Source organism: Streptomyces sp. NPDC058335, assembly GCF_042723915.1.
GTDB lineage: Bacteria > Actinomycetota > Actinomycetes > Streptomycetales > Streptomycetaceae > Streptomyces.
This window is the reverse complement of sequence record NZ_JBHXHX010000023.1, coordinates 46847-102826: the sequence shown is the minus strand read 5'-3', so window position 1 is coordinate 102826 and position 55980 is coordinate 46847. Positions and strand designations below refer to the sequence as shown.

General features: G+C 71.7%; 50 protein-coding genes, 7 tRNA genes and 1 pseudogene (1 of these 58 running past the window's edge). 38 read left to right on the top strand and 20 right to left on the bottom strand.

Annotated elements, in window-relative coordinates:
• The 5 genes from ACFWJX_RS34380 to ACFWJX_RS34360 all read right to left on the bottom strand — a co-directional run.
• Positions 1-855: the 5' portion of a ferric reductase-like transmembrane domain-containing protein gene (locus tag ACFWJX_RS34380; RefSeq protein ID WP_383250245.1), read on the bottom strand. Its footprint begins 528 nt before the window's first position; 855 of the gene's 1383 nt are visible here — the first part of the coding sequence; its start codon is at positions 853-855; its stop codon lies beyond the left edge, outside the window.
• Between the two features lie 84 nt (positions 856-939).
• On the bottom strand, positions 940-1656 hold the full coding sequence (locus tag ACFWJX_RS34375) for a L,D-transpeptidase (protein ID WP_383250244.1): 717 nt from the start codon (positions 1654-1656) through the stop codon (positions 940-942).
• Between the two features lie 81 nt (positions 1657-1737).
• Positions 1738-3438: a heme peroxidase family protein gene (locus ACFWJX_RS34370; RefSeq protein ID WP_383250243.1), complete on the bottom strand. Its 1701-nt coding sequence runs from the start codon at positions 3436-3438 to the stop codon at positions 1738-1740.
• Positions 3439-3580: 142 nt separating this feature from the next.
• Positions 3581-4171: a pyridoxamine 5'-phosphate oxidase family protein gene (locus tag ACFWJX_RS34365; protein WP_383250242.1), complete on the bottom strand. Its 591-nt coding sequence runs from the start codon at positions 4169-4171 to the stop codon at positions 3581-3583.
• Positions 4172-4283: 112 nt separating this feature from the next.
• On the bottom strand, positions 4284-5138 hold the full coding sequence (locus tag ACFWJX_RS34360) for a hypothetical protein (RefSeq protein ID WP_383250241.1): 855 nt from the start codon (positions 5136-5138) through the stop codon (positions 4284-4286).
• A 215-nt stretch (positions 5139-5353) separates the two neighbouring features.
• Between ACFWJX_RS34360 and argH the strand changes: the two genes are divergently transcribed.
• The 4 genes from argH (at position 5354) to ACFWJX_RS34340 (ending at position 10091) form a co-directional block, all read left to right on the top strand.
• Positions 5354-6787, top strand: a complete 1434-nt coding sequence (argH, locus tag ACFWJX_RS34355; protein WP_383250240.1) for an argininosuccinate lyase — start codon at positions 5354-5356, stop codon at positions 6785-6787.
• A 177-nt stretch (positions 6788-6964) separates the two neighbouring features.
• Positions 6965-7936: an aldo/keto reductase gene (locus ACFWJX_RS34350; RefSeq protein WP_383250239.1), complete on the top strand. Its 972-nt coding sequence runs from the start codon at positions 6965-6967 to the stop codon at positions 7934-7936.
• A gap of 83 nt (positions 7937-8019) precedes the next feature.
• Complete coding sequence (locus tag ACFWJX_RS34345) at positions 8020-8571, top strand: TetR/AcrR family transcriptional regulator (RefSeq protein ID WP_383250238.1); 552 nt, start codon at positions 8020-8022, stop codon at positions 8569-8571.
• On the top strand, positions 8568-10091 hold the full coding sequence (locus ACFWJX_RS34340; protein WP_383250237.1) for an MFS transporter: 1524 nt from the start codon (positions 8568-8570) through the stop codon (positions 10089-10091). The genes ACFWJX_RS34345 and ACFWJX_RS34340 overlap by 4 nt, the downstream gene beginning before the upstream one ends.
• 61 nt (positions 10092-10152) lie before the next feature.
• Here ACFWJX_RS34340 and ACFWJX_RS34335 read toward each other — a convergent pair whose 3' ends face one another.
• Positions 10153-10824 (bottom strand): lysophospholipid acyltransferase family protein, encoded by a 672-nt coding sequence (locus ACFWJX_RS34335; RefSeq protein WP_383250236.1) that lies wholly within the window; start codon positions 10822-10824, stop codon positions 10153-10155.
• Positions 10825-11221: 397 nt separating this feature from the next.
• Here ACFWJX_RS34335 and ACFWJX_RS34330 point away from each other — a divergent pair, with 397 nt between their 5' ends.
• The 3 genes from ACFWJX_RS34330 (at position 11222) to ACFWJX_RS34320 (ending at position 13517) form a co-directional block, all read left to right on the top strand.
• Positions 11222-12403 (top strand): glycerophosphodiester phosphodiesterase, encoded by a 1182-nt coding sequence (locus ACFWJX_RS34330; RefSeq protein ID WP_383250235.1) that lies wholly within the window; start codon positions 11222-11224, stop codon positions 12401-12403.
• A gap of 64 nt (positions 12404-12467) precedes the next feature.
• Positions 12468-12974 carry an RNA polymerase sigma factor gene (locus ACFWJX_RS34325; RefSeq protein ID WP_383250266.1) on the top strand — a complete coding sequence of 169 codons (507 nt, stop codon included), beginning with the start codon at positions 12468-12470 and terminating at the stop codon, positions 12972-12974.
• Between the two features lie 45 nt (positions 12975-13019).
• Positions 13020-13517, top strand: coding sequence for a GNAT family N-acetyltransferase (locus tag ACFWJX_RS34320; RefSeq protein WP_383250234.1), 498 nt, complete (start codon positions 13020-13022; stop codon positions 13515-13517).
• 12 nt (positions 13518-13529) lie between these two features.
• Here ACFWJX_RS34320 and ACFWJX_RS34315 read toward each other — a convergent pair whose 3' ends face one another.
• Entirely contained in the window at positions 13530-13970 is a 441-nt protein-coding gene (locus tag ACFWJX_RS34315) for a hypothetical protein (protein WP_383250233.1), read from the bottom strand.
• Positions 13951-14310 (bottom strand): hypothetical protein, encoded by a 360-nt coding sequence (locus ACFWJX_RS34310; protein WP_383250232.1) that lies wholly within the window; start codon positions 14308-14310, stop codon positions 13951-13953. The genes ACFWJX_RS34315 and ACFWJX_RS34310 overlap by 20 nt, the downstream gene beginning before the upstream one ends.
• A 560-nt stretch (positions 14311-14870) precedes the next feature.
• Here ACFWJX_RS34310 and ACFWJX_RS34305 point away from each other — a divergent pair.
• The 9 genes from ACFWJX_RS34305 (at position 14871) to ACFWJX_RS34265 (ending at position 27043) form a co-directional block, all read left to right on the top strand.
• Positions 14871-15914 (top strand): methionine ABC transporter ATP-binding protein, encoded by a 1044-nt coding sequence (locus ACFWJX_RS34305; protein WP_383250231.1) that lies wholly within the window; start codon positions 14871-14873, stop codon positions 15912-15914.
• Entirely contained in the window at positions 15911-16654 is a 744-nt protein-coding gene (locus tag ACFWJX_RS34300) for a methionine ABC transporter permease (RefSeq protein WP_383250230.1), read from the top strand. The genes ACFWJX_RS34305 and ACFWJX_RS34300 overlap by 4 nt, the downstream gene beginning before the upstream one ends.
• A gap of 79 nt (positions 16655-16733) precedes the next feature.
• Positions 16734-17567, top strand: a complete 834-nt coding sequence (locus ACFWJX_RS34295; protein ID WP_383250229.1) for a MetQ/NlpA family ABC transporter substrate-binding protein — start codon at positions 16734-16736, stop codon at positions 17565-17567.
• A gap of 27 nt (positions 17568-17594) precedes the next feature.
• Entirely contained in the window at positions 17595-18449 is an 855-nt protein-coding gene (locus ACFWJX_RS34290; RefSeq protein ID WP_383250228.1) for a MetQ/NlpA family ABC transporter substrate-binding protein, read from the top strand.
• A 148-nt stretch (positions 18450-18597) separates the two neighbouring features.
• Positions 18598-19236 carry a GNAT family N-acetyltransferase gene (locus ACFWJX_RS34285; RefSeq protein WP_383250227.1) on the top strand — a complete coding sequence of 213 codons (639 nt, stop codon included), beginning with the start codon at positions 18598-18600 and terminating at the stop codon, positions 19234-19236.
• 94 nt (positions 19237-19330) lie between these two features.
• Complete coding sequence (cbiE, locus tag ACFWJX_RS34280; protein WP_383250226.1) at positions 19331-20548, top strand: precorrin-6y C5,15-methyltransferase (decarboxylating) subunit CbiE; 1218 nt, start codon at positions 19331-19333, stop codon at positions 20546-20548.
• 367 nt (positions 20549-20915) lie between these two features.
• Positions 20916-24788 carry a nicotinate-nucleotide--dimethylbenzimidazole phosphoribosyltransferase gene (gene cobT, locus ACFWJX_RS34275; protein ID WP_383250225.1) on the top strand — a complete coding sequence of 1291 codons (3873 nt, stop codon included), beginning with the start codon at positions 20916-20918 and terminating at the stop codon, positions 24786-24788.
• 139 nt (positions 24789-24927) lie between these two features.
• The gene (gene cobA, locus ACFWJX_RS34270; protein ID WP_383250224.1) at positions 24928-26160 is read left to right on the top strand and encodes a uroporphyrinogen-III C-methyltransferase; all 1233 of its coding nucleotides are present in this window, start codon (positions 24928-24930) and stop codon (positions 26158-26160) included.
• A 64-nt stretch (positions 26161-26224) separates the two neighbouring features.
• Positions 26225-27043, top strand: a complete 819-nt coding sequence (locus tag ACFWJX_RS34265) for a TrmH family RNA methyltransferase (protein WP_383250223.1) — start codon at positions 26225-26227, stop codon at positions 27041-27043.
• A 13-nt stretch (positions 27044-27056) separates the two neighbouring features.
• On the opposite strand, the gene ACFWJX_RS34260 is transcribed toward ACFWJX_RS34265, so the two are convergent.
• The gene (locus tag ACFWJX_RS34260) at positions 27057-28430 is read right to left on the bottom strand and encodes a protein kinase (RefSeq protein ID WP_383250265.1); all 1374 of its coding nucleotides are present in this window, start codon (positions 28428-28430) and stop codon (positions 27057-27059) included.
• Between the two features lie 196 nt (positions 28431-28626).
• On the opposite strand from ACFWJX_RS34260, the pseudogene ACFWJX_RS34255 reads away from it, so the two are divergent.
• From ACFWJX_RS34255 to ACFWJX_RS34240, 4 genes and pseudogenes are all read left to right on the top strand, one after another.
• A pseudogene (locus ACFWJX_RS34255) lies at positions 28627-28864 on the top strand (hypothetical protein); the annotation flags it as partial.
• Between the two features lie 202 nt (positions 28865-29066).
• Complete coding sequence (locus tag ACFWJX_RS34250) at positions 29067-29237, top strand: hypothetical protein (protein ID WP_383250222.1); 171 nt, start codon at positions 29067-29069, stop codon at positions 29235-29237.
• Positions 29238-29591: 354 nt separating this feature from the next.
• Positions 29592-30527, top strand: a complete 936-nt coding sequence (locus ACFWJX_RS34245; protein ID WP_383250221.1) for a phosphotransferase family protein — start codon at positions 29592-29594, stop codon at positions 30525-30527.
• A gap of 81 nt (positions 30528-30608) precedes the next feature.
• Positions 30609-30911, top strand: a complete 303-nt coding sequence (locus ACFWJX_RS34240) for a zf-TFIIB domain-containing protein (RefSeq protein WP_383250220.1) — start codon at positions 30609-30611, stop codon at positions 30909-30911.
• A 54-nt stretch (positions 30912-30965) separates the two neighbouring features.
• On the opposite strand, the gene ACFWJX_RS34235 is transcribed toward ACFWJX_RS34240, so the two are convergent.
• From ACFWJX_RS34235 to ACFWJX_RS34215, 5 genes are all read right to left on the bottom strand, one after another.
• A tRNA-Val gene (locus ACFWJX_RS34235) sits at positions 30966-31037 on the bottom strand.
• 37 nt (positions 31038-31074) lie between these two features.
• Positions 31075-31146: transfer RNA gene (locus ACFWJX_RS34230), tRNA-Val, on the bottom strand.
• Positions 31147-31165: 19 nt separating this feature from the next.
• Positions 31166-31237, bottom strand: a tRNA-Val gene (locus tag ACFWJX_RS34225).
• A 1-nt stretch (position 31238) separates the two neighbouring features.
• Positions 31239-31312, bottom strand: a tRNA-Cys gene (locus tag ACFWJX_RS34220).
• 38 nt (positions 31313-31350) lie between these two features.
• Positions 31351-31423: transfer RNA gene (locus ACFWJX_RS34215), tRNA-Gly, on the bottom strand.
• Positions 31424-31600: 177 nt separating this feature from the next.
• Here ACFWJX_RS34215 and ACFWJX_RS34210 point away from each other — a divergent pair.
• The 3 genes from ACFWJX_RS34210 to ACFWJX_RS34200 all read left to right on the top strand — a co-directional run bounded on the left by ACFWJX_RS34210 (position 31601) and on the right by ACFWJX_RS34200 (position 34358).
• Positions 31601-32644, top strand: a complete 1044-nt coding sequence (locus ACFWJX_RS34210) for a chorismate-binding protein (protein ID WP_383250219.1) — start codon at positions 31601-31603, stop codon at positions 32642-32644.
• The gene (locus ACFWJX_RS34205; protein WP_383250218.1) at positions 32641-33462 is read left to right on the top strand and encodes an aminotransferase class IV; all 822 of its coding nucleotides are present in this window, start codon (positions 32641-32643) and stop codon (positions 33460-33462) included. The genes ACFWJX_RS34210 and ACFWJX_RS34205 overlap by 4 nt, the downstream gene beginning before the upstream one ends.
• A 77-nt stretch (positions 33463-33539) precedes the next feature.
• Positions 33540-34358, top strand: a complete 819-nt coding sequence (locus tag ACFWJX_RS34200; protein ID WP_383250217.1) for a GNAT family N-acetyltransferase — start codon at positions 33540-33542, stop codon at positions 34356-34358.
• Between the two features lie 6 nt (positions 34359-34364).
• Here the strand turns inward: ACFWJX_RS34200 and ACFWJX_RS34195 are convergent, their stop codons facing one another.
• Positions 34365-34907: a DsbA family protein gene (locus tag ACFWJX_RS34195; RefSeq protein WP_383250216.1), complete on the bottom strand. Its 543-nt coding sequence runs from the start codon at positions 34905-34907 to the stop codon at positions 34365-34367.
• Between the two features lie 223 nt (positions 34908-35130).
• Here ACFWJX_RS34195 and ACFWJX_RS34190 point away from each other — a divergent pair, with 223 nt between their 5' ends.
• Together ACFWJX_RS34190 and ACFWJX_RS34185 are read left to right on the top strand one after the other, a co-directional pair.
• Positions 35131-35577: a hypothetical protein gene (locus tag ACFWJX_RS34190; RefSeq protein WP_383250215.1), complete on the top strand. Its 447-nt coding sequence runs from the start codon at positions 35131-35133 to the stop codon at positions 35575-35577.
• 224 nt (positions 35578-35801) lie between these two features.
• Positions 35802-35954 carry a hypothetical protein gene (locus tag ACFWJX_RS34185; RefSeq protein WP_383250214.1) on the top strand — a complete coding sequence of 51 codons (153 nt, stop codon included), beginning with the start codon at positions 35802-35804 and terminating at the stop codon, positions 35952-35954.
• Between the two features lie 61 nt (positions 35955-36015).
• Here ACFWJX_RS34185 and ACFWJX_RS34180 read toward each other — a convergent pair whose 3' ends face one another.
• Entirely contained in the window at positions 36016-36576 is a 561-nt protein-coding gene (locus tag ACFWJX_RS34180) for a CGNR zinc finger domain-containing protein (protein ID WP_383250213.1), read from the bottom strand.
• Between the two features lie 276 nt (positions 36577-36852).
• Positions 36853-37266, bottom strand: coding sequence for an SsgA family sporulation/cell division regulator (locus tag ACFWJX_RS34175; protein WP_004002642.1), 414 nt, complete (start codon positions 37264-37266; stop codon positions 36853-36855).
• Positions 37267-37457: 191 nt separating this feature from the next.
• Between ACFWJX_RS34175 and ACFWJX_RS34170 the strand changes: the two genes are divergently transcribed.
• From ACFWJX_RS34170 to ACFWJX_RS34140, 7 genes are all read left to right on the top strand, one after another.
• Positions 37458-37916 (top strand): TIGR02611 family protein, encoded by a 459-nt coding sequence (locus ACFWJX_RS34170; RefSeq protein ID WP_383250212.1) that lies wholly within the window; start codon positions 37458-37460, stop codon positions 37914-37916.
• 76 nt (positions 37917-37992) lie between these two features.
• A tRNA-Val gene (locus ACFWJX_RS34165) sits at positions 37993-38064 on the top strand.
• A 1877-nt stretch (positions 38065-39941) separates the two neighbouring features.
• A complete protein-coding gene (locus ACFWJX_RS34160; RefSeq protein ID WP_383250211.1) occupies positions 39942-41231 on the top strand; it encodes an extracellular solute-binding protein in 1290 nt (429 codons plus the stop codon).
• 14 nt (positions 41232-41245) lie between these two features.
• Entirely contained in the window at positions 41246-42202 is a 957-nt protein-coding gene (locus ACFWJX_RS34155; RefSeq protein WP_383250210.1) for a carbohydrate ABC transporter permease, read from the top strand.
• Positions 42199-43074: a carbohydrate ABC transporter permease gene (locus ACFWJX_RS34150; RefSeq protein WP_383250209.1), complete on the top strand. Its 876-nt coding sequence runs from the start codon at positions 42199-42201 to the stop codon at positions 43072-43074. Before ACFWJX_RS34155 ends, ACFWJX_RS34150 begins: the two co-directional genes overlap by 4 nt.
• Positions 43075-43084: 10 nt before the next feature.
• Positions 43085-43684: a hypothetical protein gene (locus tag ACFWJX_RS34145; protein ID WP_383250208.1), complete on the top strand. Its 600-nt coding sequence runs from the start codon at positions 43085-43087 to the stop codon at positions 43682-43684.
• A 147-nt stretch (positions 43685-43831) separates the two neighbouring features.
• Entirely contained in the window at positions 43832-46570 is a 2739-nt protein-coding gene (locus ACFWJX_RS34140; RefSeq protein ID WP_383250207.1) for a Tat pathway signal sequence domain protein, read from the top strand.
• Positions 46571-46589: 19 nt separating this feature from the next.
• Here the strand turns inward: ACFWJX_RS34140 and ACFWJX_RS34135 are convergent, their stop codons facing one another.
• A complete protein-coding gene (locus ACFWJX_RS34135; protein ID WP_383250206.1) occupies positions 46590-48959 on the bottom strand; it encodes an SCO7613 C-terminal domain-containing membrane protein in 2370 nt (789 codons plus the stop codon).
• Positions 48960-49017: 58 nt separating this feature from the next.
• On the opposite strand from ACFWJX_RS34135, the gene ACFWJX_RS34130 reads away from it, so the two are divergent.
• Both ACFWJX_RS34130 and ACFWJX_RS34125 read left to right on the top strand, forming a co-directional pair.
• The gene (locus tag ACFWJX_RS34130; protein ID WP_383250205.1) at positions 49018-49464 is read left to right on the top strand and encodes an SRPBCC family protein; all 447 of its coding nucleotides are present in this window, start codon (positions 49018-49020) and stop codon (positions 49462-49464) included.
• A 39-nt stretch (positions 49465-49503) separates the two neighbouring features.
• Positions 49504-49575: transfer RNA gene (locus ACFWJX_RS34125), tRNA-Val, on the top strand.
• Positions 49576-49639: 64 nt separating this feature from the next.
• Here the strand turns inward: ACFWJX_RS34125 and ACFWJX_RS34120 are convergent.
• Positions 49640-50365: a 3'-5' exonuclease gene (locus tag ACFWJX_RS34120; protein ID WP_383250204.1), complete on the bottom strand. Its 726-nt coding sequence runs from the start codon at positions 50363-50365 to the stop codon at positions 49640-49642.
• A 193-nt stretch (positions 50366-50558) separates the two neighbouring features.
• On the opposite strand from ACFWJX_RS34120, the gene ACFWJX_RS34115 reads away from it, so the two are divergent.
• From ACFWJX_RS34115 to thrS, 3 genes are all read left to right on the top strand, one after another.
• Positions 50559-51125 carry a DUF4365 domain-containing protein gene (locus ACFWJX_RS34115; protein WP_073493649.1) on the top strand — a complete coding sequence of 189 codons (567 nt, stop codon included), beginning with the start codon at positions 50559-50561 and terminating at the stop codon, positions 51123-51125.
• On the top strand, positions 51122-52357 hold the full coding sequence (locus ACFWJX_RS34110; protein WP_383250203.1) for a hypothetical protein: 1236 nt from the start codon (positions 51122-51124) through the stop codon (positions 52355-52357). The genes ACFWJX_RS34115 and ACFWJX_RS34110 overlap by 4 nt, the downstream gene beginning before the upstream one ends.
• A gap of 91 nt (positions 52358-52448) precedes the next feature.
• On the top strand, positions 52449-54425 hold the full coding sequence (gene thrS / locus ACFWJX_RS34105; protein WP_383250202.1) for a threonine--tRNA ligase: 1977 nt from the start codon (positions 52449-52451) through the stop codon (positions 54423-54425).
• A gap of 34 nt (positions 54426-54459) precedes the next feature.
• On the opposite strand, the gene ACFWJX_RS34100 is transcribed toward thrS, so the two are convergent.
• Positions 54460-55152: a potassium channel family protein gene (locus ACFWJX_RS34100; RefSeq protein WP_383250201.1), complete on the bottom strand. Its 693-nt coding sequence runs from the start codon at positions 55150-55152 to the stop codon at positions 54460-54462.
• 67 nt (positions 55153-55219) lie between these two features.
• Here ACFWJX_RS34100 and ACFWJX_RS34095 point away from each other — a divergent pair, with 67 nt between their 5' ends.
• Complete coding sequence (locus tag ACFWJX_RS34095; protein ID WP_086769000.1) at positions 55220-55780, top strand: HIT domain-containing protein; 561 nt, start codon at positions 55220-55222, stop codon at positions 55778-55780.
• Positions 55781-55980: the final 200 nt, after the last annotated feature.

Here is a 55980-nt window from a genome sequence, read left to right as displayed (position 1 = left end):
GGAGCTGAACCGCATGCCCGGCGCCAGGAACCGCCACCGGAAGAACTGCCCGGCCTCCGCGCCGATCCGGTGCAGCCTGCGCCCGCCGATCAGCACCGACACGATGCCGGGCGTCTCCTCGATGACCGCTTCGACGTACATGCGGTGGCGCAGGTTCAGCCGGATCGGGGCGAGGATGCGGTACCACACGACCAGCGCGGTCACCGAGCCGTACAGCGCGTACCAGGCGGTCTTCGCGGCCGGCTCGACGGCGAAGTCGTTGCCGGTGGTGATCTGGTGCCAGAACGTCAGGAACACCGCGGCATACGTCAGCAGATGCACGTGGTACCAGGTGTCGTACGGCATCAGCCGGCGCACCGGGCCGATCGACGCCAGGCCGATGACCACCAGCAGGGCGGTGCCGATGGCGGCCTTGCCCATGTCGGGCAGTTGGTTCACGGAGTCGATGGTCTGCTGCACGATGTCGCCGAGCGACCTGCCGGCCTGGAGCGCGTATCCCCACATGATCAGGAACACGTGCGCGAAGGTGAGGCTGAGCGTGTAGCGGCCGGTCATCGCGTGCCAGCGGGCGACCCGGTCCGAGCCGACCCGGCGTTCCAGCGCGGGCACCCGGGCCATCTGGAGGACGACGAGCGCCATCAGGTATCCGGCGAGCAGGCCGGTGATCCGCCCGGCGTTGAGAATCTTGCCGCTGGTGTCCGAGATGGACGGGGTGTTGTTCCACCACAGCCACAGCACGCCCGCGGCGCCCGCCCAGACGGCGAGCAGCAGCGGGACGGCCGGGGAGCGGCGCGGGCGGATGCGGCGCATCGTCTGGCGGCGGGCGGCACGGCCGCCGGCGATCGTCGTGGTCACTGTTCCTCCGTGGGTACGGACCCTTGACCCACAGATACGGGCCGCAGTCGCCCGGTGTTCAGCGGCGCCCCGTCCGGTACGGGTTCAGTACCGGGTGACCGCCGTCCGCCCGCTGTCCGTCCCGATCGCCAGGTGGGGCCGGTGCGCCGGACGGGCCCAGGCGAGGACACGCCGCATCGCGCCGGCCGATACCGACACACAACCGGCCGTCGCCCCGCGCCCGTTGACGTGCAGGAAGATCCCCGCCCCGCGATCGCGCACCGGCTTGCGGTAGTTGAACCCGATCACCAGCGCGTGCGCGTACTGGGTCCGGTAGGTGATCAGGTGCTCGGACTCGGCGGCCCGGCAGTCGGCCGGCCGCGGCTCGGTCCACCGGTTGTAGGAGCGGGACGCGTTGTCCTGGCACCACCAGGAGTCCTCGCGCACGGGACGGTAGGCGTACGTCGTCCCGCGCGGCGGTGCCTGGACGCCGAACGCGAACGGGAGGTCGTACAGCCCGGTCGGTGTCGTGTTCGTGCCCTGCCGGCGTACGGCTCCTTCGACCAGCCCGTTCGCGCCGAACCGTGCCGGTGCGGAACCGGCCCGCACCCACCGGCCGTGCCGCAGGTCCCACCAGGTGAGCGTGCCGGCCGTGGCGCCGGTGTCCGGGGCCACGGCGGTGATCAGCTGGGTGCCGCCGCCCGTGTCCGCCATCCGCGCGGGCAGCGGCGGCGGTGGCGTCGGCCCGCCGGTGCCCGGAGCCGCCCCGAGCAGGAGCAGGGACGCACAGACGAGGGCGGTGGCGAGGGCACGAGGGCGCATGGTCAGACGCTAAGCGGCGGTGGCGGCACCGGCAGGCCGGGTGGGCCGACCGTGCGCGGCACCGCCGCCCTGATCCGCCGGTCAGGTCACCGGCCCCAGCGGGTTGAGCTGGTCCGCCCGGCCGTCGAAGGCGTACATCAGCAGGTCGGTCATCTCGAAGACGTCCTTGGCGTTGCGGTCCTCGACGGGGCTGAGGAAGGGCCGCCAGAAGGGGTCGCGGACGATGGAGTGCCGGCTGCCCTCGATGGCCCGGTGGAACACCTCGGCGACGATACGGCCGCCGACGCCGGTCAGCTTGCCGCCGCCCTTCACCTCGGCCTCGCGCAGGACGTAGAACCAGAGCGGGGCGTGCTCGGCTACCGTGTCCGCGAGGCCGGCGGAGAGCCGGGCACCGCCGCCCCGGACGAAGTCGGCCTTGGTGAGCGGCTCCACGTCGATCTTCCGGTCGTGGAAGTACGCGGCCATCTGCTGTCCCGTCGCGAGCCTCAGCATCGAGGCGCGGGTGAGGTTGCGGAAGGCGAGGTTCAGCTCGATCTCCGGCGGTGCGGGCTGCCCCCGTCCGCCGAAGGAGCCGAGCGGCAGGTTGGCGAGCGGGTTGACCAGCAGGGTGTCGATGCGCTTGGCGAGGTTGAACTGGCCTGCCGGAACCTGGAGTTCGGCTCGCTCCGGCACCGCCTCCTGGAAGGCGAACAGCCGTCGGAAGTCGGCGATCCAGTTGGTGGGCAGCCGCTCGAACTCGCCCGCCTCGGGGTCCGCCGGATCGGCGGGCGGCGGCGAGAGGATGCCGCTGGTGCCGCTGAACTGGAACAGCAGCTCCAGCGTGCCCTGGCCACGGTCGAAGATCCGGTTCCAGTTGTAGCGGCCGCGGACCATGCTGTGGCCCAGCCGGTAGGCGGCCACGGAGAACTCGATCGGCATGGTCGGCAGGTCGTGCTCACCCGCCGACGGCTCGACCACCCGGCGGCCGTTGCTGAAGACGTCTTCGACGACGTCGGGGTCGACGATCCTGCGCAGGAAGTCGTGGCGCAGCATCCACTGGTAGTGCTTGACGACCGTCTCGCGCGCCGACTCGAAGAGGACGGCGCTCGACACACCCTTGTCGACCAGGTCGGCCACCACACGGTTGTGGAAGCGGATGAACGCGGCATGGATCTGGGCGACGACCAGGTTCTCGTCGTTGCGCGGGTCCGGGATCAGCGGCCGGCGCCGCTCGGACCGCAGCGAGCCGGTGCCCACGCGGGGCAGGTCGAACCCGGCGAGGGGCCGGCCGACGATGGACGGGTCGTCCGGGACGCCCTGTGTCGTGCCCGACTTCAGCCGTAGGCCGTCGTCCTCGTAGAACCGGCGGTCGAAGCGGTGGTCGGGGCCGAGACCGTAGAGGGAGTCCAGGTCGAGGGCCGGGGAGCGGCCCTGGAGGAGCTGGCGGACGGTGATCTCGTCCTCCAGACGCACGGCGGTGGCGTCCAGGGTGAGGTCGTGGTCGACGAACTGGCCGAGATAGGTGAACCCGGCCGGGACCCCAGGCTGGTCGGGGTGGTCCCGGTCGGGGTCGGTCATCGCCCTGGCCAGCTCGGCGCGGGAGTTCCGGTCGAGCTGGTGGGCCGGCCGCGAGAGCGGGCCCAGCCGGGAGAACCGGAACTTGCGCAGCGCCGCCACGGTCGACGCGGCCTGCGGCTGTGCGGGTCCGCCGTCCTCCGACTCGCCGAGGATGCCCTCGCCGACGACGTAGAAGGAGGAGCGGACATGGCGTTTGCTCTGTGGTTCGCGTGCGGGTCGGAACATGTTTTCCCCCATGTGTCCACGAATGCGCGACAGCGCGCCCGTGCCGCCCCACGCTAGGCGAGTGGAAGCGCGGAAGGGAGAATTCCGTCAAATGCCCTAAGAAACACAACAGTTACCGGTCTCTACACATGACCCATGCGCGTCAAATCGGGCGCATGGGCAGAGGCAGAGGGAGTCCGGGCAGTCCGTCCATGCTCGTCGCGATGTGTTCCTTCTTCGCGAAGTACGCGCTGAGCGACTCGTCGTCCTCCCGCGCGAACCGCTTCGCGTGCAGATCGCGATCCTCGTCGTACGTCATGAAGGGCACCGCGTACCCGCAGGTGTCCCGGACGAGTTCGGCGTGCACGACGATGATCGCCCGCAGCCCGTGCGGGCTCGGGTCGATCTCGGGGAAGTGGGTGGTGAGGAGGTCCGTGAAGCGGGGGTCGTCGCGGAAGACGGGTTCGCCGCGGCCGTGCACCCGCACGATGTTGGGCGGTCCCTGGAACGCGCACCACATCAGGGTGATCCGGCCGTTCTCCCGCAGATGCGCGATCGTCTCGGCGTTGGAGCCGGCGAAGTCGAGGTAGGCCACGGTGTGTTCGTCGAGGACCGCGAACGAGCCCTTGAGTCCCTTGGGGGAGAGGTTCACCGTGCCGTCGCCGGACAGCGGCGCGGTCGCGGTGAAGAAGAGGGGCTGCTCCTCGATGAAGGTACGGAGTCTGCCGTCGATGCGCTCATAAGTCTTTCCCATGCCTAACGATTATCCGGGAAAGTCTTTCGAATGTCTAAGCGATTGCGTGATCCGGCGTCGCGGTGGCCGCCCCGGCCGACGTCCTTCGGGGCGGCCACCGCGACGTGTCACGTCACTTGTTGAGGGCGCAGGGTGCGAGGGCGTCGAGGCCTTGGGGCTTGGCGGCGGTGCGGCCGATGGCGGTCGCGATGCGGTTGACGGTCGCGACGCGCTTGTCCTTGAGGGGGCCCAGGATCGCGTTGTTGACGAAGTTGGGGCCGCCCTGGCCGACGGTGTCGACGAGGCGCTTGTTGGCTTCGGCGATCTGGGTGTTGAGCAGGGCGAGGTTGCGGTCCACCTCGGCCTTCGCCGTCGCGGGGATGGCGGGGAGCTGGGAGGCCACGTCCGGGCAGCTGATCGTGCCGGCGGCACCGGCGTTGCCCGCGTTTCCGCCGTTGCCCGCGTTTCCGTTGTTTCCGGCGTTCCCGGCCGGCTGGCTGGCCGCCGCACTCGGGGTCGCCGCGCCGCCGCCGTTGACGCCACCGCCGTTGAGGGCGCAGGGTGCGAGGGCGTCGAGGCCTTGGGGCTTGGCGGCGGTGCGGCCGATGGCGGTCGCGATGCGGTTGACGGTCGCGACGCGCTTGTCCTTGAGGGGGCCCAGGATCGCGTTGTTGACGAAGTTGGGGCCGCCCTGGCCGACGGTGTCGACGAGGCGCTTGTTGGCTTCGGCGATCTGGGTGTTGAGCAGGGCGAGGTTGCGGTCCACCTCGGCCTTCGCCGTCGCGGGGATGGCGGGGAGCTGGGGGGCCACGTCCGGGCAGCTGATCGTGCCGGGGGAGGCGAGCGTCTGGGCGTTCGTGCCGCTCTTCTTGGACGTCTCCCCGGCGAGGGCGGAGTTCACGACCACCGCGCCGGTCAGCGCCAGAGCGGCGGCGCCGCCGATGACCGCCACACGACGCTTGTTGTACTTCGGAAGGGCCCTGGACATGCGGATGCCTCACTTGGGTCAGGAGTGGGTTTACCAACGCGGCGCCAGCGTTCAGCGGTGAGTACGGGTAAGCGGTTGCCATTGTTCAAGGCATCTTCAAAACTCTTCGGAACTCGTCCGGTCCCGACTCTCCGGGCCACGTCGAATTGACGAATCATGCATAGCTCTGCATACTCATGCATAACGTTGAGGTGTAGCGGTGAGGAGCAACCCAAGTGAGCAGCAACAGCGGTGACGTACGGCTCTGGGGCGGCCGTTTCGCCGACGGTCCCGCCGAGGCCCTGGCGAAACTGTCCGCGTCCGTCCACTTCGACTGGCGGCTCGCGCCCTACGACATCGCCGGTTCGCGTGCCCACGCGCGCGTGCTGCACAAGGCGGGTCTGCTCACCGACGACGAACTGACGGGCATGCTCGGCGGCCTCGACCGGCTGGAGGCCGACGTGGCCTCGGGCGCCCTCGTCGGCACCATCGCCGACGAGGACATCCACACCGCCCTGGAGCGAGGGCTGCTGGAGCACCTCGGTCCCGACCTCGGCGGCAAGCTCCGCGCCGGCCGCTCCCGCAACGACCAGGTCGCCACCCTCTTCCGGATGTACCTGCGCGACCACGCCCGGATCATCGGCGCTCTGATCGCCGACCTCCAGGACGCCCTGATCGGGCTGGCGGAGGCCCACCCGGACGTGGCGATGCCCGGCCGCACCCACCTCCAGCACGCCCAGCCGATCCTGTTCGCCCACCACGTCCTCGCGCACGTACAGCCCCTGACCCGGGACGCGGAGCGGCTGCGCCAGTGGGACGAGCGCACGGCCGTCTCGCCGTACGGCTCGGGAGCCCTCGCTGGTTCCTCGCTCGGCCTGGACCCCGAGGCGGTCGCCGAGGACCTCGGCTTCGAGCGCGGCAGCGTCGGCAACTCCATCGACGGCACGGCCTCCCGTGACTTCGTCGCCGAGTTCGCCTTCATCACCGCGATGATCGGCGTGAACCTCTCCCGGATCGCCGAGGAGATCATCATCTGGAACACGAAGGAGTTCTCCTTCGTGACGCTGCACGACGCGTTCTCCACGGGCTCGTCGATCATGCCGCAGAAGAAGAACCCCGACATCGCGGAGCTGGCGCGCGGCAAGAGCGGCCGCCTGATCGGCAATCTGACCGGTCTCCTGGCCACCCTCAAGGCTCTGCCCCTCGCGTACAACCGCGACCTCCAGGAGGACAAGGAGCCGGTCTTCGACTCCTGCGACCAGCTGGAGGTCCTCCTCCCCGCCTTCACCGGCATGGTCGCGACCCTCACCGTCCACCGCGAGCGCATGGAGGAACTGGCCCCGGCCGGCTTCTCCCTCGCCACCGACGTCGCCGAGTGGCTGGTCAAGCAGGGGGTGCCGTTCCGGGTGGCGCACGAGGTCGCGGGCGAGTGCGTGAAGGCCGCCGAGGCCGAGGGCAAGGAGCTGGACGAGCTGACCGACGACCAGTTCGCGAAGATCTCCGCCCACCTCACCCCCGAGGTGCGCTCCGTCCTCAACGTCGCCGGCGCCCTCGCCTCCCGCGACGGCCGCGGCGGTACGGCGCCCAGCGCGGTCGCCGTCCAGCTCGCCGAGCTGAAGGCGGACGTGGCCGTCCAGCACCAGTGGGCGAACGCCAAGAAGAAGGGGTGAGGACAGCGCCCGTAAGGGGGGCGGGGCCGTATCGGCGTGCGGCTCCGCCGCGTGGGCGCGAGTGACCACCACGCGCCTTCACTCGCCGAAGCACCGCACGAACCTGCTCCGAGACGAAGGTCGTCGCGGGTTACGTTGGTCGGAAGCCGTACCCGAGCCGACCGAACGGAGCCCGCGATGCCCTTCGCGCGACTGGCCACCGCGACAACCCCCACCTGCCACCTCGGACTCGGTCTCGCAGCCGTCGGCCGCCCCGGTTACATCAACCTCGGCCGGGACCACGACCTGGGAGAGGACCGCAGCGTCGAGGCGCTGCGCGCCCGCACCCACGAACTCCTCGACGCCGCCTACGCGCAGGGCGTCCGCTACTTCGACGTGGCCCGTTCCTACGGCCGTTCCGAGGAGTTCCTCGCCGACTGGCTGGCGGCCCGTCCCGGCCTCGACGACATCGTCGTGGGCAGCAAGTGGGGCTACACCTACACCGCCGACTGGACGACCGACGCCGAGCGGCACGAGGTCAAGGACCACGGCGTCGGGACGTACGAGCGGCAGCGCGCCGAGACGGCGGCCCTGCTCGGCGACCGTCTCGACCTCTACCAGATCCACTCGGTGACCCCGGACAGCCCGGCCCTCACCGACAAGGAACTCCACGCGAAGCTGGCCGAGGCCGCGGCCGGGGGCCTCACCGTAGGCTTCTCCACCAGCGGTCCCGCCCAGGCCGACGCCATCCGCGCCGCCCTCGCCGTCGAGGTCGACGGCGCCCCCCTCTTCCGTACCGTCCAGTCGACGTACAACGCCCTGGAGACCTCGGCCGGGCCGGCCCTCGCCGAGGCCCACGACGCCGGACTCACGGTGATCGTCAAGGAGGGCATGGCCAACGGCCGCCTGGCGGAGCCTCACGCGCCGGACGCCCTCAGGGCGGTGGCCGAGGAGGCCGGGCTCGGCTGCGACGCGGTCGCCCTCGCGGTGATCCTGCGGCAGCCGTGGGCCGGGGTCGTCCTGTCCGGCGCCGCGACCGTCACCCAGCTGTCCTCCAATCTGCATGCCGCTGTCGTCGACCTCGACGAGGACCGGCTGACCCGGCTCGCGGCACTGACGGAGGAGCCGGGCGCGTACTGGGAACGGCGCGGCCGGCTGCCCTGGCACTGAGAGATCACCGCGGAGCGACCGACGTATGAGACGTGCACGCACTTGATGAGACGTTGATGTCTCACATGGGTTAGTGTTGTCTCATGGCTGTCGATCGTGACCACGTGCTGCGCAGTGCCGCGGCCCTGCTGACCCGGAGATCCACCGCGACGATGGACGAGGTCGCCAAGGCCGCCGGGATCAGCAGGGCCACCCTGCACCGGCAGTTCGCCGGACGCGACGCGCTCGTCCGGGCGCTGGAGGCGCTCGGCATCCAGGAGTGCGAGGCGGCCCTGGACCGGGCCCGCCCCGACGACGGCCCGGCGAGCGAGGCCGTCCGCCGCGTGGTCCGCGAGATCGAACCGGCGGCCGCACTGCTGGCCTTCCTGTACAGCGAGAACCAGCTGTTCGAGGGCGAGGAGCAGAACGAGGGCTGGGCCAGGATCGACGACCGCATCGCGGCCCTGTTCCGGCGCGGCCAGGCCGACGGCGAGTTCCGCATCGACCTGACCCCGGCCTGGCTCACCGAGGCGCTGTACGGCCTGCTGGCCTCCGGCGCCTGGGCGGTCACGGAGGGCCGCGTCGCCCGGAACGACTTCACGCACATGATCGTCGAGCTGCTGCTCGGCGGCGCCCTGAGGAGAGAGGAATCATGACCAGCACGTTGCAGCCGGTGGACCCCGACGAGGCGGTGAAGCGCCCCGGCCGCTGGCTCGCGCTGTCCGTCCTCGTGTTCGCCGTGCTGCTGGTGGCCGTCGACGCGACCGTCCTGGGCCTGGCGACCCCGTTCATCAGCGAGGACCTCAAGCCCTCCGGCACCCAGCTCCTGTGGATCGGCGACGTGTACTCCTTCGTCATCGCCGGTCTGCTGGTCTCGATGGGCAGCCTGGGCGACCGGATCGGTCGCAAGCGCATTCTGCTCATCGGCGCCACCGCCTTCGGCGCGATATCCGTGCTGAACGCCTACGCGACGACGCCGGAGATGATGATCGCCGCCCGCGCGCTCCTCGGCGTCGCCGGCGCCACCCTGATGCCCGCCACGCTGGCCCTCATCCGCCACCTCTTCCACGACCCGCGCGAGCGCAGCCTTGCCGTGGGCATCTGGGGCGCGACGGCCTCCGCCGGCACGGCGGTCGGCCCGATCGTCGGCGGACTCCTCCTCGAACACTTCTGGTGGGGCTCGGTCTTCCTCATCAACCTGCCGGTGATGGCGGTCCTCGTCGTCGTCGGCATCCGGACCCTGCCCGAGTCCCGCAACCCGAACCCCGGCCCCTGGGACCTGGCCAGCGTCCTGCTCTCCCTCGTCGGCATGATCGCCGTCGTCTACGCCGTCAAGGAGGCCGCCACCCACGGCCTCACCTGGGCCACGGCAGGCGCCGCCCTGCTGGGCGCGGCCGCGCTGTACGGCTTCGTCCGCCGCCAGTTGACCCTGCCGGTACCGCTGCTGGACATGCGCCTGTTCCGCAACCGCGGCTTCAGCGGCGCGGTCCTGGCCGACCTGCTGACCGTCCTCGGCCTGTCCGGCCTGGTCTTCTTCCTCTCGCAGTACCTGCAACTCGTGCAGGGCAGGCGCCCGTTCGAGGCGGGTCTGGCCGAACTGCCCGCCGCGGTCGGCGCGGTGGCGGCCGGTCTGATCGCCGGCCACGCGGCCCGCCGCTTCTCGGTCCGGGCGGTCGTGTCCGGCGGCCTCGCGGCGATCGGCCTGGCGCTGGCCGCCCTGACGGTGATCGACGAGAGCACCGGCTATCCGCTGCTGGGAGCGTCCCTGCTGGCCGTCGGCGTGGGCGCCGGTTTCTCGTTCACCGTGACGGCCGACGTGATCCTGTCCTCGGTCCCGAAGGAGGAGGCGGGCTCGGCGTCCGCGGTCTCGGAGACGGCGTACGAACTGGGCGCGGCCCTCGGCATCGCCGTACTGGGCTCGATCGTGACGGGTGTCTACCGCGGCTTCCCGTCCCCGCCGGGCACCCCCGAGGGCGCGCACGAGTCACTGGGTGGGGCGGTCGAGGTGGCCTCGGGCATGCCGGCGGCCACGGCCCAGGAGATGCTGGCGTCGGCGCGAGAGGCCTTCGTCAGCGGACTGAGCCTGGCGGCGGGCGCGGGCGCCGTGGTGCTGCTGGCGACGGCGGCCGCGGCATGGGTACTGCTGAAGGGCCAGAAGCTGGACAGCTCAGGCTGAGGGTGACGAGGCCGGGGGCGCGACGCGGCGCGCCCCCTTCGTTCCGCCGTCCGCCGGAGGCCTACGCGGCCTTCGCCTTGGTCGCGTACATGTCCACGTACTCCTGCCCGGACAGCCGCATGACCTCGGCCATCACGGAATCCGTCACCGCACGCAGCACATACCGGTCCCGGTCCATCCCCTCGTACCGGGAGAACTCCATCGCCTCACCGAAGCGGACCGTCACCTTCGAGGGGCGGGGCATCCCCGATCCGCCCGGCTGGATCTTGTCCGTGCCGATCATCGCGAAGGGCACCACGGGCGCGCCGGTCATCAGGGTGAGGCGGGCGATGCCCGTACGACCCCGGTACAGCCGCCCGTCGGGGGACCGCGTGCCCTCGGGGTAGATCCCGAAGACCCGGCCCTCCTCCAGGATCCGGCGCCCGGTCATCAGGGCGGCGACCCCGCCCTTGCCGCCGTCGCGGTCGACGGGGATCATGCCGACGCCGATGAAGAACCAGGCCATCAGCCGGCCCTTGAGTCCCTTGCCGGTGACGTACTCGTCCTTGCCGATGAAGAAGACCTGCCGGTCGCAGACCAGGGGCAGGATCATCGAGTCGATGAAGGTGAGGTGGTTGCCGGCCAGGATGACCGGACCGTCGCCCGGGATGTGCTCCACGCCTTCGACCCGGGGGCGGAACATCAGGCGCATGACCGGTCCGAGCACTGCCTTGATGAGCGCGAAGCGGGACAACGGGCCCTCCGATAGCGGTATGAGTATGTGCAGGTGAGGACGATACTCGCGCCGCCGGTGGCGACGCACATCGGGTTCACCGAGGTCTTACGCACTGTTGACCTACGTTTACCTGTACGGCCGGTCCGCCGCGGGCCCGACACACGGGCGGAACGTGGTGACGGACATCGCGACCCGAAGGCCGTGAGTTCTCCACCGGCACCGCGTGGCAGGCCGGGCACGGCCGGTACCGATCGCCTACCCCGCCCCGCGCCGCCGAATCGGACGTTCCGTCATATCGTCGTACGGCACACGCCATCCATCGTCACCCGCGTGTTCGGATCGAGGTCTCCCGGCCGTCATGTCCGCGCACCTACGATCGGCGCGCACGGGACGAGCCGATGGCAGGAGGACCCTCATGGGTACGCAGGAGTCGCAGCACTCGAACACCCAGGAGAGCGGAACCGGACGGCGGGCGTTCCTCGGAGCGGCCGCCGCGATCGGCGCCGCCGGAACGACCCTGGGCCTCTCCGGCACCGCGAGAGCCACCGAGGCCCGGCACGGCGGCAGGGGCATCGGGAGCCTGCCCGTGCCGACGATCATCGGCCACCGCGGCGCCAGCGGCTACCGGCCCGAGCACACCTTCGGCGCCTACCAGCTCGCCCTCGACCTCGGCGCCGACATCGTCGAGGCCGGCGACCTCGTCCCCACCAAGGACGGCCACCTCGTCTGCCGGCACGAGCCGGAGATCGGCGGCACCACGGACGTCGCGGGCCACCCCGAGTTCGCCGGCCGCAGGACCACCAAGGTCCTCGACGGCGTCTCCACCACCGGCTGGTTCACCGAGGACTTCACGCTCGCCGAGCTGAAGACGCTGCGCGCGACCGAGCGCATCCCCGCCAACCGCCCCCACAACACCCTCTACAACGGCCGCTGGGAGATCCCCACCTTCGAGGAAGTCCTGAAGTGGCAGGACGAGCAGACCCGCAAGCGCGGCAAGCAGGTCTGGATCTACCCCGAGCTGAAGCACCCCACCTACTTCCGGGGGCTCGGCCTGAACCTGGAGGAACGCGTCGCGGGGCTGCTGCGCAAGCACGGCAAGGACGGCAGGAACGCGCCCGTCATCCTCCAGTCCTTCGAGCCGACCAGCATCCGGCGCCTGAACAAGATGGTGGGCAACCCGCTCGTCGTCCTGCTCTCCGGCGCCACCACCCGCCCCTGGGACTTCGTCGAGACCGGCGACCCCCGCACGGTCGCCGACCTGGTCACCGTCAAGGGCCTGCGGGAGATCGCCGGTTACGCGCAGGGCATCGGTCCCACCCTCGACCTGGTCGTCCCCAAGGACGCGGCCGGCAACCTCACCACGCCGACCACCCTGGTGAAGGACGCCCACGCGGCCGGCCTGATCCTGCACCCGTACACGCTGCGCAACGAGAACCCCTTCCTGCCCGCGAACTTCCGCAAGGGCACCGAGGCGGACGCCTACGGCGACGTCTTCGGCGCCTACAAGGCGTACTTCGCGACCGGCATCGACGGTGTGTTCACCGACCAGCCGGACACCGGCCGCCTCGCCCGCGAGGACTTCGTCAACGGCTCCTGACCCGTTGGGGTGACAACCGGCCGTCCGGGCAACCCGCCGCCCGGACGGCCGCGTCGTGCCGCACATGACGTACGACATGCTCGCCGCCCTGCGCCCGCTGCTCACCGCGGAGGCCGACGCCGAGGCGCACGCCACCGGAACCGAGTCCGCCGACCTCGAACAGGGCGTGTGGCTGCGCCTCCTGGAACATCTCGCCACCGACGGCCCGCCCCTCGACCCGCAGAGCTGGCTGCGCCGGGCGGTGCGCGCCGAATCCCGCCGAAACCGTCGTACGGCCCGGCGGGAAGGGCCGTACGCGGAGGACCCGGCCGAGGACGGCGACCGCGGTCCCGAACAGATCGTCCTCGCCGCCGCCCGGCACCGCGCGCTGCGCGACGCCGTCCACCGGCTTCCCGCGCGGTGCTCCCGGCTCCTGGACGCCCTGCTGTCGCCGGAGGACCTCACGTATCGCGAGATCGCGGGGGAGTTGGGTATCTCACAGGGAAGTCTCGGACCGGAACGTTCCCGATGTCTGGGATGTCTGCGACGTCTGCTCACACCGGAGGTTGCGGCCCGCGAAGTGCGGGGATAGGAGTGTAGGACCACAGGCGATCAGGTGAGCGGGAGGCGTGCGCATATGGGCATGAGCGTGACCATCTCGGTGGCGACCGAGCAGGATGCCGAGCAGATCTTCAGGCTTCAGTACCTGTGCTTCCAGGGCGAGGCGGCGCTGTACGGCAACTACCGCATCGCTCCCCTCGTCCAGACCCTGGACTCCGTCCGGCAGGAACTGGCCTCCGACTGCGTCTACGTGGCCCGGCTGGGCGAGGAGGTCGTCGGCTCGGTCCGCGGCACGATCACCGAGGACGGCGCGGCCTCCATCGGCAGGCTCTGCGTCCACCCCCGCCTCCAGGGCCACGGCATCGGCGCGAGGCTGCTGCGGGCGGCCGAGTCGGCGCTGGCCGGAGAGCGCGGTGCCACCAAGTTCCGTCTCTTCACCGGCCACCGCAGTGAGGGCAACCTCCGCCTGTACCGCCGCGTCGGCTACCGGACGGTGGGCACGTCCCAGGGATCGGACGGCGTCCCGATGATCGTCCTGGAGAAGCCGGCCGACGAGTTCGCCACCACGGCCTGAGCGGCGCCGGGCTCAGCCTGCCTGCCGCGCACGCGTCTTCCGCAGCCAGAAGAGAGCGGTCAGGGGCAGCAGCACGGGGATGAACACGTACCCCATCCCGTAGTCCGACCACACGGTCGAGTCCGGGAAGGCGTCACGGTCCACCAGGGTCCAGGTGCCCACGACCAGCACACCCACCAGCTCGGCGGCGCAGCACACCTGCGCCGCCCTGCGCGCCGTCTCCCCGCCCCGCACCAGCGAGTACGTGATGAAGCCGTACACCAGACCGGCCACCGCGGACAGCGAGTACGCGAGCGGCGCCCGGTCGAACTCCGTCGCGATCTGATACGCCGAGCGCGACACCGCGCCGACCACCATCACGCCGTAGAACCAGACCAGCAACAGGCCGGGCCCGCCGATCAGCCGCGCCGGCTTCTCCTCCACGGCCGTCACCTCAGCCTCCCCAGATGTCATGGAGCCGCACTTCCAGGACGGCGAGGACGACCCCGCCCGCCGCGACCGTCACCGAACCCCACCGGGTCCGCTCGCCCAGCGACATGAACCCCGCCGCCGGAACGCACGCGAACGCCCCCAGCAGATACGCCACGAAGATCGTCGTGCCCTGCGCCGGCTCCTCGCCCCGCGCCAGCTGCACGATCCCGACGACCAACTGGACCAGCGCCAGCACCGAGACCACGGCCATCCCGATGAAATGCCAGTCCTTCGTCGGCTGGTCACGGTAGGCCGCCCAGCCGCACCAGGCGGCCAGCAGCAGTGCGGCGACACCGGTCACCAGCGTCAGGGCATCAAGCATGCAGTGACCTTATTACGGCCGTATGCGGCCCCCCGCGGCCGGGCCCGAGCCGCGGGGGGCCGCTCGGACGGCGACCGTGGCGTTGGCCACAACCCACCCCGCCCGTCGACCCGGTACCGGCCCTGTGATGAAGACCTGTCAGCCTTGTCCGCACTGGTCGCCGGCGAGGGAGCGCGACCTTCCGTATGTGTGCGCGCACTGTCCACGGCTGTCCATCATGTGGACGGCTCGGCTTTGTCAGGACCGTCGGTCTGCTTTACTGATCGCATGACCACGACGAGCAGCCGCACCCTTGCGACCGAGGCGACCCTGACGCCCGGTGCTCGTTGTATGTGTCGAATGTGCGCCTTCTAGAGGGCCCCCGCACCACCCCAGAGCTCGCGCCCCGAAGCGAGACGCCGTGGCACGTCCGTACGCCCTGAGTACGTGACGAGACGCCGCCCGCGCACATGTTCTCCCCCCGGTTCCATCGCCACCGCGAGAACCGTGTCGCGTCCTGACCGAATGCACCCGTGCCGGGCACACCCACGCCCGCGCACTCGACAGTGACGGAAACCCACGTGATCACCACCACGGGCCTCACCAAGGTCTACCGCTCGCGCGGCCGTGAGGTCACCGCCCTCGACGGCGTCGATCTGCACGTCCGCGAAGGCGAGGTGTACGGCGTCATCGGCCAGTCCGGCGCCGGCAAGTCCTCGCTGATCCGCTGCATCAACCTCCTGGAGCGCCCCACCTCCGGCACGGTCACCGTCGCCGGCCAGGACCTCACCGCCCTCGCCGGCCGCGGCCCGCGCGCGGGCCGGGAACTCCGCGAGGCGCGCAGCCGTATCGGCATGGTCTTCCAGCACTTCAACCTGCTGTCGTCGCGGACCGTGCAGGACAACGTCGAGCTGCCGCTGGAAATCCTCGGCAAGTCAGGGAAGGAACGTTCCCGCAAGGCGCTCGAACTGCTCGACCTCGTCGGCCTCGCCGACAAGGCGGGCGCCTACCCCGCCCAGCTCTCCGGCGGTCAGAAGCAGCGCGTCGGCATCGCCCGCGCCCTCGCCGGCGACCCCAAGGTGCTGCTCTCCGACGAGGCCACCAGCGCCCTCGACCCGGAGACCACCCGCTCGATCCTCCAACTGCTGCGCGACCTGAACCGCCAGCTGGGCCTGACGGTCCTGCTCATCACGCACGAGATGGGCGTGGTGAAGTCCATCTGCGACTCCGCCGCGCTCATGGAGCGGGGCCGCGTCGTCGAGTCCGGCACGGTCAGCGAGCTGCTCGCCACCCCCGGCTCCGAACTGGCCGCCGCGCTCTTCCCGGTGGGCGGCGAGCCGACCGGCGACGACCGGACCGTCCTCGACGTCACCTTCCAGGGCGAGGCCGCGACCCAGCCGGTCATCTCCCAGCTGTCGCGCACCTACAACATCGACATCTCGATCCTGGGCGCGGCCATCGACACCGTCGGCGGCCTCCAGGTCGGCCGGATGCGCATCGAACTGCCCGGCCGCTACGAGGACAACGTGGTGCCGATCGGCTTCCTGCGCGAACAGGGTCTTCAGATCGACGTGCCGGGCGCCGCCGACGAGCGGCCCCAGCTGGTGAAGGACGGTGCCAAGTGACCTGGTCCGAGATGCAGCCCCTGCTGGAGCAGGCGTGTTGGGACACCCTCTACATGGTGGGCTGGTCCACGCTCATCGCCGTCGCCGGCGGCCTTCCGCTCGGCATCCTCCTCGTCCTCACCGACCGGGGCGGCCTGCTGCAGAACGTCGTCGCCAACAAGGTGATCGGACAGGTCGTGAACATCGCCCGCTCGATGCCGTTCATCATCCTGATGGTCGCGCTGATGACCTTCACCCGCTGGGTGACCGGAACGACCATCGGCCGTGAGGCCGCCATCGTGCCGCTCGCCATCGGGGCGATCCCCTTCTTCGCGCGTCTCGTGGAGATGTCCGTCCGCGAGGTGGACGGCGGGCTCGTGGAAGCCGTGCAGTCCATGGGCGGCAGCACCTGGAAGATCGTCCGCAGCGTGCTCGTCCCCGAGGCGCTGCCGTCCCTGATCTCCGGCGCCACCACCACCGTCGTCGCCCTGATCGGCTACTCCGCGATGGCGGGCACCGTCGGCGCCGGCGGCCTGGGCGACATCGCGATCCGCTACGGCTACCAGCGCTTCGAGACGGGCCTGATGTGGATCACCGTCGCGATCCTGGCCGTCGTCATCTCCCTGCTCCAGTTCGGCGGTGACCTCGCGGCCCGGTCCCTGCACCGGCGCACCGGCAAGGGCGGCCCGCTGCTCCTCTTCAGGCCGCTGAGCGGAATCTTCCCCGGCGCGGTCGCCACCGACGCCGTGAAGAAGAGCTGAACCGCACCCCACCTGCCACCCCCTTGTTCTCCCCGCACACCCACAGCGGGGACGTATCACCTCAGGAAAGGCACTTTTCGTGCGTAACACTGCCAAAATCACCACCGCTGTCCTCGCCGCCGGAGCCCTCACCCTCGGGCTCGGCGCGTGCGGCTCGGACAAGGACTCCGGCTCCTCCTCCGCCACCAGCGGCCCGCTGGTCGTCGCCGCGAGCCCCGTCCCGCACGCCGAGATCCTCACCTTCGTCAAGGACAACCTGGCCAAGGACGCGGGCCTCGACCTGGAGGTCAAGGAGTTCACCGACTACGTCACGCCGAACACGGCGACGGAGGACGGCTCGGTGGGCGCCAACTACTTCCAGAACCAGCCCTACCTCGACGACTTCAACAAGAAGAACGGCACCCACGTCGTGCCCGTCGTCACGGTCCACCTGGAGCCGCTCGGCCTCTACTCCCACAAGTTCAAGAGCGTCGACGACCTCAAGAGCGGCGCGACCGTCGCCGTCCCGAACGACACCGTCAACGAGGCACGCGCCCTGAAGCTGCTCGCCGCGAACGGCCTCATCACGCTGAAGGACGGCGCGGACAACTCGGCGACCCCCGCCGACATCAGCGAGAACCCGAAGAACCTCAAGTTCAAGGAGCTGGAGGCGGCCCAGACCCCGCGCTCCCTGGACGACGTGGACGCCGCCGTCGTCAACGGCAACTACGCCATCGAGGCCGACCTCAAGCCCTCGAAGGACGCCCTCGTCCTGGAGTCCGCCACGGACAACCCGTACGGCAACTTCCTCGCCGTCAAGGAGGGCAACGAGGACGACCCGCGTGTGAAGAAGCTCGCGAAGCTCCTCACCTCCCCCGAGGTCAAGAAGTTCATCGAGGACAAGTACGCCGGCTCCGTCATCGCGTCCTTCTGAGACGCCGACCCCACGGGGGAGAGCAGCATGCGCAAGACCCTCATCGCGGCGTCGGCCCTCGCCCTGAGCCTCGGGCTCGCCGCCTGCGGTTCGGGTTCGGGCTCCGGCTCGGCTTCCGGTGCCGGTGACGGCGGCGGCTCCGACGACACGCTCGTCGTCGGCGCCACCGCCGTCCCGGCCGGCGAAGTCCTGACGTACATCAAGGACGAGCTGGCCGCGCAGGCCGGCCTCGACCTGGAGATCAAGGAGTTCACGGACTACGTCCTGCCGAACACCGCTCTCCAGGAGGGCTCGCTCGACGCGAACCTGTACCAGAACCAGCCCTACCTGGACGACTTCAACAAGGCCCGGGGCACCGACCTGGTGTCGGTCGCCAAGGCCTACCTGCCGCCCATGGGCGTCTACTCCAAGAAGGTCGAGGACGTCCGCGACCTCGCCGACGGAGCCACCGTCGCCGTACCCGCCGACACCACCAACGAGGGCCGCGCCCTCAAGCTGCTCGCGTCCCAGGGCGTCATCACGCTCAAGGCGGACGCCGGAGCGGACGCGTCCCCCGCCGACATCGGCGAGAACCCGAAGAACCTCGAGTTCAAGGAGCTGGAGCCCGCCCAGCTGCCCCGCTCGCTCGACGACGTGGACGCCGCGGTCATCAACAACAACTACGCCCAGGACGCGGGTCTCAGCCCCACGAAGGACGCCGTCCTCCTGGAGTCGGCGAAGGACAACCCCTACGACCCCTACGCCAACCTCCTCGCCGTCAGGCGCGGCGACGAGGACGACCCGCGGGTACGCAAGCTCGTGCGGCTCCTCACCTCCGCCGAGGTGAAGAAGTTCATCGAGGACAAGTACCAGGGCTCGGTCCTGCCGGTCACCTCCGGCTGACCCCCGTACACACCCGGGGTCCGCACCTTCGGCCGGTGCGGACCCCGTGGTGCGACACGGTGCTTTCATGCTGCATGCTGAGCAGTTCAGCGGGCCTGACGGTCAACCAGGTCGGACCCTGACGGTTTCGAAGGTTACGGAGCGGCGCATGACGAGCACCTTCCCCAGCATCTCCATCAGCACGGAGCGGTTGGTGCTGCGTCCCCTCGACGAGGACGACGTACCCGCCCTGGCCGAGATGATGAACGACGAACAGGTCACGGCCTGGACCTCCGTCCCCCAGCCCTTCACCGCGCGGAACGCCCGCACCTGGATCACGCAGTACGCCCCCGCCCAGCGCACCTCCGGACGCGGACTCGACCTCGCCGTCACCGAGTTCCTCACCCAGCGGCTCGTCGGCGTCATCCAGCTCGGCAGGACCAACTGGCACGTACGGTCCACCGAACTGTCGTACATCATCGCCCCCTGGGCGCGCGGCGAGGGCTACGCCTCCGAGGCCGCGCTCGCCACCGCCCAGTGGCTGCTCACCGACCAGAAGCTCGAGCGCATCGAGCTGCGCACGGCCGCCGACAACACCGCCTCGCAGCAGGTCGCGCAGAAGATCGGCTGCATCAGCGAGGGGGTCCTGCGCGGCGCCTGTATAGCGCGCGTCCGCGCCGACGACGGCACCTGGAGCGAGGCGCGCACCGACTTCATCGTGTGGAGCCTGCTCCCGGAGGACATCGAGGGCGCGGGGGAGCACCTCACGGAGAGCGGCGGCTACCCGTCGTACGCCGACTGGAACTGACCCCGCGGTCCCGCACCGCCCCGGCCCGGCCCCGCGCGACCAGGTAGTCTCACCAAGCCCGCCAGCCGCGTAGACCCACGGGAGACTGACGACGATGGCCGACCGCGTCACGGTGATCGGCTGGGACGGCTCGCCGCTGACCGCCGCCGCCCGCTCGGCCCTGGGCGCCGCCACCCTCGTGGCCGGTGCCGCCCACCACCTGGCGCTGCCCGAGGTGCCTCCCGCCGCCGAACGCATCCGCCTCGGCAGCGTCGCCCTCGCCGCCCGCCGCATCGCCGGCCACCGCGGCACGGCGGTCGTCCTCGCCGACGGCGACCCCGGCTTCTTCGGCGTCGTACGCACGCTGCGCGCACCCGAGTTCGGCCTGGAGGTCGAGGTCGTCCCGGCCGTCTCCTCCGTCGCCACCGCGTTCGCCCGCGCCGGCATGCCCTGGGACGACGCCCAGGTGGTCGTCGCACACCGGCGCACCCTGCGCCGCGCCGTGAATGTGTGCCGGGCCCACACCAAGGTCGCCGTCCTCACCTCGCCCGGCGCCGGCCCCGCCGAACTGGGCCTGCTCATGGAGGGCGTCCACCGCACCTTCGTCGTCTGCGAGGAACTCGGCACCGACCGCGAACAGATCAGCGTCGTCACCTCCGAGAAGGCCGCCGACCACACCTGGCGCGACCCCAACGTGGTCATCGTCATCGGCGGCACCGCGGGCGCGCCGCCGTCGAGCGACGGCGGCTGGATCGCCGGCCGCGACCCGGGCACCGGCCCACGCGGCTGGACCCTGCCCGCCGGTGAGTACGGCGGCGGACTGGGCGAGGGGGAGGCCGAGCTGCTGCGGGCCGCCCAACTCGCCCGTCTGGGACCGCGGGTCGGCGACCTCGTCTGGGACATCGGCTGCGGCAGCGGCGCCTTCGCGGCCGAGGCCGCGCGGGCCGGTGCGGCCGTCATCGCCGTCGACCGCGCCATGGAGGCGTGCGCCCGCACCGACGCCGCCGCGCGCCGCTTCGGGGTGCAGCTCCAGATCGTCCGCGGCACCGCCCCGCACGTCCTGGAGGACCTGTCCGAACCGGACGTCGTCCGCGTCGGCGGCGGGGGAGCGGCCGTGGTCTCCGCGGTGGCCGACCGCCGCCCGCAGCGCATCGTCACCCACGCCATGACCCGCGACGCCGCCGAACTCGTCGGCCGCGACCTGACCGAGCACGGGTACCGCGTCGAGTGCGCCCTCGTCCAGTCCGTCGAACTCGACACGCGGGCCTGGACGGAGACGGAACGGAGCGTCGCGTTCCTGCTCAGCGGGGTCCTGCCGGACCGTTCGGCCTGACCCGGTTTGCCCTCCCCGTGATCCTGTTGTCCTACTGCGCGCGGTAGGCTGGCCGATCGTCGTACCGCATCCGGTCGCCCGGCCTTTCGTCGGCCAATGTCCGGAAAACACATCCGTTTTGGGGTGGGTGTGGTACGGCAGAACCTGAGGGCGCGCAACGTGGCGCAGTCCACAGCGGAGCGTCGCGGATCAAGCTGTCGCGACGCGGCAACGACCGCGACAATGCCACTGAGTGGCTTTGTCGTCTTTTTCGTGCGGGTCGTTCGTGCCGCTGGGCGCGGACGCTCGTTCTTCACTACGGGGCGGTCGGTGCGCCGTTCCGGGTGAGCTGGTCGTAGGAGCACTAACCGATGGGCGAGGGGTACGCATGACCGACACCGGCCAGGTCCCGGGCGAGGGACTGCCGGAGAACGCAGGCATGGTGGATCAGCAGGGCGTCCCCGCGCCCGGCGCGTACACCTACCTCTCCGAGACCACCGCCGAGGACGAAGATCTGTTGCTGCTGCCCGGCGCCCAGAGCGCCTGGGGCAACGAAGTCGCGCCGCCCGCCCCGGAGCCGGTGGTCGAGGCGGTGCACGAACCCGGCCCGCACGAGACGGCGGGCCGTGACAGCGGCTCCGTCGACCTCAGCGCCGTCCGCCTCCCGAACCCGTCGCCGCCCGCGGCACCGCGGCGCCCTCTCCACCTCGGCCCGCCCATCCCCGACACCTCCGCGAGCCCGGTCCGCTCCCTCGCCGACCGCGGACCCGCGGGCGCGCCGGTACGGCACCCGGGCACGCCCACGGCCGGACCCGAGTACCTGGACGCCCAGCACCTGCGCGAGATGCCTCCGCAGGGCGCGGCGCCCTGGGGCGCCCAGGCGGCCGTCGAGGCGCCGATCGCTCCCGGGGCGGTCCCTGCGGAAACGGTTGTTCCGGCCGCGCAGCAGCAGACCGAGCAGATGGGCGCGGCCCAGGCGGTCATGGCCCGCCCGGACACGGACGCGGACCCGGGTGCGCCCCAGCCGGAGGACCTCGCGCAGACGCCCCTGGCAGCGGAGGCGTCCGAGCCCGCGTACGCCGGTGAGGGCGCCGGCGCGACGGTTCCGGCCGAGCCCGCCGGCGTGGTGCCCGGACCGGCCCCCGAGCCGGTGCCGCAGGTCCCCGAGCCTGTGCAGGAGGCCGCCCCGCACGCCCCCGACACGGACGTGATTCCCGCCGAGGAGGTACCGGCGCCCGCCGCCGAGGCGACCGAGGTGCCCGCGGAGGTGCCCATCCCCGAGGCGGACCAGGTGCCCGAGGCTCCGGTGCCCGACGCGATCCCCGAGGCGCCCGCCGCCGAGGTGGCGCACCACCCCGAGACCCCGGCAGCCGTCGAACCCGTCGCTGCCGAGGCCGTCACCACGCCGGACCCGGTGCAGGCGCCGGAGGCTGTCGGCGCGCCCGCGCCCGAGGCCGTCGCCGTGCAGGCGCCGGAAGCCGACCTCCCGCCGGTCGTCCCGCAGGCCGCGCCAGATCCGGGCCGGATGCCCGAGTACGTGGTGGCCCCCGTCTCCGAGGCGCCCGCCGCTCCGGAGGCAACCGCGCCCGCACCGGACGTGGCCACCGCACTGCCCCAACCGGAGGCCACCGCCCCCGAGCCGGAGGTCGCGGCCCAGGCACCGGCACCGGCGGTTCCCGCCCCCGCCCCGGAGATCATCGCGCCCGCACAGGCGGACCCGGCTGCCGAGATTCCGGCCCCGGAACCCGAGGCCCCCGCCGCTCTCCAGCCGGACGACCAGCCGGACCACCTGCCGCAGCCCGAACCGGCATCCCCGGAGCAGCCGACGGCGGAACGGCCCGCGGCCGAGCCGGCCCCGGTGGAACTGCCCGCACCGAGCGCCCAGCTCACCGAGCCCGAGCCCGAGCCCGAGCCCGTGTCCGCGCCCGAAGTGCCCCCCACCCAGCCCGCGCCGGACATGCACCCCGTCCCGGTCCCGCAGCACCAGGAGCCCCCGCAGGGCCCCGCCCACATCGCGGACCCGGCGTCCCAGACCCTGGCCGCCCCCGCCCCCATGCCGGCAGCGTCGGCCGGGGAAGCGGCCCAGCCGGAACCGACGGCGGCCGCCTCCACCGCGGCCCCCGCCGCGACGGCCCCCCAGCCCGCCGAGCCCGTCGCCCCCGCGGTGCCCCTGGAGCCCCAACCCCACCAGCCCCTGGGCCAGTTCGTGCCGGTCGAGGGCATGGTGCCGACCACCCCGCACCTCGCCCCCACCCCGCCGCACCCCCTCGTCCTCCCCACCGACGAGCCACTGACCCCCGAAGCGACCGCGCCCGAGGCGACCGCGCCCGAGACCTCCCCGGTCGCGCCGCCACCCGCCGCCCCGGTGGCGGACATCCCCGCCCCCCGCGATGCGGACCCCGCCGCACCGGAGCCGCAGCCCGAGCAGCCCGATCCGAACGTCGCACAGAACCCGGAGGACCTGGACACCAGGGCCGCCGATCAGGAAGAAAGCACGGCCGCCGTGGCAGAAGTACGGGAGTCCACCGGCCCGGCCGCCCCCGCGTACGCCGACGCCGAGCGCGAGGCCGTCCTGAAGGTCATGCGCGAGCGCCGGGACATCCGCAACGGCTTCCGCAGCGACCCCATCCCGCACGAGGTGCTCCTGCGCGTCCTGGAGGCCGCCCACACCGCGCCCTCCGTCGGCCACTCGCAGCCCTGGGACTTCGTCGTGATCCGCTCCGCCGACACCCGGCGCGCGATGCACGAACTGGCGATGCGGCAGCGGGACGCGTACGCGAAGTCCCTGCCGAAGGGCCGGGCGAAGCAGTTCAAGGAACTGAAGATCGAGGCCATCCTCGACACCCCGGTGAACATCGTCGTCACCGCCGACCCGACCCGCGGCGGCCGCCACACCCTCGGCCGGCACACCCAGCCGCAGATGGCGCCGTACTCCTCCGCGCTCGCCGTCGAGAACCTGTGGCTCGCCGCCCGCGCCGAGGGCCTCGGCGTCGGCTGGGTCAGCTTCTTCGACGAGCGCGAGATGGTCCGCGCCCTCGACCTGCCCGAGCACCTCGACGTCGTCGCCTACCTCTGCGTCGGCTACGTCGACGAGTTCCCGGACGAGCCCGAGCTGATGCAGGCCGGCTGGGCAAAGCGCCGCCCTCTGTCGTGGGTCGTCCACGAGGAGACGTACGGCCGTCGCGCGCTGCCCGGCGAGGACCCTCACGACCTGCTCGCCGAGACCGTCGCCGGGATCCGCCCGCTGGACGCCAAGGCGTTGGGCGAGGCCTGGGAGCGGCAGAAGCGCATGACCAAGCCGGCCGGCGCGCTCGGCATGCTGGAGATCATCTCCGCGCAGCTTTCCGGCCTGTCCCGCCAGTGCCCGCCGCCGATCCCGGAGCCCGCGGCCGTCGCCATCTTCGCCGGTGACCACGGGGTGCACGCCCAGGGCGTCACCCCTTGGCCGCAGGAGGTCACCGCGCAGATGGTGGCCAACTTCCTGGGGGGCGGCGCGGTCTGCAACGCCTTCGCGAACCAGGTGGGCGCCGAGGTCTGCGTCGTGGACGTCGGCGTGGTGGCCGACCTTCCGGCGACCCCCGGCCTGCTGCCCCGCAAGATCCGCGCGGGCACGTCCGACATGACGACCGGCCCCGCGATGTCCCGCGAGGAGGCCAAGCAGGCCATCGAGGTCGGCATCGAGACGGCCCGCGACCTGGTGGCGGCCGGCAACAAGGCGCTTCTCACCGGTGAGATGGGCATCGCGAACACCACGGCGTCCGCGGCCCTCATCTCGGTCTTCACGGGCGCCGACCCGGCCGAGGTCACCGGCCGCGGCACCGGCATCAACGACGAGACCCTCGCCCGCAAGACCGAGGTCGTCCGCCGCGCCCTGGAGGTCCACCAGCCGGACCCGGCCGACCCCATCGGCGTCCTCGCGGCCGTCGGCGGCTTCGAGCACGCGGCGATGGTCGGCCTCCTGCTGGGCGGCGCGTCCCTGCGCACGCCCGTGATCCTGGACGGCGTGAGCGCCGGAGCCGCGGCCCTGGTCGCCCGCGCGATCGCGCCCGAGGTCCTCGCGGCCTGCATCGCGGGCCACCGCAGCGCCGAACCGGGCCATGTCGCCGCCCTCAACAAGCTGGGCCTGCGCCCCCTGGTCGACCTCGACCTGCGCCTGGGCGAGGGCACCGGCGCCCTGCTGGCCCTCCCGCTGGTCCAGAGCACGGCACGGGCGATGCACGAGGTGGCGACGTTCGACTCGGCCGGCGTGACCGAGAAGTAGGACCCCTCCGGGGTCGGCGGGCATGCGCTCCTGCGTGCCCCCCGACCCCGCCGTACGCTGAACGCACCTCTAAAATCCGCACGTCAGGGCTGCTCCAGAGCCGCAGCGCCCACCCCGCCCGTTCGAGGAGCCGCCCCTCATGGCCGAACACCCCGCCTACCCCGTAGGCCTCCGCCTCACCGGCCGCCGTGTGGTCGTCATCGGTGGCGGCCAGGTCGCCCAACGACGCCTGCCGGCGCTGATCGCCGCGGGCGCGGACGTCCTCCTCGTGTCGCCCGAGGCGACCCCCTCGGTGGAGGCGATGGCGGACGCGGGCGAGATCACCTGGGAGCGGCGGGTCTACACCCTCGGCGACCTCGCCGACGCCTGGTACGCCCTGATCGCCACCGGCGACCCCGATGCCAACGCCGCCGCATCCGCCGAGGCGGAGCGCCACCGGGTGTGGTGCGTACGCTCCGACAACGCCGACGCGGCCACCGCCTGGACGCCCGCGACGGGCCACAGCGAGGGCGTCACCGTCGCGGTGCTCACCACGGACGCCAAGGGCCGCGACCCCCGCCACACCGCCGCCATCCGTGACGCGGTGGTCGAGGGCCTGCGCGACGGCACTCTGGTCGCCCCCCATCACCGCACCCGTACCGCGGGCGTCGCCCTTGTCGGCGGCGGCCCCGGCGACCCGGACCTGATCACGGTGCGCGGCCGCCGCCTGCTCGCCGAGGCGGACGTCGTCATCGCGGACCGTCTCGGACCGCGCGACCTCCTCGCCGAACTCCCGCCGCACGTCGAGGTGATCGACGCGGCGAAGATCCCGTACGGGCGGTACATGGCCCAGGAGGCCATCAACAACGCGCTGATCGAGCACGCCAGGCAGGGCAAGTCGGTCGTCCGGCTCAAGGGCGGCGACCCGTACGTCTTCGGCCGTGGCATGGAGGAACTCCAGGCCCTCGCCGAGGCCGGTATCGCCTGCACCGTCGTCCCCGGCATCTCCAGCTCCATCTCGGTCCCGGGCGCGGCCGGCATCCCGGTCACCCACCGCGGGGTCGCCCACGAGTTCACCGTGGTCAGCGGCCATGTCGCCCCCGACGACGAGCGTTCCCTGGTCGACTGGCCGTCCCTCGCCCGACTGACCGGCACGCTGGTGGTCCTGATGGGCGTCGACAAGATCGGGAAGATCGCCGAGACGCTGATCGCGCACGGCAAGCCGGCCGACACCCCGGTCGCCCTCGTCCAGGAGGGCACGACGGCGGCCCAGCGCCGCGTCGACGCCACCCTGGAGACGGTCGCCGAGACGGTGCGTACGCAGGAGGTCAGGCCTCCGGCGGTCATCGTCATCGGCGAAGTCGTCACCGTCGGCCCGCGGACGTCGGCGTAACCGCCGGTAACAGACCCGTGCCAAGCCGTTGGCACCGTACTCAGGACAAGGCAGTATCACCTCTGTGGCCGATCTCATCACCGTTGAGGATCCCGACGACCCGCGTCTGCGCGACTACACCGGCCTGACCGACGTGGAGCTGCGCCGCAAGCGCGAACCCGCCGAGGGCCTGTTCATCGCCGAGGGCGAGAAGGTCATCAGACGGGCCAGGGAAACCGGTTACGAGATGCGCTCGATGCTGCTGTCGTCCAAGTGGGTCGACGTCATGCGCGACGTCATCGACGAGCTCCCGGCCCCGGTCTACGCCGTCAGCCCGGAGCTCGCCGAGCGGGTCACCGGCTACCACGTCCACCGCGGCGCCCTCGCCTCCATGCAGCGCAAGCCCCTCCCGACCGCCACGGAACTCCTGCACTCCACCCGCCGCGTCGTGATCATGGAAGCGGTCAACGACCACACGAACGTCGGCGCGATCTTCCGCTCGGCGGCAGCCCTCGGCATGGACGCCGTCCTGCTCTCCCCGGACTGCACCGACCCCCTCTACCGGCGCAGCGTGAAGGTCTCGATGGGCGCGGTCTTCTCCGTGCCGTACGCCCGCCTGCACACCTGGCCGAAGGGCCTCGACCTGGTCCGCGAGGCCGGCTTCACGCTGCTCGCCCTCACCCCCGACGAGAAGGCCAGCAGCCTGGACCGGGCGGCCCCGCACACCATGGACCGGGTCGCCCTCATGCTCGGCGCGGAGAGCGGCGGCCTGTCCACCCAGGCCCTGGTCGCCGCCGACGAATGGGTCCGCATCCCCATGTCCCACGGCGTCGACTCCCTGAACGTGGGCGCCGCGGCAGCCGTCGCCTTCTACGCGGTCGCGACGGGCCGCCCGCCGGCCTAGCGCCCGGCGCCGGCTATCCGCCGGACTGCTGATGCCGTACGTCCGGCTGAACCTGCTGATGCCGTACGACGCCGTTCTCGCCGCCGAGTCCCTGGGCCGGTCCCTGGCAGCCCTGGACGACCGCGATGCCCAGGGCCACGAGCAGCGTCACGACGACGAAGACGAACAGCCGCTGCCGCAGCAGCCGTGGATTGGCGGGCCGCCGCCCGGTACCCGTGTTCCGTGACGCCGGTCTGCCGGCCCCGTTGCGCGGCGCGGGCCTGCCGCCGCTGCCGGACCGGGTGTTGCGGGAGGAGGACGTGTTCCGCCCGGCCGGTGTGGGCCGGGCCCCCGAGCGCGACGACGGGTTGCCGCCGGCGCGCGAGGTGCCGCCGCCACGCGAGGGCCCGCCGCCCCGAGAGGGCGCGGCTCCGCGCGAGGACGGCACCCTGCCGCCGCGCGACGGCGGCGGACCCGGCTGCCGCAGCGTGCGCTCCGGATAGCCGGTGTCGGCCAGCCGCCCGGTGGGCCGGTCGGCCTCACCGGCACGCGGAGCGGGCGGCCGCACCTCGCCCGGACCGTGGGCCTCACGGGCCGCGATCTCCTTGAGCCGCAGGGAGAGATCGAGCGTGCTGGGCCGCTCCTGCGGATCCTTCGCCAGACAGGCCCGGATCAGCGGGGCCAGGGCGTCCGGCACCCCGTCCAGATGCGGCTCCTCGTGCACCACGCGGTACAGCATCACCTCGGAACTGCCGTGTCCGAACGGGGAGTCGGCCGTGGAGGCGTACGCCAGGGTGGCGCCGAGCGAGAACACGTCGGTGGCCGGGGTGACCAGCGCCCCGCGCACCTGCTCCGGCGCGAGGAACCCGGGGGAGCCGACCGCCGTACCGACATGCGTCAGCGTCGAGGCCCCCGTCGCCCAGGCGATGCCGAAGTCGATGATCCGCGGGCCCTTGGGCGAGAGCAGGATGTTGGACGGCTTCAGGTCCCGGTGCACGACCCCGGCCTCATGGACGGCGACGAGCCCCTCCGACAGTGCCGCCCCGATCGTCGCCAGTTCGGAAGCCCCGAGGGGGCCGTCGTCGGCGACCTTGTCGTGCAGGGAGGGTCCGGGCACGTACTGGGTGGCGAACCACGGCCGGTCGGCGTCCAGATCCGCGGCGACCAGCCGGGCGGTGCACCCGCCCCGGATCCGCCGCGCCGCCGACACCTCACGCGCGAAGCGCGACCGGAACTCCTGGTCCTCGGCCAGATCGGGCCGGATCACCTTCAGCGCGACCCGCTGCCCCTTCTTGTCGGAGCCCAGATAGACGACGCCCATCCCGCCCGCGCCGAGCCGTCGGTGAAGCTTGAACGAGCCGACGACGCGCGGGTCCTCGCGCCTCAGGCGCATCATCGCCATGTTCATCCCCGCTGCCCGGTCCGTGTGACGTGGCACAGCTTACGTTTCCACGGCCCCGCGCGCGCAGAGGCCGCGCCCTCTCGGCCCCACCGATTGTCAGTGCCGGGTGGGAGACTTGAGAAGTGGTCAGAGAGCCTGCGAGCAGGCGCACTTCGCCAACCCCCTGATCGCAACCACCTGTCACAGAAGGGGGATTGAACCCGTGCCGGGTGACCGAGTGGAGACAGTCGTCGACGCCGGCGACACGACGCGACCCTCCGAGGTGGCGGTCGGCAGAGCAGGCCGCCGGGTGGAGACGGCCGTACGCCGGGGGGTGGTGGAAGTGAGCGAAGTCACCCCTTGGGAGTCCGTCCGTGCCTTTGAGGCAGCCCGTGCCACGCGAGGACGGCTCGGAGGAGCGGGCCCGGACCGGGCGACCCCTCCGGGAAGACCCCGAGACCCAGGGCTCCGTCTCCACCCAGGGGAGTACTCCGCAGGTCATCGCTCATCCTCCGGGAGGCCCGGCAATCGGTACGAGGGCATGACGCCCGGCACCCGCCGCACGCCTAGATTTGAGGTCAAGCGGCGGGTGCAGCACTCGTCCCCCGAGGTCAGACACCCGCCGCTTGCCAAGGACAACCGAGACAGGTCAGGAGAGGGACCATGGCCCACACGGCACCGCGGACACAGCGACCCCGCCGTACGGGCCGTCGCCACCCCTTGGTGGCGACGGTCATGGCCCTCCCCCTGGCGGTCCTGCTCCTCGTCGTCTTCGACGGCTGGGAGACAGTGGCCACACAGGCGTCGTCCGTGGGTGTGATGCTGGGGCGCTGAGCGGCGACCCCAGGCCCGGAAGAGCGGTCCGGGCGGGGACATCCATCCATGAAACCCCGTGGGGACGGGGGTGCGGCGGACGGCAAAAAATGCCGGCGCAGCTGGGGAGCTGCGCCGGCATTGCTTTGCCATTTTCCAGCGCCGGTTCGATGCCTCAGCCCGTCCGGCGTCTGAGGCCGAGGCCGTTCAGGCCGAAAGCGGGCCCCTGGGGGCGGCAGCCCCCAGGGGCCGGACGGGAAGGGCGGCGGGGACGAACTCCCATCGCCCCCCAGCAGCGCCGGTCGCTCGGCAGGCACCCCCCGCCCCCACCGCCGTACCCTGCGGGAGCAGACCCCGCACCCCCAGGAAGGCCCTGTGCCCACCCACCGCCTCCTCACCGCACTCTCCTTCCGCGCTCAAGCACACGCACACACCCGCACCCCCACCTGCCCCTGCGGCGCAGCCACCCTCGCGGACCGCCCCGACGCCACCGTCGTCCGTCACGCCGACACCGTCGCCAAGGCCCATGCCCCGGACACGGACCCCGCCGCCCTCGCCCCCCGCCTCGCCACGGCCGCCCGCCTCCCCGACGTGCTCCTCCCCCCGCTCACCCCGACCCCCACCGTCCTGGACGCCCGCCTCGTCACGTTCTGGCCGTACGGCACCCCCGTGGACCCGGAGGACCCGGACGCCGCCCCCTGGGAAGCCGCGGGCAACCTCCTCGCCCGCCTGCACCGCACCCCGGCGCCGACCCAGCTCCCGCCGATGCGAGGCCCAGCCAAGGCGGCCGGCGCCGTGGCCCGCCTCCGCGAGGCAGGCTCCCACCCCGCCGTCGGCCCCGTCCTGCGCGCCTGGAGCCACCTGCCCGCCTGGGCCCGCGCCGAGGCCCCCATGCCGGACACCACGACCCTCTGTCACGGCGACCTCCACCTCGGCCAGTTGGTCCGGCACCCCACCCCCGACGGCCCGTGGCGCCTCATCGACGTGGACGACCTGGGCGTCGGTGTCCCCGCCTGGGACCTGGCCCGCCCCGCGGCCTGGTACGCCTGCGGTCTGCTTCCGCCCGAGGAGTGGACCCGGTTCCTGAACGCCTACCGCGATGCGGCCGGCCCCGCCGTCCCCGCCGACGGCGACCCCTGGCCCGCCCTCGACGTCCCGGCCCGCGCCCTCACCGTCCAGACCGCGGCCCGCGCCCTGACGAAGGCGCTCGCCCAGGGCAGGGATCTGGACGAGGTCGAGCAGGCCCTCGCCGACGCCTGTGCCCGAATGGGTTCCGTACCTGCCCAGTTGGCGCCGAGCCCGGCGAAGTAGGGTGCAACCGACCGCAGTGGGACAGAGTCTGTCCTGGTGATACGCGAAGCAGGACCGACCGGCGAGGAGTTGAGCCGAACCATGCAGTGTCCGAAGTGCCACGCCCCGATGCACACGTACAACCGCAACGGCGTCCAGATCGAGCAGTGCAGCAATTGCAGGGGGATCTTTCTCGACTACGGCGAGCTGGAGGCGCTGACCCGCGTGGAGTCCCAGTGGACCCAGCCGGCCCCGCCGCCTCCGTCGGCCCCGCAGGCGTACCCGGCCGCTCCTGTTCCGCCCGCTCCCGCCTGGGGCGCCCCGCAGGGCGGCCACGTCGGTCACGGCGGCCATTACGGCAACAAGCGCCACAAGAGCTTCGGACACATGCTCTTCTCCAGCTGACCGGCGCGCACGAAGAAGCCCCCGACCGCGCTGGCGGCCGGGGGCTCCGGTGTGTGGACGATACTGGGATTGAACCAGTGACCTCTTCCGTGTCAGGGAAGCGCTCTCCCGCTGAGCTAATCGTCCTCGGGGTGATCACGACTCGGGGGCCGTGGATGCTGCGTGCGCGATACTGGGATTGAACCAGTGACCTCTTCCGTGTCAGGGAAGCGCTCTCCCGCTGAGCTAATCGCGCGGGGGACCCGAAGATCCAGTGGACGATACTGGGATTGAACCAGTGACCTCTTCCGTGTCAGGGAAGCGCTCTCCCGCTGAGCTAATCGTCCTTGGAGGTGGAGACGGGATTTGAACCCGTGTAGACGGCTTTGCAGGCCGTTGCCTCGCCTCTCGGCCACTCCACCAGGAGTGTAGGGGACCGTGAAGTCCCCGTCTTCCTTCGAGCGGACGACGAGGCTCGAACTCGCGACCTCAACCTTGGCAAGGTTGCGCTCTACCAACTGAGCTACGTCCGCCTGTCGTTTCGGCCCGCTCTCGCGGCCCGGCGACGAGTTGAACTCTAGCGGATTCCGGGGCCAGCACAAAAACGCGTTTGTGCAGCGTGCTGCGCTGTGTTCCGCCGAGTACCTGCTCAGGCCCCTGCCAGGACATCCCCGGGCCACCCCGGGGACACCCGCCCTAGACTCGACACCGTGCTCGACCTCCCTCCCCTCGCCCGCTTCGGCGACCGCGTCGCCACCGGCCTCCTCGACGTCACCGGAGACGCCTCAGCCCTTGATTCCACGGGTTTCTGGGCTGTTTCCGCCGATTTCGAGGGCCGTCTGGTCTGCGCCCGCTTCGCCGACGTACGAGTGGAGCCGGTGCCGGCACCGGTGCCGGGGGAGTGGCGGGGACCTGCGGCCGGTGACTGGACGTCATCCCTCGATCGCGCCGCGTACACGGCCGGGGTGCGCCGGATTCGTGAGTACATCGCGGCCGGCGAGGTCTACCAGGCGAACCTGTGCCGCGTCCTGTCCGCGCCGCTGCCCGCCGGCGCCGACGCGGACGCCCTGACGGCCCTGCTCGCCCGCGGCAACCCGGCGCCGTACGCCGGAACGATTCGGCTGCCCGCGCACGGGGTCGAGATCGCCACCGCGTCTCCGGAGCTGTTCCTGAGGCGGGACGGGCGGACCGTGGAGTCCGGGCCGATCAAGGGGACCGGACGGACCGAGGCGGACCTTCTGGAGAAGGACTACGCCGAGAACGTGATGATCGTGGACCTGGTCCGCAACGACATCGGGCGGGTCTGCGCCACCGGCAGCGTGACCGTGCCCGACCTGTGCGCCGTGGAGAAGCACCCGGGCCTCGTCCACCTCGTGTCCACGGTCCGCGGCGAGCTGCGCGAGGACGCCGGCTGGCCCGAGCTGCTCGACGCGGCCTTCCCGCCGGGCTCGGTCACCGGCGCCCCCAAGTCCAGCGCCCTGCGGATCATCGACGAGCTGGAGACGGCGCCGCGCGGTCCGTACTGCGGCGGCATCGGCTGGGTCGACGCCGACCGGGGCACCGGCGAGCTGGCCGTCGGCATACGCACCTTCTGGATCGACCGCGCGGCAGGTGTCCTGCGCTTCGGCACCGGCGCCGGCATCACCTGGGGCTCCGGCCCCGAGGCGGAGTGGCGGGAGACCGAGCTGAAGGCGTCCCGACTGCTCGCGGTAGCGTCGGGAGCGTACGAGGTGAGTGGAGAGGGACTGACGTGAAGATCTGGCTGGACGGCGGGCTGCAGGACATCGAGTCCGCCCGTGTCTCCGTCTTCGACCACGGCCTGACCGTGGGCGACGGCATCTTCGAGACCGTGAAGGCGGTGGACGGCAGGACGTTCGCGCTCACCCGCCACCTCGACCGGCTGACCCGCTCAGCGCGCGGCCTCGGCCTGCCCGACCCCGACCACGCCGAGGTCCGCCGCGCCTGCGCGGCCGTCCTGGACGCCAACCCGATGCCGCTCGGCCGGCTGCGCATCACCTACACCGGCGGCCACGGACCCCTCGGCTCCGACCGCGGCGAGCACGGGCCGACCCTCGTCGTCGCCCTCGGCGAGACCGGCCGACGCCCCGACTCCACGGCCGCGATCACGGTCCCCTGGACCCGCAACGAGCGCGGCGCACTCACCGGCCTGAAGACGACGTCGTACGCCGAGAACGTCGTCGCCCTGGCCCGCGCCCACCGACACGGCGCCTCCGAGGCCCTGTTCGCCAACACGGTCGGGCAGCTCTGCGAGGGCACCGGGTCGAACGTCTTCGTCGTCCTGGACGGCGAGATCCACACCCCGCCGCTCGCCTCCGGCTGTCTCGCGGGCATCACCCGCGAGTTGACCGTCGACTGGACCGGCGCCAAGGAGACCGACCTGCCGCTGGAGGTGCTGGAGCGCGCCGACGAGGTCTTCCTCACGTCCACCCTGCGGGACGTCCAGGCCGTGCACCGCGTCGACGACCGCGAACTGCCGGGCACGGCCGGACCGGTGACCGCCAAGGCGATGCGGATCTTCGCCGAACGGGCGGGCGACGACCTCGATCCGTAGAGTCCGCGAGACCTCTGCTCGCGCGGACCGCTTTTATTCGGCTGACCTGAGGTGTGGCAGCGGGTAGAACACCGGTGATGACCACGACCCTGCGGCCGACCGAGCCGCTCCAGCGCACCGCCGACGGGGTGCTGTCCCGCCGCTTCCAGGTGTGCGTGAACAGCCGCCCCGTGGGCGCGGTCCACCTCTCGACCCACCCCGACTTCGGTCCGACGGTCGCCCGCGTCGACCATCTGTACGTGGAGGAGGCGGACCGCGGGCGTGGCCGGGGCGCGGTGGCCGCGCTCGCCGCCGAGGAGGTGGCGCGCGGCTGGGGCTGCCGCAGGATCGAGATCCGGGTCCCCGCCGACGCCGAGGCAGCTCTGCGCCTGGCCCACGCGCTCGGGTACGTCCACCGCAACCGCGGAATGCGGAAGCCCCTCGGAGCCGTCCCGCCCGAACTGCCCGCCGGCAGCCGGGCCAGACCCATGACCGAGGGCGAGTTCGGGCCGTGGATCCAGCGGGGCATCGTGGAGTACGCGCAGGACTGGATCGACCGCGGGGTGCCCGAGGAGGAGGCGTGGGCCAAGGTGCGGCGGGACAGTCGACTGCCGCAGGGCGTGCACACGAAGGACATGCTGTTCAGCGTCCTGGAACACGAGGGCGGCCGGGTCGGCACGCTGTGGATGTCCTTCGCGGGCGACATGGCGTTCGTCTTCGACGTCGAGACCGACGAGCCATTCCGCGGCCGCGGCCACGGCCGCACCCTGATGCTGCTGGCCGAGGCCCAGTCGATCGCCGCCGGCAAACCCGTCATCGGCCTCAACGTCTTCGCCGGCAACACACCCGCCGAGCGCCTCTACGACTCACTCGGCTATGTGCCCGAGGGGTACTCCCTCTACAAGCAGCTGCTCTGAGCCGCCTCAGCCCTGCTCGGCCAGCAACCGGTCCGCGATCTCCTCGACGCGCGCGCGAAGCCCTTCCTGGCTCTTGCCGCCGTCGAGGCGCTCGCCGCCGATGACGTACGTCGGGGTGCCGGTGACGCCGATCGCCTTGCCCTCGGCCTGGTCGGCGTCGACGATCAGGATGTGCCGCCCGTCGATGAGCGCCGTGTCGAACTCCTCGGCGTCCAGCCCCAGTTCCCGTGCCACCTCGACCAGGAAGGGTTCGCCCGCACGGTCCAGCTCCTCGACCCGCCCCAGCACCGCCTCGACGTACGGCCAGCCCTGCCCCTGCTCCACGGCCTCCTCGACGGCCTGGGCCGCGGCGAAGGAGTGCCGGTGCTTCTCCAGCGGGAAGTGCCGCAGCCGCGGCTCCAGCCGGTCGCCGTACCGCTCGCGCAGGGCGCGCAGATCGGCCAGGGCGGTACGGCAGTCGGGGCACTGGAGCTCGCACCAGACATCGAGGACGACGGCGGGACGGGCGGGGTCGGGCGCCGGGACGGCCGCGGGGGAGGAGTCGCTCATGCCCCCAGTCTTCCAGCCCCCGCCCCGGCCCCCCAATCCGGACGTCCCGCACCCCCGGACGACCGGCACCTGCGGAGGAGCTGACCCGGAGATGTCCCTGATGTCCGGCTGAAACATGGCCCGCCGGCCTCTCGCAGGTGCAGGATGGAGAAGACGAAGTGCCGCCCTGCCGCGGCGCCGAGCCGTACTGCCCTGCCCGAGTGTGCCGTGTCTGGAGGACCGGATGATTGCCGAGACCGTGTGTTCCGCCGTCGCCGCGGCCGGCCTGGGCATCGCGGCCGTCACGGCGTACCGCAAGCGTTTCCTGGCGGCCGCCCGGATCGCGGCCTACGCGCTGGTGCCCCTCGGCCTGGTGATGACCGGGGTCGTCGAGTGGGTCGCCGACACCGCCTTCAGCCCCACTGCCTGGGTCGGCTTCGCCTTGCTCGGCGGCGCGTGGGCGATCTTCGCGACCACCCGCGCGGTGGAGCGCCGCAGGGGCGGCGGCACCCGCAAGGAGCGCAGAGCGGCGGCGCGCTCCGCACAGGCCGACGCCGTGGCACCGACCGCGTCGGCGCCCTCCCTGGGCCAGGGCGCCCGGCCCGCCTCCCGTCCCGCCGCGGCGCCGCGGGCGACCGCCTCCGACGACTTCAGCGACATCGAGGCCATCCTCAAGAAGCACGGCATATGACGCGGCGCCGACGGCCGGTGGCGGCCCCGGCACCGGGCCGTCACCGCAGCTGAGAGGCGTCCGCGCGGCGTGACGTCCTCAGGAGGGAAACGACACAGTCGGGCCGCCCGCGCGCGGAAGTGATCAAGGTTGGAAACCGGCATCACGGAATTCGGCGAACTACCGCTCAATCCGGGCGTGCTGATCGCGTGGGGTGTGCCGCCTGCGTCATCATCGCCCGCGAGATGCTGGACACGACACAGAGCGACGCCGCGCCCCCTCAGAACGAGCCGCGCGGATGCCTCTTCGCCCTTTCCCAGCCACCGCTGATGATCTTCCTAGCGGTGATCGGGTGTCTGCTGCTCATGGCCTCGCTGCACGACCTGCTGCTGCTCTGAGCCGTACCCGCGGTCCCCGGCGCCACCCGCCGGGGCCGCGTCGGCATCGAAGAACGGGCCCTCAGCCCGCCGCCTCCTTGCGGCGGGCCCGGTAGGCGGCCACGTGCAGGCGGTTGCCGCAGGTGCGGCTGTCGCAGTACCGGCGCGAACGGTTGCGGGAGAGGTCGACGAAGGCGCGTCGGCAGTCCGGAGCCTCGCAGCGCCGCAGCCGCTCCTGCTCCCCGGCCACCACGAAGAAGGCCAGAGCCATCCCGCAGTCGGCCGCGAGATGGTCCGCGATCGAGGCGCCGGGGGCGAAGTAGTGGACATGCCAGTCATAGCCGTCGTGGTCGGTGAGCCGGGGCGTGGTGCCCGCGGCGGCGACCAGCTCGTTGATGAGGGAGGCGGCGGCGCGGGGGTCCGGCGCCGCGAAGATCCGGGCGAACCGCCCCCGGACCTTGCGCACCGCGGACAGGTCGAACTCGGAGAGCACACCGACGTCACTGATTTCGTGTTTTCGTACGAAGACCTCGAGGGTGGCGACATCTGGCAGCGCGTCCGGGGTGGTGTCGTCCTCCGGTGCGGTGTTCACCAGATCCACCACGGCATCGAGCGCACACCGGGTGTCGTGGGTGATCAGCACGTTTCGCTCCCTGGCCTGGAGGGTCGGGCGGGCGCCCGCCGATGCTGGCCGATGGTAGCCGTACCGGGCCGCCGTGCCACGGCCGATGAGGCACGGAATCACGCCGCCCCACGCAGCCGGGGCCGGGGGAGGGCGGCGACCGGTCCGGGACGCACGCCGGCGCCGCACCACGGAGACCGTGGCGCGGCGCCGGCGCATTCCCTATGCGGTTGTTGTCCGGGCCCGAGCCGTCTCCCCGAGTGGACGGCGCCGGGCGGCTCAGTGGGAGCCCCCTCCCTAGCTTTCCGCCAGGATGTGCGAGAGCTCTTGATCGAGATCGAAGTGGCGGTGCTCCGTGCCCGGGGGCACGGCCGCGTCCGTTCGCTTCAGGAAGGATTCCAGGGCCCGCGCCGGGGCCTCGAGCAGGGCCTCCCCCTCCGGGGAGCTGAGGGCGATGCAGACGACGCCCTGGCCGTGGCTGCGCGACGGCCAGACTCGGACGTCGCCGGTGCCCGTGGGCCGGTGCAGGCCCTCTGCGAGGAGGTCGCGGGCGAACACCCACTCGACGGTTTCCTCGGCTCCGGTGTGGAAGGTGGCGTGCACGGCGTAGGGGTCGGCCGTGTCGTACCGCAGGCCTGCGGGGACAGGCAGGGAGGACTCGCTCGACACAACGAGGCGCAGGTGCAGCTCGCAGCTGACCGTGGTGTTCATAAGCGCCAGGGCCTTTCGCTCAGTGTGCGCTCGGGGATTCGCACGTCGGCGAAATCGACATGCCACCTACGGTGCCGTTGTAAACCCCTCTGCGTGTTTTGCGTGTGTTTACGTAACTCTTCCGGGCGAGGGGGCGTTCGTGAAGTACCACCATTACGGTGACTGGAATCTCTCGGGTAGGGTTTGGCCGTATGAATACGGGGAGTGACGAGCCGGGCGAGGTGGCCATGGCGGCGAACGACGCGAAGTCGGACCGGGCGGCCGAGCAGCAGGAACAGGCCCTCGGTTCCCGGGCTCCGGCGTTCATCAAGGCCCGCCGGATCCTGCATCTGAGCTGGCAGGTCGGCATCTTCGTCGTCGGTCTCGCGGTCGTGGTCGCGGGCATCATCATGCTGCCGCTGCCCGGCCCCGGCTGGGTCGTGATCTTCGGCGGCATGGCGATCTGGGCGACCGAGTTCGTCTGGGCCCAGCTGGTGCTGCGCTGGACCAAGCGCAAGGTCACCGAGGCGGCGCAGCGCGCCCTGGACCCGAAGGTCAGGCGCCGCAACATCATCCTGACCTCGATCGGCCTCGTGATCATCGCGGCCATCATGGTCTTCTACGTGTGGAAGTTCGGCCTCGTGATGCCCTGGAAGATCAAGGACCAGTGATCGGCCGCGGGGGCGCGGGGGCGGCCTGACCTGTCACAGGGACCCGCTGACATGGGGTAATGTACTTCCTGCGCCCGGGCGATTAGCTCAGTGGGAGAGCGCTTCGTTCACACCGAAGAGGTCACTGGTTCGAACCCAGTATCGCCCACCCGGAACCGACGGCCCATCCGCCATATCGCGGATGGGCCGTCGGCGTTTGCGCTGGTCGAGGACCTGCCGGTTGGCCGCGGGTGCGGCTTGATGGTCACTGTCGGTGGCGATCGGGAGCGTCGGGTTGTGCTGGACTGACCGTCTCGTTCGGGTGGGCCGGGTCCGCCCGGGTTCGGGTGGGGGTGCCGGGGCTGCGCGTCCGCCGTTCGGGCTGGGTCGTGGTTGGCGGGGGTGCGGTGCGCGCGTGCCAGGCGTCCGCCGCCGGACGGGCCTCACCGGCGGCCGGGCTCGGTTCCCGTGACCGGCTCCGACGGCCTGCCGTCCACGCCGACCGGGATGTCTCCGTGAGCATCACGCGTGCATGGTGCGGGGGAACGTCTGTTCACATGGCGTGGCGTGGCATGGCATGCCATGGCGCGGTCGGTTCGGTGCCCTAGGCCTTCCCGACCGGGGTGGCGCCCCCGCCCTGCCGGGTGCGCTCGGGGGAGGGAGGGATCCATCGCCGCCCAGGACGCGTCGACGGGCCGCGCAGAGGCCCGCGGCTGCCCGTCCGCACCCACGACACCGATGAACGCGCGCAAGGCCCGCCTGAGGGCCTGTGCGGGCTGAACGCGCGGCCGCTGCTCGGCTCCGCCGCGGGTGGAGCGGCGCAGGGTCGACTGCGCTGTGTGACGACTTGACCCCTTGATGGCGTGCGGCATCCAGGTTGAGCTGGGGCGATGGTCGGCCCGCGCGGCTGGCGGCCCAGCGACGAGCGGTGAGTCGGAGGGCCCGCATCTGTGGCGGGACGCCATCGGCCGTGCCCGGATGTGGGACTACGGCGAGGCACACGGACAGCGTCCGACTCCGGGCGGTCAGTATCGAGTGGTGGTGTGAGTGAGCTGGGCGCCGGGTTTCTCGCCGCGTCGGCGACATGGCTGTGGCCCCTGTCGTTCCCCATGGGAGTCGCTGCAACTTGAGCTGGGCTCGGCGCGTTCACTCTGTGAGTGCGTCGGCACCCGGCGTGGGCTGTGGCGATGGGCGGCCCGCGTGGCTGGCGACGAGCCGGCCAGTGTGGGCCCCGTGCCGCGTCGGCGTCGTCGCGCCTGCCCAGTTGCGGGAGCTGTGCGGGGCGGCGGCCGGTGCTTGCCTCGGTCACGGTGCGCTGATCCCTTGTCTGCTTGCCGGGCACCCTGGGTGAGCTGGGCGATGGCCGGCCGCGCGGTCAGTGTCCGAGGCCGGCGTTGAGGTGCGTGCCGTCGGCTCCTTGCGGAACGACGGCCCACGGGCGGGGCGCTCCTGGCGGACTCCGCAGCCACCGTCCCAGGTGGGGCCCCCGCCGCCCACGCGGGCCCACGAACCCCCAACTCGGCGGTCCGTGTCGGCGATTGGTCGCTGACCGCGCATCGCCGCAGCTCACCGGGGTGTTCGGGCACGAGTGTCGTGGCGTCGGCAAGTCTGGCCGTCCGGTCGTCGGGGCCGCGCCAGCGTCGTACGCCGGGTGAGATACGCCGGAGCGCCGACCTCCCGACCCGGCGTACGAGTTGCCGCCCGCCCGCCCGCACCCCCGCCCCCCCCGTCAGCGCCCCCAGCCCGGCCGCGACCACCGCACCCACCGCCGACGCCACCCCCACGCCCCCTCCCGGCCGTTTCCAGCCGCGCACCTCCCCTGCCCGATTTCCGTCCGGCCGGCCGAACCCCTGCTCTCCACCTGCACCTTCAGCCGTCCGCAAGCCGCCTCGGCCACGCAAACCGCACCCCGTTCGCCCACCCGCTCGCAAGAAATTCCTGTCCGAATCATTGACGCTCCTCCAACCCCCTCGTACCTTGTGCCAGCAAGCGCTTTCTTGAAACGATTCATGCAAGCGGCAATGACGCTGCGGGAGGGGCCCGACTGTGCGAACCAGCAGGAATGTTGAGAGGCGAACGATCCTCAAGGCCGCGGGGGCGACGGCGGCCACACTGGGCCTGGCCGCGACCACGGGGTGTGGGGGAGACAGCGGGACTTCCGCGGACGGAACGGTGACGATCCGTTACGCATGGTGGGGTGGCGAGCCGCGCACCATCGCCATGAAGAAGGCGATCGCGCTCTTCGAGAAGAAGTATCCGAAGATCAAGATCAAGCCCGAATTCACCGACTACGAGGCGTTCTGGGAGAAGTTCCAGACCCAGGCCTCCGGCGGGAATCCGCCGGACGTTTTCCAGAATGCGGTCACCTTTCTGCGCAAGTACGACAAGCGCGGCGTTCTGATGGATCTCAAGACGCAGGCGGATGCCGGGAACCTGAACCTGGAGAACTTCCGCAACGGCGTTCTGGCGAACGGTCAGGTCGACGACAAGCAGGTCGGCATACCCGTCGGCGCCAACACCATGGCTCTCGTCATCGACCTCAAGGCCTTCAAGAAGGCGGGCGTCGAGGCGAAGTTCGGCTGGACCTGGGACGAGTACTTCACCGCGCTGCAGACGATCCAGGACAAGCTGAAGATCGCCGGTGACACCGGCTACTTCAGCATCATGTACCTCTACGACCTGTATCTGCGTCAGAACGGCAAGGCCTTCTACACCGACAGCGACCTCGGCTTCACCGAGGACGATCTGACGCAGTGGTGGGAGGACGGCTACAAGCGCGTGAAGTCCGGGCTGGTCGCCGACCCGAAGAAGATCGAGCAGGTCAAGCCGAAGTCCGGTCTCTCGGCGGGCCTCGCCGCGTCCGAGTTCACCTGGGACAACTTCTCCATCCGCTACCAGGGCGAGGGCGAGTCGGACTACGGACTCGCGCCGATCCCCACCACGAACGGCAAGGACACCGGCCAGTACCTCGGTTCGTTGATGCTGAGCGCCTTCTCGGGGACCAAGCACCCCAAGGAAGTGGCCCAGTTCATCGACTTCATGGTCCACGACCCCGAGGCCGGCAAGATCATGGGCTACGACCGCGGCATCCTCTCCACCACCGAGCAGTACGACGCCTTCAAGCCGACCGACCCCAACAACAAGGGTGTCGCGGCCTACGAGGACGAGGTGGCCAAGGCCGGTGTCCTCGGGAAGATCACCCCGCACCCGTCCGGCGCGGACGTCATCGAAGCGGCCTTCCTGCGGATCGGCGGTGAGGTCGCCCAGGGCAAGACCAAGCCGGCCGACGCCGCGAAGGCGCTGTTCAGCGAGGCCAAGGCCGCGTTCGCGGGCTGAGGGGACGTACCACCATGACGCTCGTCAAGGAAGCGCCCGCGCGCCCGGTGAAGGAGCGGTCCGCCGCTCCTGACCCCGGGCGGCGCGGGCGGCGCCGCGAGAATCTCGCCGGCTATCTCTTCATGTCGCCGTGGATCGCGGGCTTCGTGCTCCTCACGGCGGGGCCGATGATCGCGTCGCTGTACTACGCGTTCACCAGCTACAACCTGTTCACGCCGCCCCGGTGGGTGGGGTTCGACAACTTCACGACGATGTTCCAGGACCCGCGCTGGCAGAAGTCGGTGGAGGTCACGCTCAAATACGTCGTCGTGGCCACACCGCTGAAACTGCTCCTCGCGCTCGGAGTGGCGCTGCTGCTCGCGCAGAAGCGGCGCGGGCAGGCCCTGTACCGGGCCGCGTTCTACATGCCGTCGCTCATCGGCGCCAGCGTCTCCGTGGGCTTCGTGTGGCGGGCGCTGTTCTCCGACGACGCCGTCGTGGACCGTACGCAGAAGATCTTCGGCGTCGATGTCGGCGGCTGGATCGGCAACCCGGACTACGTCCTGTACTCCCTGGTGGCCCTGAGCATCTGGCAGTTCGGTGCGCCGATGGTCATCTTCCTGGCCGGGCTCAAGCAGGTGCCGCAGGAACTGTACGAAGCCGCCGAGATGGACGGGGCCGGCCCCGTCCGGCGGTTCTGGAACATCACGCTGCCGATGATCTCCCCGGTGCTCTTCTTCAACGTGCTGCTGGAGTCCATCCACGCGTTCCAGGTGTTCGGTTCGGCGTACGTCGTCTCCGACACCCGGTGCGGGCCGGCCGACGCGACCCTCGTCTACACCTGTTACCTGTATCAGAAGGGCTTCAAGGAGGCCCAGATGGGCTTCGCCTCCGCGATGGCCTGGACGCTGGTGATCGCGGTGGCGCTCGTCACGGCGGTTCTGTTCTGGTCGCAGAAGAAGTGGGTGCACTACGAGGAGGCCGCCAAGTGACCAGTGTCACCACCCCTGCCGCACGCACCGAGAACGAGCGGCGGCGCACCGGATCCCTCGCCTGGCACGTGGGCGCGCTGGTGCTGCTCGCGGTGGTCCTCTACCCGGTGATCTGGGTGCTCGGCGCCTCGTTCAAGCCGAGCAAGGACATCATCGCCAGCATCGACCTGTTGCCCACCGAGCCGGTCTGGGCGAACTTCTCCGGGCTGGCCGACGGCATCTCCGGCATCTCCATCGGCAGCTTCTTCAGCAACTCGCTGATGTACGCGGCCCTGGCCGTGGTCGGGGTGGTGCTCTCCAGCTCGCTGACGGCGTATGCCTTCGCCAAGATCCGGTTCGCCGGGCGGAACCTGCTGTTCACTCTGATGATCGGCACCCTGCTGCTGCCGTACCACGTGCTGCTCATCCCGCAGTACGTGCTGTTCCGCAACCTCGGCTACATCGACACCCTCGTCCCGCTCGTGGCGGGCAAGTTCCTGGCCACGGAGGCGTTCTTCGTCTTCCTGATGGTGCAGTTCATGCGCGGCCTGCCGCGCGAGCTGGACGAGGCCGCCAAGCTCGACGGCTGCGGACATCTGCGGACCTACTGGTCCATCGTGCTGCCGCTGAGCCGTCCCGCCATCATCACCAGCGCCATCTTCACCTTCATCAACGCGTGGAACGACTTCATGGGGCCGTTGATCTACCTCAACACCCCCTCCAAGTACACGGTTTCGCTCGGTCTGATGATGTTCCGCGACCAGGAGGGCATCTCCAACTACGGCAGCATGATCGCGATGTCGCTGGTGGCGCTGGTGCCGGTCATCGCCTTCTTCATGGCCTTCCAGCGCTATCTCATCGACGGTATGGCGACCTCCGGACTGAAGGGCTGAGGCGGTCACCATGGCGCAAGCACGTGTGAAGGACCGCTCCCGGCGCAGGGAGTCCATGTTCGGCGAGCGCTTCGCGATCTTCGCCGAGTGTCTGCTCACCGGAGTGTGGATCGCCGTGGCCTGTCTCGGGGTCGTCACCTACCCCGCGGCCTTCGCCGCCGGCGCACGGCATCTGCGGCGTCGTACGACGCACCAGGTCAGCGGCTTGCGGGAGTTCGTCGTGGACTTCCGGGCGGCCGTGCGCGGCGGGTGGGCCGTCGGGCTCGCCGGGTGGGCGGCGGCCGTCGCGGTCTGGGTGGACGTCCTGGCCGCGCGGGCCGGGCTTCCCGGTGGACCGTTCGTCGGGGCCGTCGGCATCCTCGCGCTGATCGGCCTCGCCGTGGCCCTGCTGCGGGCGGCCGCCCTCTGGACACCGGACTCCACCTGGCGGGCGCTGCTCGCGGATGCCGGTAGGCGGACCGTGCTCGATCCCGCCGGGTCCTTCCTGGTCGTCTGCGGGCTGGCCGTCGTCACCCTGTCCGCCTTGTTCGTCGCGCCGCTGGCGGTCCCGGTCCTCGGGGCCGTCGCCGCGGCCGCCGTCGCCGTGGAGGAGCGCCACCGGCGCCGCTGACGGACGGGTGCCCTCCGCCAAGGCCGGGCCCCCGGCCGCGACCTGCCCGCCGACGGGCGGTCGCCCCTCTCAGGGTCGGCGCCCCGGCGCCGCACCTCGCTCTGTCATGCCCCTGAGCACATCGCACCCGCACGGAAAGGAATGGCCATGTCCCCCATCCCCCGCAGGTCCCTTCTCAAGGCGGCGGCCGTCGCCGGAGCCGCCGCCCAGTTCAGTTGGGCGCTAGGGGCGAAGGACGCCGAGGCCGCCCCCAGAACGGCGCCCGCGGACGCCGACCCGGTCACCCTCGACTGGTTGGAGGACGGCGGTCTCGGCGCCGCCCCCGGCTCCACGCTCGGCGTGCCCTGGCCGATGGGCACCTACCAGGAGGACCAGACCTTCGCGCTGACGGACGCCGGCGGCAAGGCCGTCCCCGTCCAGTCCTGGCCGATCGCCTACTGGCCCGACGGATCGCTCAAGTGGACCGCCCACGCGGTGAGTTCGGGCGAGGGCAAGCTCACCCTCGCCGCCGGGGCACCCGCCGCCCCCGCCAAGAAGGTCACCGTCGACAAGAGCGGCGGCACCATCGACGTATCGACCGGTGTGATCACCGCGAGGATCGGCAAGTCCGGCGCCACCCTCATCAAGTCGGTCACCCGCGGCTCCACCGAGATCGCCAAGAACGGCCGCCTGGTGCTGATCCGGCAGCCAGAGATCGAGGACGAGGACCAGGGCGCGGTCAAGACCGAGCGCTTCGACGGGGCCATCGACTCCGTCACCGTCGAGCAGGATGGCCCGGTCCGCGCGGTCGTCCGCATCGACGGCAAGCACCGTAAGGGCAACCGCAGTTGGCTGCCGTTCTCGATCCGCCTCTACTTCTACGCGGGCGCCGACTCCTTCCGCATGGTGCACACCATCACCTTCGACGGCACGCAGGAACCCGGCAAGGCCAGCGGCGACTTCATCCGCGGCCTCGGCGTGCGCTTCACCGTCCCGATGCGCGACCAGTCCTACGACCGTCACATCCGCATCGGCGGCGAGGGCACCGGTCTGCTGCGCGAGGCCGTCAAGGGCATCACCGGCCTGCGCCGGGACCCGGGCGCGGCCGTCCAGGCCGCCCAGTACGCGGGCGAGAAGCTGCCCGACCCGGCCACCTGGGACCAGCGGGTCACCACCCGGCTCCAGTACATCCCCGAGTGGGGCGACTACACCCTCTCCCAGCTCTCCGCCGACGGCTTCACCGTCCGCAAGCGCACCAAGAAGGGCCACGGCTGGATCGGCGCCGGCGGCGGCAAGCGCGCCTCGGGCTTCGGGTACGTCGGCGGCGTGAGCGGCGGATTCTCCTTCGGCCTGCGGGACTTCTGGGAGAAGCACCCCGCCCAGCTCGACATCCGTGACGCCCAGACCGAGGAGGCGGAGGTCACCCTCTGGCTCTGGTCGCCCGAGGCGCAGCCCATGGACCTGCGCTTCTACCACGACGGCATGGAGCAGGACACCTTCCCCGAGCAGCTCGAGGGCCTCAACATCACCTACGAGGACTACGAGCCCGGCTTCGGCACCCCCTACGGCATCGCCCGTACCTCGGAACTCCTCTTCTGGGCCAACGAGTCGACGCCGGCCCCCGCACAGCTCGCCGAACAGGTCGAGGCCGTCCGGGTGCTGCCCCAGCTGGCCGCCCCGCCCAAGCAGCTCATCAAGGCGCAGGTCTTCGGGCCGGGCCTGTACTCCGAGCCGGACCGCTCCACCCCCGCCAAGGCCAAGATCGAGGACCACCTCGACTTCCTCTTCACCTATTACAAGGACCAGGTGGAGCAGCGCCGGTGGTACGGCTTCTGGGACTACGGCGACATCATGCACACGTACGACACCGTGCGGCACCAGTGGCGCTACGACATCGGCGGCTACGCCTGGGACAACTCCGAGCTGTCGCCGGACCTCTGGCTCTGGTTCGCGTATCTGCGCAGCGGCCGGTCGGACATCTTCCGCTTCGCCGAGGCGATGACCCGGCACACCGGTGAGGTGGACGTCTACCACCTCGGTCAGTGGGCAGGCCTCGGCACCCGGCACGGCGTCCAGCACTACGCCGACAGCGCCAAGCAGCAGCGCATCGCCAACACGACGTACCGCCGCTACTACTACTTCCTCACGGCGGACGAGCGGGTCGGCGACCTCATGCACGCCAACGTCGACTCCGACGAGACGTTCCTCGTCCTGGACCCGATCCGCAAGATCCGCACCGAGCCGTACACCCCCGACCGGCACGCCCTGTCGATCGGCTTCGGCACGGACTGGAGCGGTCTGGTGTCGGCCTGGCTCACGGAGTGGGAGCGCAAGGGCCCCAAGTGGGAGAAGGCCAAGGCGCGGGTGCTCTCCACCATGGAGACGATCGCCGCCCAGCCCAACGGGTTCGTGCAGGGCACCGGCCTCTACGACCTGGACACCGGGAAGTTCGCCGTCTCCGACAAGCCGGCCGTCGGCGTCTCGCACCTCTCGGCCGTCTTCGGTCTCAACGAGCTCTGCGCCGAGCTGATCCACCTCGTCGACATGCCGAAGTTCAACGAGGCGTACTTCGACTACTGCCGCTACTTCAACGCCACCAAGGCCGAGCAGGCGGCACGCTACGGCTCCAACTTCGGCACCCTGCTCCTGTTCCAGGGCCACTCGCGCCTCGACGCGTACGCGGCCGTCAAGACCGGCGACGAGAAGCTCGCCAAGCGGGCCTGGGAGAAGTTCTACAACTCCGACGGCTACAAGGAGTCCGCGCCCTGGAAGACGGAGGCACTGAGCGGCCCCGCCACCCTGGTGCCGGGCAGCGAGGCCACCTGGGTGTCCACCAACGACACCGCGCTCTACGGCCTCGCCGCCATCGAGAACCTGGCCCTCCTCGGCCACAAGATGCCGTCGTAGAGGGCCGGTTGACCGAGGGCTAGTTCATCCTGTCCAGTACCTCCCGCACATGCCGGACGTCCCGGATCCGACGCTCGTACGTCGCACCCACGGCGAGCAGCAGGACTCCGGCGAGTGCGGGGGGTGCCCAGCGGGGGAGCGCGTCGGCCACCTGGACCAGATAGGGGGCCAGTTCGTGCAGGGCGTCCAGCACCAGCACCGAGCCACCGAGGACCAGCGGGGCCCGCAGCCGGTGCCGGGCGCCCAGCAGCGTGATCAGCAGGGCGGCAGCGCCCAGCAGCAGCGGGCGCGTCCACTCCGGGTCGCTCCAGGCCGCGGCCAGGCTCGGCAGCAGGGTCGCGGCGAGTCCGGGGCCGTACGCCGTCCAGGACCCGGTCAGCGGGTCGTGGTGCCGGCGCCAGGCGCCGACGAGCAGCGCGGGGACGGCCACGGGGAGGGTGTACGCCTCCGGGGTCGTGACGTCCCAGGCGGCGAGCCTGACCCAGGTGGCCAGCAGGAACAGGACGGCGGCCGCGTAGCCGGCCCGGCGGCGCTCGGGCCGGGCCGCCGTGCCCGCGGCGATCGCCCCGCAGGCCGCCAGCACCGTGGCCAGCATCGGCGGGTCGGTCACCGCGAGGCCCAGGGCGAGCACCGCGGCGGCGGCTCCGGCCGCCTCGACCGGCAGGGTCGCCGGTGACGCACCGAGCCGGGCGGCGGCCAGGGCCGCGACCACGGGCACGCAGACGACGAGCAGCGCCGTGTGCGGCGGCTGCCAGTCCGCCGCGGCGCCCGTCGCGCAGGCCAGCGCGGTGGCGTACCCGAGGGCGGCCGTCGCCGCGACCGGGGTGAGGCGCGGCCACCGGGACGCCGTCGCGCACAGCACGGTCAGCGCCGACAGGACGGTCAGGGTCGCCGACTGCGTGGCCAGGGACAGGAACGCGAAGTGGAGCGAGGTGGCCAGGGCGAGCCACGGCGTGGACAGGAAGACCGCCGCCAGCGTCACGGCACCCACCACCGACAGGGCTGCGGTGTAGGGCAATTGCAGCACCGCCGGAAGGGCCAGGCAGGCCGCCCAGGCAAGGAGCACCGCTCCGGTCCGTGCCTGCGAGCGCCAGGCCTCGTGCCGCACGGCCGGCGTGGCCAGGACACCGGCGACGGCCACCAGGACGAGGAGCGACTGCCCCGCGTACGGCGGCCACGGCGTGTGCACGGTGACCGCCGTGCGGGCGTCTGGCAGCCCGCCCGACCAGGGGCGTTCGACCCAACCGAGTGGGCCCAGCAGCGTGACGACGACCAGCGGCACGGCCCACAGCAGCGCCAGCGCCTGCACCGCGGCGGAGGCCCGGAGGAGACCCTGCCGCACGGGCTCGGGGAGCCGGTCCGCGCGCACCGCCGCCAACAGCGCGACGCCGAAGGCCAGATGGACCGGGACCGCCCAGCCGGCGGACAGCAACACCCGCAGCAGGCCACCGCCTGCCGCCACCAGCAGCAGGCCTCCGGCGATCGCCGTGCCCGAGGCGACGGCCGGCTCCGGCAGCCGCGCGGCGGCCACCAGGGCGATCACCGCCGCGAAGGTGAGGAGCGCCGCCGCACGGGCGGCGGCGCTCGGACCGGTGGCCGTCCAGGACAGCCAGCCGGCCGTCAGAACTCCCCAGCCGCCCAGGCCGTACGCACCGGCCGTGACCGTGACCCGGACGGCACCGGCCGTCACCCCGAACGCCAGCACCGCGTCGAGGCCGGCCGTCACCAGCATCGCCGTCGCGAGGCCGTACGGGTCCGCGCCGGCCGCGACCGCCCAGAGAACCAGGGGGAGTTGGGCCGCGACCAGCCCGGCGGGCAGCGGCAGCCGCAGCGCGCCGAGACCGCGGCCGTACGCCGCCCAGAGTGTGGCGAGCACCGCCGCGGCGACCGCCGCGTAGCCCGTGCCGTCGGTGTCCGTGAGGGCCGCCTCGTGCAGGGCGTAGGCGTCCAGCACCGTCAGCGCCAGGCCGAGACCGGCCACCGACTCCGCCGTCGAGCGCAGTCCGCGCCGCAGCAGCGGCACCGGCGCGGCGAGCACCGCCAGGGTGACCGTGCCCAGCACCAGGGCCCGCCCGGCGATCCCGAGGTGACCCCAGCTGACCAGCGTGAACGCGATCGCCGCGATGGTGAGCAGCACCCCGCCGAGCAGCAGGAGCACGTTCTGGACCCGCGGGGCGCTCGCCTCGGGGCGGGGCGCGGCCGTGGGCAGCGGCGGCTGAACCGGGCGCACGGACTGGAGCGAGGCGACCAGCCAGGCGCGGCGTGCGAGCAACTGAGCCCGGCGGGCTTCCAGTTGCCACAGCTCTGCGTCGAGGAGCCGCAGCTCCTCGGCCGGGGGCGGAATGTGCGTCATGGAACGGAGTGTGGCCCGCGTCACGCCGTACGGCATGAGCGCGGCTACTCAGGACGTACTCAGATCACGGCCCGCGGACGGGCACACTCGGCTCATGGACTGGAACCGCTACCGTTTCCTCAGCCGGTGGCCGCTGCCCGCGCCGCCCTCCGCCGTCTACGCGGCGCTGGAGCGGGCCGAGGACTATCCCCGCTGGTGGCCGCAGGTTCGCGAGGTGATCCGGCTGGGCGACACCACCGGCGTCATGACCATCCGCTCGCTCCTGCCGTACGCCATGACCTTCACTGCGCACGAGGTGCGACGGGACCCGGTGGCCGGGGTGCTGGAGATCGCGATGACCGGGGACATCGAGGGCTGGGCGCGCTGGACGGTCACCGCCCACGGCACCGGGAGCCTCGCCCGGTACGAGCAGGTCGTCGAAGTGACCAAGCCGCTGCTCAAGAGGTTCGCCGTGCCCGGACGTCCGCTGTTCCGCGCCAACCACCGGCTGATGATGCGGGCCGGGCGGCGCGGGCTGCTCCGGTATCTCGAAGCGGTTTGAAGGAAACCCTGGGGGACCTGTATTGTTCGGTGCGTTCCCGGGCGATTAGCTCAGTGGGAGAGCGCTTCGTTCACACCGAAGAGGTCACTGGTTCGAACCCAGTATCGCCCACCGGGAAAGGCCGGTCCGCAGCACGCGGACCGGCTTTTTGCATGCCGGTCGGCCGTCTCCCTCGTCACGCCGCCGCCGACAGTGCCGGGCGCAGGGGCCACGACGTGTCGACCGTCTCCGGGGTGCCGCTGCGCGCGAACCACGCCTGGAGCCCCCGGGCCTGCGCCGCGTGCCAGGACGCCTGGAGCGCGTGCAGCTCGGCGGGGGACAGCCGCTCCAGCCGGGCCGCGAAACGCCGCCCCAGCGCCCGTACGACCTCCAGCGCGGCCGTCGCGTCCGCCGCCGCGTCGTGCGCGTCGGCCAGCGTCACGCCGTAGTGCCCGCACAGGTCGGTGAGCGTGCGGCGGCCCTTGCGGTAGCGGTCCAGGTGCTTGTCCAGGACCCGTGGGTCCAGCACCCGCAGCGGCGCCGGCTCCAGCCAGTGCCCCAGTGAGGACGCGCGGTGCCGGCGCAGCTCGCGGTCGAGCAGCGTCAGATCGAACGGCGCGTTCATCACCACCAACGGCCGCCCGGCAGCCGCCTGTTCGCCGAGCAGCTCGGCTATCTCGTACATCACCGGCGCCGGCCAGCGGCCGTTGCGCTGAAGGTGATCGTCCGTCAGGCCGTGCACGGCCGTCGCCCCTTCGGGCACCGGCACGCCCGGGTTCACCAGCCACCGGCTCACCCTGGGCCGCAGGCCCGGCCCGTCCTGCACGACCAGCGCGGCCGACACGATCCGGTCGTTCTCGACGTCGACGCCCGTCGTCTCCGTGTCGAAGGCCGCCAGCGGCCCCTCGTACCAGCACGTCATACCACCACAACCCCTCTTCCACCCACGGCAGCTGACGCCCCGTCCTCTGCCGCTCTGGTGATACCCGGGCTGTTTGCGCCGTACGCCGCGAGGAGACAACAGGAGTACGGGTCTTGCCAGTTCAGGGGCTCGACGCGGAATCTCTCCCGGCCCCCGGTGCGGGGCTCCTCTCTGCTCGGAAGGCTGTCCGGTCATGGCGATAGCGCAGCCCGAGCGTGGCGGGCTGCTGCCCGAACGCACGGGCCCCCATCGCGGCTCACTCGCCACCACGGCGTGCATGGAGACACTCCAGGTCGGTTATCTCCACGCGGTCGCGGCGGCCGCGGGCTGTTCGCTGTCCCAGCCGTTCCCCGACAACGGCATCGACTGGCACGTCAGCCACAGCGCCCCCGGTCACACCGTCGACGACGAGGTGACCATCAAGGTGCAGCTGAAGGCCACGTACCAGCTCCCGCCCCACCCACCGGGGCGCTCCTTCTCCTTCACGCTCGACAACGACCACCTGCGCAAGCTCGCCCGCACCCCGGTGTCGGTGCACAAGATCCTCGTCGTGATGATCGTCCCCCGGTCGCGGGACCAGTGGCTGCGGGCCGGACACGACCGGCTCGACCTGCGGCACTGCTGCTACTGGGTCAACCTGGCCGGGCACCCGATCACCGGCCGGACGCGGACCACCGTGCGGATCCCGACCGCACGGATCTTCGACGACCGGGCGCTGTGCGAGATCATGACGCGGGTCGGGACGGGAGGCAGACCATGACGCACCGCCCACTGGACGAGCCCCTCGGGCCGGTACGGCCGCACCCCGTCGACTCCGCCTGGAACCGGCCGCCCGAGGCCGCCGAGGTCGACCCGGCCGTCCTCGGCGCCCTGCTGCGCCGGCACGGATGGCGGCGCCGCGGCGGCGCCGCCGGACGCTACGGCCGCTGGACCCCGCCCGGACCGGGCGGGGCCGGCACCAGCCTGCTCGTACCGGAGAACCGCGCCTTCCCCGACAGCGACGACCTGCTCGGCGAGGCGCTGCTGGCGCTGGCCCGCAGCCAGACGCCCGCCGCCCGCGAGGTGCTGGTCGCCCTCGCCGTACCGAGCGACGAGATCCGCTGGTGGCGGGAGACCCCGGCCGGGCCCGCGGAGGCGGCCGGAGCCGTCTCCTGGGCGGTCGAGGAGCAGCTGCGTGGCGCCGCGCGGCAGATGCTCCTCGCCGGCGCGCTCGCCACCCGCGCGCGGGCCGGCTACCACGGCGCCCGGCACCGGCGGTCGGCCGGCGCGATGCTGGAGAGCGTCCTCGTCGGCACCGCCGCCGACGGCCGCGGCCTGACCGCCTTCGCACCCGTGGCCACGGCCCGCGCCCTCGCCGTACGCCTCCACCAGGCGCTGTACGCCGTCCGCGAGGCCATCGACTACCAGCGCGCCACCGGCGGCATGGACGCCTTCGACAGCGCCGTCGAGGCCGGTGCCAGCCGCGAACTGACCGAGTCGCTCGTCGCCCTCGTCCGCGGCACCGAGGGAGCCCGGATCGCCGTCGAGTGGTCGCCCGCCGCCGGTGTCCCCGAGGACTGCGCCGCCACCGCCGAGCCCGTCGAGTTCTCCCCCGGAGACCTGCCCGCCCTGCGCGAGGCGGGCGCCCGTTACCTGCGCGAGGAACCCTCCGTGTCCGTACGGATCACCGGTACCGTCGTCCGGCTGCGCAGGTCCGGGCCGCGCGGCGAGGGCGGCGTACGGCTGCGGGTGATCGCCGGGGCCGCGGTCCCGCACGTCCGGCTCACCCTCGACGAGGAGGACTACCGCATCGCCGGCCAGGCCCACCTCGTCGGGCTGCCGGTGCGGGTACAGGGCCGGCTGGAGAGCCGGGGCGGCTTCCGCAGGATCACCGGCGCCCGCGGCGTGGTCCCCGTACAGGTGGACGACGCCGAACGGGACCGGCTGATGAAGTCGCTCCAGGAGACCGCGGAGATCACGGCCGTCTTCGAGGAGGCGTGCGGAGGGGACTGATTTCGCGGAGGGCGGTCCCGGGTCGGTACGATCGCCTATTGCGCGGCGATGGAATCTGGGCCGCGCTTCCGCCTTCAGTCAGGAGAGACCGGTGTCAGACGTCCGTGTGATCATCCAACGCGATTCCGAGCGGGAAGAGCGCACGGTGACGACGGGCAGCACGGCCGCCGACCTCTTCGCCGGTGAGCGCTCGATCGTCGCCGCACGCGTGGACGGCGAGCTGAGGGACCTCGCCCACGAACTGCGCGACGGGGCGACCGTGGAGGGCGTCGAGATCTCCTCCGAGGACGGTCTGAACATCCTGCGCCACTCCACCGCGCACGTCATGGCGCAGGCCGTGCAGGAGATCTTCCCCGAGGCCAAGCTGGGCATCGGCCCGCCGGTCAAGGACGGCTTCTACTACGACTTCGACGTCGAGAAGCCGTTCACGCCGGAGGACCTCAAGGCCGTCGAGAAGAAGATGCAGGAGATCCAGAAGCGCGGGCAGCGGTTCTCCCGCCGCGTGGTGACCGACGAGGCCGCCCGCGAGGAGCTGGCCGACGAGCCGTACAAGCTGGAGCTGATCGGCCTCAAGGGCTCCGCCTCGCACGACGACGGCGCGGACGTCGAGGTCGGCGCCGGTGAGCTGACCATCTACGACAACCTGGACGCCAAGACCGGCGAGCTGTGCTGGAAGGACCTCTGCCGCGGTCCCCACCTGCCCACCACCCGCCTCATCCCGGCGTTCAAGCTGATGCGCAACGCGGCCGCCTACTGGCGCGGCAGCGAGAAGAACCCGATGCTCCAGCGCATCTACGGCACCGCCTGGCCGTCCAAGGACGAGCTGAAGGCGCACCTCGACTTCCTCGCCGAGGCGGAGAAGCGCGACCACCGCAAGCTGGGCAGCGAGCTCGACCTGTTCTCCATCCCCGAGCAGATCGGATCCGGCCTCGCCGTCTTCCACCCCAAGGGCGGCGTCGTCCGCCGGGTCATGGAGGACTACTCGCGCCGCCGCCACGAGGAGGAGGGCTACGAGTTCGTCTACACCCCGCACGCGACGAAGGGGAAGCTCTTCGAGACCTCGGGCCACCTGGACTGGTACGCCGACGGCATGTACCCGCCCATGCAGCTCGACGAGGGCGTGGACTACTACCTCAAGCCCATGAACTGCCCGATGCACAACCTGATCTTCGACGCGCGCGGCCGCTCCTACCGTGAACTGCCGCTGCGCCTCTTCGAGTTCGGCACCGTGTACCGGTACGAGAAGTCGGGCGTCGTGCACGGTCTGACCCGGGCCCGCGGATTCACCCAGGACGACGCGCACATCTACTGCACGCGCGAGCAGATGTCGGAGGAGCTCGACAAGACGCTCACCTTCGTCCTCGGCCTGCTGCGCGACTACGGCCTGACCGACTTCTACCTGGAGCTGTCCACCAAGGACCCGGAGAAGTTCGTCGGCTCGGACGAGGTCTGGGAGGAGGCGACCGAGACGCTGCGCGAGGTCGCCGAGAAGCAGGGCCTGCCGCTCGTGCCCGACCCGGGCGGCGCCGCGTTCTACGGCCCGAAGATCTCCGTCCAGACCAAGGACGCGATCGGCCGCACCTGGCAGATGTCGACCATCCAGCTCGACTTCAACCTGCCGGAGCGCTTCGACCTCGAATACACCGGCCCGGACGGCTCCAAGCAGCGCCCGGTCATGATCCACCGCGCGCTGTTCGGCTCCATCGAGCGGTTCTTCGCCGTGCTCCTGGAGCACTACGCGGGCGCTTTCCCGGCGTGGCTGGCCCCGGTCCAGGCGGTCGGCATCCCGATCGGCGACGCGCACGTGGAGTACCTGGAGAAGTTCGCCGCGGCCGCCAAGAAGCAGGGGCTGCGGGTCGAGGTCGACTCCTCCTCCGACCGCATGCAGAAGAAGATCCGCAACGCCCAGAAGCAGAAGGTGCCCTTCATGGTCATCGCGGGCGACGAGGACATGTCGAACGGCTCGGTGTCCTTCCGCTACCGCGACGGCTCCCAGGAGAACGGCATCCCGCTCGACGAGGCCATCGCGAAGATCGCCAAGGTCGTCGAGGAGCGCACGCAGGTCTGATCCGTGCGATGCGGGACGTGGGGCCCTGGGGGAGTCAGCTCCCCGAGGGCCCCGTCCCGTCCGCGCCCTCGGCCCCGCGCCGGCCCGTCCGCTCGTCCTCGCTGGAGAAGACCTGGATCAGCCAGGAAGAGAAGGAACCGGTGACCGCGCCCAGCAGAGCCAGGCCGCACGCCATCAGACCGACCGCGATGAACCGGCCCGTCGGAGTGACCGGCGCGACGTCGCCGTAGCCGACGGTGGACAGGGTCGAGCAGGCCCACCAGACCGCGTCCCCGAAGGTGCGCATCTCGGTGCCCGGCGCCCCGCGTTCCTGGGCGTAGACGGCGAGCGCGCCGGCGAAGCCGAGCAGCACCGTCGACACCCCCGCGTAGACGATCACGCGCGCGTGCAGCGACAGCCGTGGCTCCCCGCGCCGGCGCAGTACGGCCTCGTAGAGCCGCACGATCCGCAGCGGGCGCAGCAGCGGCAGCAGCACCACCAGGGTGTCCAGCCAGTGCCGCCGCACGAAGCGCGGACCCTGTCCGCTGAGCCGCCAGCGCACCGCGTAGTCCACGGCGAACAGTGCCCAGGCCGCGAGGGTCACCGCCAGACAGAGGTCACGCCAGGCGTCGGGGAGGCCGGTGGCGAGGACGTGGACGGCATACCCGGCCAGGTACGCCAGCGAGGCGAGGGCGAGGGGCATCTCGGTGCGCCGTTCCCAGCGGATCAGGAGGCTGTCTGCGGTCATCGGCCCAGCTTGGCCCGCGTGCCTTTCGCGCTCACCCCGCCGACACGCCGAGAACGGGCGAAGCCATATGCTGCTTGGCATGACGAGTGAGCCGGAGCAGCAGATCGGAGTGGGGACGCAGGACGCGTTCCAGCGCCTGTGGACGCCCCACCGGATGGCCTACATCCAGGGCGAGAACAAGCCCACGGGCCCCGGAGCCGACGACGGCTGTCCGTTCTGCGCGATCCCGGCGAAGTCCGACGAGGACGGCCTGGTGGTCCGGCGGGGCGAGCACGTGTACGCCGTGCTGAACCTGTACCCGTACAACGGCGGTCACCTGATGACCGTCCCCTACCGGCACGTGGCCGACTACACCGGTCTGACCGGGCCGGAGACGGCGGAGCTGGGCGAGCTGACCAAGCAGGCCATGACGGCCCTGCGTACCGCGTCCGGCGCCCAGGGCTTCAACATCGGCATGAACCAGGGGGCGGTGGCGGGCGCCGGCATCGCCGCGCACCTGCACCAGCACATCGTGCCCCGCTGGGGCGGCGACACGAACTTCATGCCGGTGGTCGGCCACACGCGCGTGCTGCCCCAGCTGCTGGCGGACACCCGGAAGATGCTGGCGGAGGCGTGGCCGACTGCCTGAAGCGGTTTTCCAGCCCGTCCGGCGTCTGAGGACGAGGCCCTTCAGGCCGAAGCGGGGGTCTGGGGGCGCAGCCTCCGGCACACCGGCCCCCGGCACACCGGCCTCCGGCACACCGGCCTCCGGCACACCGGCCTCCGGCACACCGGCCTCCGGCACACCGGCCTCCGGCACACCGGCCTCCGGCACACCGGCCTCCGGCC

What these genes read in the sequence shown, in the direction of transcription:
- ACFWJX_RS34375 (WP_383250244.1), bottom strand. Translation starts at nt 1,656, where the DNA reads ATGCGCCCTCGTGCCCTCGCCACCGCCCTCGTCTGTGCGTCCCTGCTC.
- ACFWJX_RS34370 (WP_383250243.1), bottom strand. Translation starts at nt 3,438, where the DNA reads ATGTTCCGACCCGCACGCGAACCACAGAGCAAACGCCATGTCCGCTCC.
- ACFWJX_RS34365 (WP_383250242.1), bottom strand. Translation starts at nt 4,171, where the DNA reads ATGGGAAAGACTTATGAGCGCATCGACGGCAGACTCCGTACCTTCATC.
- ACFWJX_RS34360 (WP_383250241.1), bottom strand. Translation starts at nt 5,138, where the DNA reads ATGTCCAGGGCCCTTCCGAAGTACAACAAGCGTCGTGTGGCGGTCATC.
- ACFWJX_RS34350 (WP_383250239.1), top strand. Translation starts at nt 6,965, where the DNA reads ATGCCCTTCGCGCGACTGGCCACCGCGACAACCCCCACCTGCCACCTC.
- ACFWJX_RS34345 (WP_383250238.1), top strand. Translation starts at nt 8,020, where the DNA reads ATGGCTGTCGATCGTGACCACGTGCTGCGCAGTGCCGCGGCCCTGCTG.
- ACFWJX_RS34340 (WP_383250237.1), top strand. Translation starts at nt 8,568, where the DNA reads ATGACCAGCACGTTGCAGCCGGTGGACCCCGACGAGGCGGTGAAGCGC.
- ACFWJX_RS34330 (WP_383250235.1), top strand. Translation starts at nt 11,222, where the DNA reads ATGGGTACGCAGGAGTCGCAGCACTCGAACACCCAGGAGAGCGGAACC.
- ACFWJX_RS34325 (WP_383250266.1), top strand. Translation starts at nt 12,468, where the DNA reads ATGACGTACGACATGCTCGCCGCCCTGCGCCCGCTGCTCACCGCGGAG.
- ACFWJX_RS34320 (WP_383250234.1), top strand. Translation starts at nt 13,020, where the DNA reads ATGGGCATGAGCGTGACCATCTCGGTGGCGACCGAGCAGGATGCCGAG.
- ACFWJX_RS34315 (WP_383250233.1), bottom strand. Translation starts at nt 13,970, where the DNA reads ATGACATCTGGGGAGGCTGAGGTGACGGCCGTGGAGGAGAAGCCGGCG.
- ACFWJX_RS34310 (WP_383250232.1), bottom strand. Translation starts at nt 14,310, where the DNA reads ATGCTTGATGCCCTGACGCTGGTGACCGGTGTCGCCGCACTGCTGCTG.
- ACFWJX_RS34290 (WP_383250228.1), top strand. Translation starts at nt 17,595, where the DNA reads ATGCGCAAGACCCTCATCGCGGCGTCGGCCCTCGCCCTGAGCCTCGGG.
- ACFWJX_RS34285 (WP_383250227.1), top strand. Translation starts at nt 18,598, where the DNA reads ATGACGAGCACCTTCCCCAGCATCTCCATCAGCACGGAGCGGTTGGTG.
- cbiE (WP_383250226.1), top strand. Translation starts at nt 19,331, where the DNA reads ATGGCCGACCGCGTCACGGTGATCGGCTGGGACGGCTCGCCGCTGACC.
- cobT (WP_383250225.1), top strand. Translation starts at nt 20,916, where the DNA reads ATGACCGACACCGGCCAGGTCCCGGGCGAGGGACTGCCGGAGAACGCA.
- cobA (WP_383250224.1), top strand. Translation starts at nt 24,928, where the DNA reads ATGGCCGAACACCCCGCCTACCCCGTAGGCCTCCGCCTCACCGGCCGC.
- ACFWJX_RS34260 (WP_383250265.1), bottom strand. Translation starts at nt 28,430, where the DNA reads ATGAACATGGCGATGATGCGCCTGAGGCGCGAGGACCCGCGCGTCGTC.
- ACFWJX_RS34250 (WP_383250222.1), top strand. Translation starts at nt 29,067, where the DNA reads ATGGCCCACACGGCACCGCGGACACAGCGACCCCGCCGTACGGGCCGT.
- ACFWJX_RS34240 (WP_383250220.1), top strand. Translation starts at nt 30,609, where the DNA reads ATGCAGTGTCCGAAGTGCCACGCCCCGATGCACACGTACAACCGCAAC.
- ACFWJX_RS34200 (WP_383250217.1), top strand. Translation starts at nt 33,540, where the DNA reads ATGACCACGACCCTGCGGCCGACCGAGCCGCTCCAGCGCACCGCCGAC.
- ACFWJX_RS34195 (WP_383250216.1), bottom strand. Translation starts at nt 34,907, where the DNA reads ATGAGCGACTCCTCCCCCGCGGCCGTCCCGGCGCCCGACCCCGCCCGT.
- ACFWJX_RS34190 (WP_383250215.1), top strand. Translation starts at nt 35,131, where the DNA reads ATGATTGCCGAGACCGTGTGTTCCGCCGTCGCCGCGGCCGGCCTGGGC.
- ACFWJX_RS34185 (WP_383250214.1), top strand. Translation starts at nt 35,802, where the DNA reads ATGCTGGACACGACACAGAGCGACGCCGCGCCCCCTCAGAACGAGCCG.
- ACFWJX_RS34175 (WP_004002642.1), bottom strand. Translation starts at nt 37,266, where the DNA reads ATGAACACCACGGTCAGCTGCGAGCTGCACCTGCGCCTCGTTGTGTCG.
- ACFWJX_RS34170 (WP_383250212.1), top strand. Translation starts at nt 37,458, where the DNA reads ATGAATACGGGGAGTGACGAGCCGGGCGAGGTGGCCATGGCGGCGAAC.
- ACFWJX_RS34155 (WP_383250210.1), top strand. Translation starts at nt 41,246, where the DNA reads ATGACGCTCGTCAAGGAAGCGCCCGCGCGCCCGGTGAAGGAGCGGTCC.
- ACFWJX_RS34145 (WP_383250208.1), top strand. Translation starts at nt 43,085, where the DNA reads ATGGCGCAAGCACGTGTGAAGGACCGCTCCCGGCGCAGGGAGTCCATG.
- ACFWJX_RS34140 (WP_383250207.1), top strand. Translation starts at nt 43,832, where the DNA reads ATGTCCCCCATCCCCCGCAGGTCCCTTCTCAAGGCGGCGGCCGTCGCC.
- ACFWJX_RS34135 (WP_383250206.1), bottom strand. Translation starts at nt 48,959, where the DNA reads ATGCCGTACGGCGTGACGCGGGCCACACTCCGTTCCATGACGCACATT.
- ACFWJX_RS34130 (WP_383250205.1), top strand. Translation starts at nt 49,018, where the DNA reads ATGGACTGGAACCGCTACCGTTTCCTCAGCCGGTGGCCGCTGCCCGCG.
- ACFWJX_RS34120 (WP_383250204.1), bottom strand. Translation starts at nt 50,365, where the DNA reads ATGACGTGCTGGTACGAGGGGCCGCTGGCGGCCTTCGACACGGAGACG.
- ACFWJX_RS34115 (WP_073493649.1), top strand. Translation starts at nt 50,559, where the DNA reads ATGGCGATAGCGCAGCCCGAGCGTGGCGGGCTGCTGCCCGAACGCACG.
- ACFWJX_RS34110 (WP_383250203.1), top strand. Translation starts at nt 51,122, where the DNA reads ATGACGCACCGCCCACTGGACGAGCCCCTCGGGCCGGTACGGCCGCAC.
- ACFWJX_RS34100 (WP_383250201.1), bottom strand. Translation starts at nt 55,152, where the DNA reads ATGACCGCAGACAGCCTCCTGATCCGCTGGGAACGGCGCACCGAGATG.
- ACFWJX_RS34095 (WP_086769000.1), top strand. Translation starts at nt 55,220, where the DNA reads ATGCTGCTTGGCATGACGAGTGAGCCGGAGCAGCAGATCGGAGTGGGG.